At 69.6% G+C, this 41,855-nt stretch carries 37 protein-coding genes and 1 tRNA gene (1 of these 38 cut by a window edge); 27 read left to right on the top strand and 11 right to left on the bottom strand.

Annotated elements, in window-relative coordinates; all coding sequences use genetic code 11:
* Together DFQ14_RS17105 and DFQ14_RS17100 are read left to right on the top strand one after the other, a co-directional pair.
* On the top strand, nucleotides 1-120 hold a 120-nt coding region (locus DFQ14_RS17105), incomplete at its 5' end, for a DUF397 domain-containing protein (RefSeq protein WP_147275574.1).
* 379 nt (nucleotides 121-499) lie between these two features.
* Nucleotides 500-691 carry a DUF397 domain-containing protein gene (locus DFQ14_RS17100; protein WP_114454311.1) on the top strand — a complete coding sequence of 64 codons (192 nt, stop codon included), beginning with the start codon at nucleotides 500-502 and terminating at the stop codon, nucleotides 689-691.
* A 63-nt stretch (nucleotides 692-754) separates the two neighbouring features.
* Here the strand turns inward: DFQ14_RS17100 and murQ are convergent, their stop codons facing one another.
* From murQ to DFQ14_RS17065, 7 genes are all read right to left on the bottom strand, one after another.
* Nucleotides 755-1,666 carry an N-acetylmuramic acid 6-phosphate etherase gene (gene murQ / locus DFQ14_RS17095; protein WP_114454310.1) on the bottom strand — a complete coding sequence of 304 codons (912 nt, stop codon included), beginning with the start codon at nucleotides 1,664-1,666 and terminating at the stop codon, nucleotides 755-757.
* Nucleotides 1,666-2,589 carry a MurR/RpiR family transcriptional regulator gene (locus tag DFQ14_RS17090; protein WP_114454309.1) on the bottom strand — a complete coding sequence of 308 codons (924 nt, stop codon included), beginning with the start codon at nucleotides 2,587-2,589 and terminating at the stop codon, nucleotides 1,666-1,668. Before DFQ14_RS17090 ends, murQ begins: the two co-directional genes overlap by 1 nt.
* Nucleotides 2,590-2,670: 81 nt before the next feature.
* Nucleotides 2,671-3,063 carry a PPOX class F420-dependent oxidoreductase gene (locus DFQ14_RS17085; protein ID WP_114454308.1) on the bottom strand — a complete coding sequence of 131 codons (393 nt, stop codon included), beginning with the start codon at nucleotides 3,061-3,063 and terminating at the stop codon, nucleotides 2,671-2,673.
* 100 nt (nucleotides 3,064-3,163) lie between these two features.
* Entirely contained in the window at nucleotides 3,164-4,474 is a 1,311-nt protein-coding gene (locus DFQ14_RS17080; protein WP_114454307.1) for a serine hydrolase domain-containing protein, read from the bottom strand.
* A gap of 24 nt (nucleotides 4,475-4,498) precedes the next feature.
* A complete protein-coding gene (locus DFQ14_RS17075) occupies nucleotides 4,499-5,776 on the bottom strand; it encodes an exo-beta-N-acetylmuramidase NamZ family protein (protein WP_114454381.1) in 1,278 nt (425 codons plus the stop codon).
* A 5-nt stretch (nucleotides 5,777-5,781) separates the two neighbouring features.
* Nucleotides 5,782-7,479, bottom strand: coding sequence for a glycoside hydrolase family 3 protein (locus DFQ14_RS17070; protein ID WP_338072623.1), 1,698 nt, complete (start codon nucleotides 7,477-7,479; stop codon nucleotides 5,782-5,784).
* Between the two features lie 448 nt (nucleotides 7,480-7,927).
* Nucleotides 7,928-8,776 (bottom strand): HAD family hydrolase, encoded by an 849-nt coding sequence (locus tag DFQ14_RS17065; protein WP_114454306.1) that lies wholly within the window; start codon nucleotides 8,774-8,776, stop codon nucleotides 7,928-7,930.
* Nucleotides 8,777-9,354: 578 nt separating this feature from the next.
* On the opposite strand from DFQ14_RS17065, the gene ssd reads away from it, so the two are divergent.
* The 8 genes from ssd to DFQ14_RS17025 all read left to right on the top strand — a co-directional run bounded on the left by ssd (nucleotide 9,355) and on the right by DFQ14_RS17025 (nucleotide 15,181).
* Nucleotides 9,355-10,485 carry a septum site-determining protein Ssd gene (gene ssd / locus DFQ14_RS17060; protein WP_114454305.1) on the top strand — a complete coding sequence of 377 codons (1,131 nt, stop codon included), beginning with the start codon at nucleotides 9,355-9,357 and terminating at the stop codon, nucleotides 10,483-10,485.
* A complete protein-coding gene (locus DFQ14_RS17055; protein WP_114454304.1) occupies nucleotides 10,482-11,651 on the top strand; it encodes a TadA family conjugal transfer-associated ATPase in 1,170 nt (389 codons plus the stop codon). Before ssd ends, DFQ14_RS17055 begins: the two co-directional genes overlap by 4 nt.
* Nucleotides 11,651-12,478: a type II secretion system F family protein gene (locus DFQ14_RS17050; RefSeq protein WP_246195860.1), complete on the top strand. Its 828-nt coding sequence runs from the start codon at nucleotides 11,651-11,653 to the stop codon at nucleotides 12,476-12,478. Before DFQ14_RS17055 ends, DFQ14_RS17050 begins: the two co-directional genes overlap by 1 nt.
* Nucleotides 12,475-13,203, top strand: a complete 729-nt coding sequence (locus DFQ14_RS17045; RefSeq protein ID WP_114454303.1) for a type II secretion system F family protein — start codon at nucleotides 12,475-12,477, stop codon at nucleotides 13,201-13,203. The genes DFQ14_RS17050 and DFQ14_RS17045 overlap by 4 nt, the downstream gene beginning before the upstream one ends.
* A 65-nt stretch (nucleotides 13,204-13,268) precedes the next feature.
* Entirely contained in the window at nucleotides 13,269-13,499 is a 231-nt protein-coding gene (locus DFQ14_RS17040; protein ID WP_114454302.1) for a DUF4244 domain-containing protein, read from the top strand.
* Nucleotides 13,500-13,555: 56 nt separating this feature from the next.
* Complete coding sequence (locus DFQ14_RS17035; protein ID WP_246195848.1) at nucleotides 13,556-13,936, top strand: TadE family type IV pilus minor pilin; 381 nt, start codon at nucleotides 13,556-13,558, stop codon at nucleotides 13,934-13,936.
* A complete protein-coding gene (locus tag DFQ14_RS17030) occupies nucleotides 13,933-14,316 on the top strand; it encodes an Rv3654c family TadE-like protein (RefSeq protein WP_114454301.1) in 384 nt (127 codons plus the stop codon). The genes DFQ14_RS17035 and DFQ14_RS17030 overlap by 4 nt, the downstream gene beginning before the upstream one ends.
* 250 nt (nucleotides 14,317-14,566) lie before the next feature.
* Nucleotides 14,567-15,181 carry a bifunctional DNA primase/polymerase gene (locus DFQ14_RS17025; protein ID WP_114454300.1) on the top strand — a complete coding sequence of 205 codons (615 nt, stop codon included), beginning with the start codon at nucleotides 14,567-14,569 and terminating at the stop codon, nucleotides 15,179-15,181.
* A gap of 157 nt (nucleotides 15,182-15,338) precedes the next feature.
* On the opposite strand, the gene DFQ14_RS17020 is transcribed toward DFQ14_RS17025, so the two are convergent.
* Entirely contained in the window at nucleotides 15,339-17,696 is a 2,358-nt protein-coding gene (locus DFQ14_RS17020; protein WP_114454378.1) for a DEAD/DEAH box helicase, read from the bottom strand.
* Between the two features lie 383 nt (nucleotides 17,697-18,079).
* On the opposite strand from DFQ14_RS17020, the gene DFQ14_RS17015 reads away from it, so the two are divergent.
* The 5 genes from DFQ14_RS17015 to DFQ14_RS16995 all read left to right on the top strand — a co-directional run bounded on the left by DFQ14_RS17015 (nucleotide 18,080) and on the right by DFQ14_RS16995 (nucleotide 26,520).
* Nucleotides 18,080-20,491, top strand: a complete 2,412-nt coding sequence (locus tag DFQ14_RS17015; RefSeq protein WP_114454299.1) for a sodium-translocating pyrophosphatase — start codon at nucleotides 18,080-18,082, stop codon at nucleotides 20,489-20,491.
* A gap of 290 nt (nucleotides 20,492-20,781) precedes the next feature.
* A complete protein-coding gene (locus tag DFQ14_RS17010; RefSeq protein WP_179951601.1) occupies nucleotides 20,782-21,453 on the top strand; it encodes a hypothetical protein in 672 nt (223 codons plus the stop codon).
* Nucleotides 21,454-21,508: 55 nt separating this feature from the next.
* Nucleotides 21,509-22,096, top strand: a complete 588-nt coding sequence (locus DFQ14_RS17005; protein WP_114454298.1) for a hypothetical protein — start codon at nucleotides 21,509-21,511, stop codon at nucleotides 22,094-22,096.
* 189 nt (nucleotides 22,097-22,285) lie between these two features.
* The gene (gene topA / locus DFQ14_RS17000; RefSeq protein ID WP_420810188.1) at nucleotides 22,286-25,237 is read left to right on the top strand and encodes a type I DNA topoisomerase; all 2,952 of its coding nucleotides are present in this window, start codon (nucleotides 22,286-22,288) and stop codon (nucleotides 25,235-25,237) included.
* Nucleotides 25,238-25,251: 14 nt separating this feature from the next.
* Nucleotides 25,252-26,520, top strand: coding sequence for a DNA polymerase III subunit delta' (locus tag DFQ14_RS16995; protein ID WP_114454296.1), 1,269 nt, complete (start codon nucleotides 25,252-25,254; stop codon nucleotides 26,518-26,520).
* Between the two features lie 123 nt (nucleotides 26,521-26,643).
* Here the strand turns inward: DFQ14_RS16995 and DFQ14_RS16990 are convergent, their stop codons facing one another.
* Nucleotides 26,644-28,230, bottom strand: coding sequence for a hypothetical protein (locus DFQ14_RS16990; RefSeq protein ID WP_114454295.1), 1,587 nt, complete (start codon nucleotides 28,228-28,230; stop codon nucleotides 26,644-26,646).
* Between the two features lie 100 nt (nucleotides 28,231-28,330).
* Here DFQ14_RS16990 and DFQ14_RS16985 point away from each other — a divergent pair.
* The 3 genes from DFQ14_RS16985 to DFQ14_RS16975 all read left to right on the top strand — a co-directional run bounded on the left by DFQ14_RS16985 (nucleotide 28,331) and on the right by DFQ14_RS16975 (nucleotide 30,155).
* Nucleotides 28,331-28,407, top strand: a tRNA-Thr gene (locus DFQ14_RS16985).
* Between the two features lie 342 nt (nucleotides 28,408-28,749).
* Nucleotides 28,750-29,580: a DUF4231 domain-containing protein gene (locus tag DFQ14_RS16980; protein WP_114454294.1), complete on the top strand. Its 831-nt coding sequence runs from the start codon at nucleotides 28,750-28,752 to the stop codon at nucleotides 29,578-29,580.
* A gap of 188 nt (nucleotides 29,581-29,768) precedes the next feature.
* Nucleotides 29,769-30,155, top strand: a complete 387-nt coding sequence (locus DFQ14_RS16975; protein WP_114454293.1) for a hypothetical protein — start codon at nucleotides 29,769-29,771, stop codon at nucleotides 30,153-30,155.
* Between the two features lie 270 nt (nucleotides 30,156-30,425).
* On the opposite strand, the gene DFQ14_RS16970 is transcribed toward DFQ14_RS16975, so the two are convergent.
* On the bottom strand, nucleotides 30,426-30,914 hold the full coding sequence (locus tag DFQ14_RS16970; protein WP_114454292.1) for an inorganic diphosphatase: 489 nt from the start codon (nucleotides 30,912-30,914) through the stop codon (nucleotides 30,426-30,428).
* Between the two features lie 147 nt (nucleotides 30,915-31,061).
* On the opposite strand from DFQ14_RS16970, the gene dacB reads away from it, so the two are divergent.
* From dacB to folK, 9 genes are all read left to right on the top strand, one after another.
* The gene (gene dacB / locus DFQ14_RS16965; protein ID WP_246195849.1) at nucleotides 31,062-33,113 is read left to right on the top strand and encodes a D-alanyl-D-alanine carboxypeptidase/D-alanyl-D-alanine endopeptidase; all 2,052 of its coding nucleotides are present in this window, start codon (nucleotides 31,062-31,064) and stop codon (nucleotides 33,111-33,113) included.
* A 133-nt stretch (nucleotides 33,114-33,246) separates the two neighbouring features.
* Nucleotides 33,247-34,341, top strand: a complete 1,095-nt coding sequence (locus DFQ14_RS16960; protein WP_246195850.1) for a zinc-dependent metalloprotease — start codon at nucleotides 33,247-33,249, stop codon at nucleotides 34,339-34,341.
* A gap of 147 nt (nucleotides 34,342-34,488) precedes the next feature.
* The gene (tilS, locus tag DFQ14_RS16955; RefSeq protein ID WP_257233749.1) at nucleotides 34,489-35,460 is read left to right on the top strand and encodes a tRNA lysidine(34) synthetase TilS; all 972 of its coding nucleotides are present in this window, start codon (nucleotides 34,489-34,491) and stop codon (nucleotides 35,458-35,460) included.
* Nucleotides 35,461-35,505: 45 nt separating this feature from the next.
* Nucleotides 35,506-36,063, top strand: coding sequence for a hypoxanthine phosphoribosyltransferase (hpt, locus tag DFQ14_RS16950; protein WP_114454289.1), 558 nt, complete (start codon nucleotides 35,506-35,508; stop codon nucleotides 36,061-36,063).
* Nucleotides 36,064-36,526: 463 nt separating this feature from the next.
* Nucleotides 36,527-39,058, top strand: coding sequence for an ATP-dependent zinc metalloprotease FtsH (gene ftsH / locus DFQ14_RS16945; protein ID WP_114454288.1), 2,532 nt, complete (start codon nucleotides 36,527-36,529; stop codon nucleotides 39,056-39,058).
* A 69-nt stretch (nucleotides 39,059-39,127) separates the two neighbouring features.
* The gene (gene folE, locus DFQ14_RS16940) at nucleotides 39,128-39,769 is read left to right on the top strand and encodes a GTP cyclohydrolase I FolE (RefSeq protein ID WP_114454287.1); all 642 of its coding nucleotides are present in this window, start codon (nucleotides 39,128-39,130) and stop codon (nucleotides 39,767-39,769) included.
* Between the two features lie 13 nt (nucleotides 39,770-39,782).
* Entirely contained in the window at nucleotides 39,783-40,628 is an 846-nt protein-coding gene (gene folP / locus DFQ14_RS16935; protein ID WP_246195851.1) for a dihydropteroate synthase, read from the top strand.
* Nucleotides 40,621-41,013, top strand: coding sequence for a dihydroneopterin aldolase (gene folB, locus DFQ14_RS16930; RefSeq protein WP_114454376.1), 393 nt, complete (start codon nucleotides 40,621-40,623; stop codon nucleotides 41,011-41,013). The genes folP and folB overlap by 8 nt, the downstream gene beginning before the upstream one ends.
* Nucleotides 41,010-41,504, top strand: a complete 495-nt coding sequence (gene folK / locus DFQ14_RS16925; protein WP_114454285.1) for a 2-amino-4-hydroxy-6-hydroxymethyldihydropteridine diphosphokinase — start codon at nucleotides 41,010-41,012, stop codon at nucleotides 41,502-41,504. The genes folB and folK overlap by 4 nt, the downstream gene beginning before the upstream one ends.
* Nucleotides 41,505-41,555: 51 nt before the next feature.
* On the opposite strand, the gene DFQ14_RS16920 is transcribed toward folK, so the two are convergent.
* Nucleotides 41,556-41,855, bottom strand: partial view of a MerR family transcriptional regulator gene (locus DFQ14_RS16920; RefSeq protein ID WP_114454375.1) — the final stretch only. 660 nt of this gene lie beyond the right edge of the window; 300 of the gene's 960 nt are visible here — the last part of the coding sequence; its start codon lies beyond the right edge, outside the window; it ends in the stop codon at nucleotides 41,556-41,558.

The following is a 41,855-nucleotide window of genomic DNA, read 5'->3' as shown; positions in this document are numbered from 1 at the left end:
ATCGCGGGCGGTGCGGCCGTGCGGGACACCAAGGACCGTGCGGCCGGATACTTCACCACCACCGGCGAGCAGTGGTCGGCGTTCGTGGCCGCGATCAAGGGCGGCACCTTCGACGCCTGACGCACCACCGGCGTAGTGAGTGAACGGAACTTTCGTTACTTCTATGCGAGTGAAAGTTCCGTTCACTCCGTTCGGCCCTGTGGCCGGGCGCGGCAGCGGCAACACGGGCCACGATGCCGCCGTACTAGGCCCACGCATGTTCCTTGTGTGCTCGGATTTCTGAGTCGTCGACGCAGAACGACCGTGCGATTACGGACTGAACCCATGGCATGTGGGAGTTACCGCCCCGAATTCAGCGCCCTCGGCTTGTTTCCGATGAGTCTGCGGCACCGTGTTGTCCGGATCTTCACGGTGAGCACCTTCGATGGTTGTCGAAAAAGAGGACTTCATGAGCATGCTCGGGAGTCATCCCTGTAGGGCCGCGAAAGGAAGTGGACCGATGGCAATAGCAAGTGGATGGCGTAAGTCCAGCTACAGCACGAACACGGACAACTGCGTCGAGGTCGGTCGCGTCGCGGGCGGTGCGGCCGTGCGGGACACCAAGGACCGTGCGGCCGGATACTTCACCACCACCGGCGAGCAGTGGTCGGCGTTCGTGGCCGCGATCAAGGGCGGCACCTTCGACGTCTGACGCACCACCGGCGTAGTGAGTGAACGCCAACTTTCGTTACTTCTATGCGAGTGAAAGTTCCGTTCACTCCAGACTGCGCAGGGCCTCGCGGACGTGGCCGTCGGCGCGGTCCAGCGCGGCGCTCGCCCGCTCGACGTCGGCGCCGGACAGCAGGTGCACGAGAGCGACCTTGAGCTCGCCTCCCGCCTCGGCCAGTGCCCGCTGGCAGTCCCGCTCGGAGGCGCCGGTCGCCTCCTGCAGGATGCTCAGCGTGCGCCCGCGCAGTTTCGCGTTGGTGGCGACCATGCTCACCATCAGGTTCGAATACGTGCGGCCGAGACGGATCATGGTCGCGGTCGACAGGGACGTGAGCACGAGCTTCTGCGCCGTTCCCGCCTTCATCCGGGTGGACCCGGTGACCGGCTCGGGGCCGGTGTCGACGGTGATCACCACGTCGGCGGGAGCCGACGAGGCGACCCCGGGATTGGCCGACACGAGCGCGGTCGCCGCCCCCAGCCGCCGCGCGGCACCGAGAGCACCCAGCACGAACGGCGTGCGGCCGGAAGCCGAGAGCCCGAGCACGAAATCGGAGCCGCCGGCCTGCGCCTCGATGCTCGCGGCACCGGAGGCGGTGTCGTCCTCGGCATCCTCCACGGCGTGCCGGAAAGCCTCGGCACCACCCGCCTGGTGCGCCACGAACCAGTCCGGCGGCACGTTGAACGTGGGCACGAGTTCGGCCGCGTCGAGTACCGCCAACCGGCCGGAGGTGCCCGCACCCACGTAGTGCACGCGCCCGCCCGCGCGCAGCGACGCCACCGCCAGATCGACGGCCCGGGCGAGCTCGGGCAGCGCGTGGCCGACCGCCTCGGGGACCAGCCGGTCCTCGCTGTTGAGCACCCGCAGAATGTCCTGCGTCGAGAGCAGGTCGATATCGGTGGTGCCCGCGTTGATCCGTTCGGTGGGGGATTCGACCCGCACTTCGGGCCGGCGGTTCATCACTCTTCCTCCCGTTGCCTGCGCCGGTCCGGCCTGGATTCCAGCCGGTGGCCCGCGACGGCTTCATGGGTCGCTTCCAGCGCCGCCCTCGCCCGGTCGAGGTGGTACTGCGCGACCCCGACGAACAGGCAGTCGATCACCGTGAGCTGGGCGATGCGGCTGGCCATCGCCCCGGAACGGTAGGTGGTCTCGCGCGCGGCCGTGGTCAGCACGTGATCGGCAGGCTCGGTGATCGGTGAGCGCGGGAAATTGGTGAGCGCGGCCGTGGTGGCCTCGCGCCCGCTCGCCCGACGCAGCGCCTCCACGGTCTCGGCGGTGGCTCCGGTGTGCGAAATGCCGATGGCGACATCGTCGCCGCACAGTACCGCCGCCGAGGTCAGAGCACTGTGCGTGTCGGACCACGCGAAGCATGTCAGGCCGATGCGGTGCAGCTTCTGCTGAAGGTCCAAGGCCACGAAAGCGCTGGCGCCGACCCCGTAGACGTCGATGCGGCGAGCGCCCGCGACGGCGTCGACGAGAGACCGCAGCACGCCGGTGTCGAGCTGCCCCGCGGTCTCCTCGACGGCCCGGGCATCGGCGTAGCCGATCTTGTCGACGATGGTGGCCATGTCGTCCTCGGCGGTGATGTCGCCGCCGAGTTCCCTGTCCCGGTCGGCGGTGCGGGCGGTGTCGGCCGCCAGGGCGATGCGCAGCTCCGGGTAACCGCTCACCCCGACGGCCTTGCAGAACCGGGTGACGGTGGTTTCGCTGGTACCAGCGGCTTCGGCGACGTCGGTGATGCTGCGCCGCGCGATCGAGGCCGGATCGGCCAGCACGATCCCGGCCACTCGCTGCTCCGCACGGGCCAGGCCCGGAAGCAGAGCCCTGATCCGTACCAGAGCGCTCATCCCGGACGGATCGGCGTTGGAGTCGGCAGTGGCCATGGAAGCAAACGTACTCACCCTGCCCGGTGGTCGCGACAGTCGCGCCCGTCGCGGGCGACCGGGCTCACGGCGATGCCACGGTCACATCCGGGTGGTGTGCTCGGGCTGGACGTGGACGATCACGCGGTGGTCTCCCGGCTGGTGATACGGGTACTCGTCGGCGTCCATGTACTTCTTGGCCATCCTGTTGATGAACGCGTTGTCCGGGTCGTCCTCGATCCGCGCGACCCTCCCGCGCACCTCCAGGTACCGGTACGGCTGTTCCGGGTCGTGCACGGACACCGAGATGCGCGGCTCCCGCTGCAGATTGCGGTACTTCTGCCGGGTGGTGGTCTGGCTGAACTTCAGGTGCTCGCCGTCCCAGTCGATCCAGACCGGGTTGGACTGCGGCTCGCCCTGCGGCCCGATCGTGGCCACGTGCCCGAACGAGCGCTTGGTCAGAATGTCCTCCAGCTCCTGCGGGATCACCGACACGGGAACTCCTCTCCGAGAAACGGGCATGCCGCCGACGATCTTATGCTCTTCCTCACACCTCGGCCCGTCGGAATGCTCCCGGCGGGCGAGGCCGGGGAGCTCACTCCGCGGGCCGGTGCGGTGGTTTCGTCTCCAGGGCCTGCGCGACTCCCCGGGCCAGCGCCACCCGCGCGGGGGTGCTCGATCCCCACTCCCGGGAGGGATGCACCCGGTTGCTCAACAGGATCACCACCGACCGCGAGGCCGGGTCGAGCACCATCGACGTCCCCGTATATCCCGTGTGCCCGGCACTGTGCGGACCGCTCAAGCCGGCCATGTACCAGCGCTGGTCGAGCTCGAAGCCCAGACCGTGGGCATGCCCCGGAAATTCGGTGTTGCCGTTGGTCAGCATCGCGGCGACGCTGCTCTCGTCGAGGATGCGCTCGCCCGCGTACACCCCACCGTTGAGGATCGCCTGCCCGAGCACGGCGAGATCCCGCGCCGTGGAGAAGATCCCGGCATGCCCGGCCACGCCGCCGAGCGCCCATGCGTTCTCGTCGTGGACCTCGCCGCGCACCATGCCGCGCGCAGGGTTCTGCTGATACTCGGTGGCGGCGATGCGGTGCGCTTTCGACTCCGCAGGGCGGTATCCGGTGTCGTCCATCCCCAGCGGTTCGGTGATGCGCTCGGCGACCACCTCGTCCAGCCGATCCCCGCTGACGCGCTCGACCAGCTCCCCGAGAACGATCATGTTCGGGTCCGAGTAGAGGTACGTGCTGCCCGGTGGGTTCACCGGCGCCAGCGACATCACGTGCGGGATCCGTTCACCGGGCGGCAACTCCCACAGCCGCACCGCGGCCTGCAGACCGGAGGTGTGGGTGAGCAACTGCCGGACGGTGATCGCCTCCTTGCCGTTCGTGCCGAACTCCGGCAGATACCTCGCCACGGGCGCGTCCAATGCGACGTGGCCGTCCTCGACCTGCTGCAACACGGCGATCGAGGTGAACAGCTTGGTCATCGAGGCGATGTCGAAGATCGTGCCGGTGCGCGCTCTCTCCTGCTTTCCGGCGGGCAGCTCGGTGCCCGTGCCGTCGGCATAGCGCAGCTCGTAACCGGCCGCATCGAAACCGACCACGGCACCCTCGTGGGCGATCAGGCTCACCGCACCCGCGTACATCGGATGCTCGCGGCCGGGTGCTCCTTCCGTCCACGCCCCCAGGCGGTTCATCGCGGTGTCGATCGGTTCCGGATCCAGCCCCACGGTCTCGGGTTCGGCGGTGTGCAGCACCGTCCCGGCCGGAGCGAATTCCGGCCCCGGCCGGTCGGGCTGCCCGTGCCGCTCGCCCCGGGGAAAGGCCGAAGCCCCGCCGACGGTCATCGCCACGACCGCCAGCAACGCTGTGAGCAGCATCGCCCGGTTCGGTCTGCGCATCGCGTCCTCATCGGTTCACGGCGTTCAGCGGTACAGCAGGTACGGCTCGCGCCTGCGGCGGAACTCGGCCTGCTCCTGTTGCCACGCACCGACGATCTCCTCCGTCCCGGCCCCGGCATCGACCATGTGCCGCAGGCGTGCCGAGCCGGAGAGCTCATCGATCCAGTGGTCCGGGCGCCAGCCGAACACCCGCGGATACAACCGGCGCGCGGTCACGAGCATCGCCACGGCGGTGCGGATCGCGTCGAACTCGCTGTCGCTCATGCGGTGCAACCGCACACCTCCGCAGGCAGCACCGGCATGCTTGGAGAAGGTCGGTACGAAGCGGACCTCCCGGAACCGCACTCCCGGCAGACCGGCGGTGTCGAGCTCCTCCGCCCAACGCCAGTCGATACCCGGCGCGCCGATGACCTCGAACGGCCGCGTCGTTCCTCGCCCTTCCGACAGCAGCGTACCTTCGAACAGGCCGGTGCCCGGGTAGACGGCGGCGGTGTCCGGTGTCGGCATGTTCGGGCTCGGCGGCACCCACGGCAAACCCGTGGCTGCGAAGAACTCCCGGCGAGGCCACCCCTGCACCTCGGCGACATCGAGCTGCCGCAGCGACCGTCCAGCCGAGTCGGGCAGGTACTCCCGGTCGAACATCCGCGCCAGTTCACCGGCGGTCATGCCGTGCTGCTGCGCGATCGGCAACATGCCGACACCGGAGGCGAAACGCGGGTCGAGGCGAGGACCCGCCACTGCGCCCCCGATGGGATTCGGGCGATCGAGCACCAGGAACGGCACATCGGCCCGCACCGCCGCCTGCATGGCCGTGTACATCGTCCAGATGTAGGTGTAGAACCGGGCGCCGACGTCGGCGATGTCGAACACCACCTGCTCGACTCCCGCCCGGCGGAACATCCCGGCGAGTGCGCTCGCATCGGCACCGTAGGTGTCGTGGACCGGCAGGCCCGTGCGCGGGTCCGTGTGCTCGCCCTCGGAGCCTCCGGCCTGCGCCGTGCCCCGGAACCCGTGCTCCGGGCCGAAAATCGCGACGAGGTCCACCTCCCCGCCGGCGTGCATGTCGTCGACGATGTGTCGCAGCCCTGCCGGAGGCTGTGACAACACCGCGGTGTGGTTGGCGACCACCCCGACACGCCGCCCGCCGAGCGGGCGCCACCCCTGCCTCGCGAGACGGTCCGCCCCCGTCAGCACCGGCTGCGCGGACGAGGACGGGCGGCCGGACGAGCTCGTCGAGCAACTCGCCACCCCCGGCAGCGCGGCCGAGACCGCCGAGGAGATCAGAAAGGTGCGGCGACTCACCGCGTTCAACGGCACTCCCCGGGCAGCCCGTGGCCGAAGGGGTACCGGTCGGTGCCCGGCCGTTCCGGATCGGCCACGGCGACGGGCAGGCGCCCGGAAGGGGAAACCTCACCGAACAGCACGCGTGCCAGCGACTCCATCGACACCTCCGTGTGCGAACAGGTTGCGATCCAGGTCCGGACCTCCTCGGCGCAGGCCGCATCCCGAGGATGGCGCACGGCCACGGCGACGATCCGGGCGCCGGCGTGCTGCAGAGCACGCGCCAGGTCGCGCTGGGCGGAGCGTTCTTCGGTGTCGGCGGCACCGACCAGGACCACGGTCAACTCGTGCCCGCGGGCAGCCCGCACGGCCTCGTCGACCCGCTGCCGTGCCGGACGCTCTCCGGTGGTCAGCGTGGTCGTGACCGGCCCGCGGGCGTCGATCGCCCTCGCCAGGGCCGCGGTGGCCCGCTCGCCCCGACCGGTGACGAGCACGCTCGCAGCCCCGGGCCGCAACGGCAGCAGACCCGCGTCGTCGCGCAGCACGGTCACCGTCCGATCGGTGATCCGCTGCGCCTGCCGCCCGTGCTCCGGTGCACCGACGCGCTCACCCGCTCCGGTCACGTCGACGAACGGGCTCTCGAGGACACCGCGCCGGGCCTTCACGGTCAGGACGCGCTCGACACTGGCGTCGAGGCGCTCCGCGGTCACCTCCCCGGAACGCACCGCGTCGAGGACTCCGTCCATGGCCACGGGCAGGTTCTGCGGCATGAGCAACTGGTCGGCACCCGCCTGCAGCGCCCGCACCGCGACCTCGGCGGCCGGGTACCGGTCGCGCACGGCACCCATCTGCAGCGAATCGGTGATGACGAGCCCGTCGAAGCCGAGTTCCGCGCGCAGCATCCCGGTCAGAACGGTCGGCGACAGTGTCGCGGGTTCCCCCGAGGAGTCCAGGCGAGGCAGGACGAGGTGCGCGCTCATGATCGCGTCCACGCCCTCGGCGATGGCCGCCCGGAACGGCGGCGCGTCGAGCCGCTCCCACCGGTCGCGGGTGTGCTCGACGACCGGCAACGACGTGTGGCTGTCCGTACCGGTGTCCCCGTGCCCCGGGAAGTGTTTGGCCACGGCCGAGACGGTGCGATCGGCGGACGCGCTCGCCTGATAACCCCGCACCTGCGCCGCGGTCAGCCGCGCGGCCAGCGCCGGATCGGACGAGAACGAGCGAGGGCCGATCACCGGGTTCAGCGGATCGGCGTTGACATCGCCGACGGGCGCGACATTCAGGTTCAGCCCCATGGCCCGCAGTTCCCGGCCGGTGATCGCTGCCGCCGCTGCGGCGTCCTCGACGCTGCGGGAGGCACCCAGCGCCATGTTGCCGGGCAGCCGGGTGGCCGGCCCGCCGATGCGGGTCACCAGCCCTTGTTCCTGGTCGGTGGAGATCAGCAGCGGGATGCCCGCCCCGGAATCCGTGGCGGCTCGCTGCAGGCCGTTGGACAGCCGGGCGATCTGCTCCGGCTCGTCCAGGCTGTCGGTCCAGGACAGGTGGATCAGCCCGCCGAGGTGGTAGTGGGTGACGACCTCGGCGGGGGTGTCCACGCCGAACTCCGCCCGGTTTCTCGGATGCGAGGTCCCGGCGGTGTGCCCGTGGGCGTAGGTGACGAAGAGCTGCCCGACCTTGTCCCGCGTCGACATGCGCGCGAGCACTTCGGCGACCCGAGCGCGCACGGTGCCTTCGGTGCCGGGTGGAGCGGGGGAGCGGTGGGCGGAGCTGCCGGTACGACCTGCCGACCTTCCGGCGGTACCGCATGCCGACGGCGCCCGCCCCACGGAGTGGGCGAGCGCCGCGTGCGGCGCGAGTCGACGGGTTACCAAGCGTGCACCATCGGTCGTAACTTCTGGGCTAGGCGTCCGGCGTCCCGGTACGCAACCCCGGTGGACGACTCTGCCTCCTCGGGCGGCTGCGCGTGGGTGCCCGTCGATCGCGCACGGAGCCCTGTCGGGGAGTACGCTGCTTCTCCTCCGCAACGTCCTTGGCCAACGAGGGGTCCGCACTTCCCTTTGTAGTCCGTGACCGCAGTCACTGCAAGGGGTATGAGCAGGGCATTCTCACAGGTGGTGGGAATGGGCTCCCGAGGATGGCTCCGGGCTCGCCCGCCGACGGATCGCCGCCGTCTCATCGGCGGCGCCGCCAGTGCCGCAGGCCGAACCAGGTCACGCCCGCCGCGGCGACGGCGCCCGCACCGACGGCGGCAGCGGTCACTGCGGTCCCCGACGGCGTGGGGACACAGGCCCGCAGGGATACGGGGTGCTCGAAAGCCAGCGACGGCCAGCCACGCTGCGCGGCCTCCTTGCGCAAGCCGCGGTCGGGATTGACCGCGGTGGGGTGACCCACCGACTCCAGCAGCGGCAGGTCGACCACGGAATCCGAGTAGGCGTGGGACCCGGTGAGGTCATAGCCGTACCGCTCGGCGATGTCCTGTGCCGCCCGGGCTTTGTTCCCGGCCGAGCAGTGGAACTCCACCTCGCCGGTGTAGCGACCGTCGGCGACGGCCATGCGGCTACCGGCCGAGTGCGTGGCACCGAGGATGTCGGCGATCGGACCGACCATCTCCTGTCCGGAGGCGGACAGCACCACCACGTCCTGGCCCTGCTCCTTGTGCTCCTCGACGAGCTGGGTGGCTTCCTTGTACACGAGGGGGTCCACGATGTCGTGCAGCGTCTCCTCGACGATGGCGTTGATCTGCTCGACGTCCCACCCGGTGCACAGGGAGACGATGTGGGCCCGCATGCGGTCCACCTGGTCCTCGTCGGCACCCGCCAGCATGAACAGGAACTGCGCGTAGGCGCTTTTGAGCACGGCCCGACGGTTGATGAGTCCTTCCTGGAAGAACGGTTTGCTGAAGGCGAGCGTGCCCGACTTGGCGATGATCGCCCTGTCCAGGTCGAAGAACGCGGCGGTGCGGGGCCCGGCGGTGGCCGCGTTGTCGGCGGGCTTGGTGGACTCGGTCACGCCGTTCAGCATACGAGTCGAGCTGCCGATGGCGTCGGTGGTGACGGTGACCGATTTCGGTGGCGGCGGATGTGCCGCACTGCTTCCGGTGTCCTCCTTTTCGGAAGGATCCGCTGTTCCGTGGCCGGTGTGCCCGGTCGATCGGGGGCTTTCCCGGAAAGGGTTCGTTCCGCCGACGGAGGGAAGGCGCCCTCCGGACGGAGCGGGATAGGGTGTGGGTGTCCGGCAGTACCGGACGGTTCAGCTCGACCCCCCGGAGCTGAACCCGGCGACCCCCGTCCCTCCCCCCTGACGGGGGTCGCCTTTCGTTGTGACCGGCGTAGTGCGTTTCGCCCGCCTCGCCGGGCCGTGAGTCGGTGCCGAGCGACCCGGTGCGTTTCCGGGAGGACCCGGACAACGGAAACGGGGACGCGGGAGTGGGCAGCGTTGCTGCTGCTCCGGGCGTTTTTCGGTGGTTGTCCACAGGCACGTTCGTTGTCCACAGGACCGTGTTCGGGATATTGGCGCCGGGGTCCGGGTGAACCAGTGTGGATCTCGAGCGGATGCGAGTTCCGCCTGCTGGTGACCACTCGTGGAAACGGACCCAACCCATGTCCCTGCATCTCCTGTTGCTCGTGACCACCGACGACGAGTTGGCGGACGAGGTGTGCCGCCTTGCCGCCGTGGCCGGCTGCGAACTGCGGCGAGTCGGCGATCCGGATGCTGCCGGTGCGGAATGGCGTCGGGCGTCGCTGGTTCTGCTCGACGAGGCCGCGCTGACCGCGTGGAGTGCGACAGGGCGGCCGCGAAGGCCGGGGATCGTGGTCGTCGGCACCAAGCCACCACCCGGTTTCTGGCGCGCTGCCTTCGAGGCGGGAGCCGAGCAGGCGATCGAGCTCCCCGACGACGAGGCCCGGCTGGTCGATCTGCTTGCCGAAGCGCGGGAAACTCCGGCGCCCCGTTCGGGGCGCGTGCTCGCCGTGACCGGCGGCTGCGGTGGAGCGGGGGCCTCCGTGCTCGCCACCGCCACGGCACTGGCCGCCGCACGGCGCGGGGACCGGTGCCTGCTGCTCGACTGCGACCCTCTCGGCGGCGGGCTGGATCTCGCGGTCGGCGCCGAAACCACCGCGGGGCTGCGCTGGCCGGGGTTGACCGTCAGCGGGGGCAGGATCGCGGCGAGTGCCCTGCACGAGGCTCTGCCCGGACGCACGGTCGGCTCGGGTGCGCTGACACTGCTGTCGTGCGATCGCGAGGGCACCGGGACGGGAATGACCCCGCAATCGGTGCGAGCGGTCCTCGACGCGGGCAGGCGAGCCGGGGAAACGGTTGTCTGCGACCTGCCGAGATTCCACGACGAGACCACCGGCGCTGTGTTGCGGCAAGCGGACCTGACCATCGTGGTCATTCCCGCCGAGGTCCGGGCCTGTGCCGCGGCGGCGCGGCTCGTGGCCGGGATCCACGGCTGCGGCGGACCGATCCGCGCGGTCGTGCGGGGACCGGCACCCGGCGGGCTCAGAACCACCGATGTGGAACGTGCGGTGGGGCTCGACGTACTCACCGCGATGCGCCCGCAGGCCGGGTTGCCCGCGGTGATGGACCGCGCCGGACTGGGCTCCGGGCGGGTGGTGGCTCGTGGCCCACTCGCTCGCACGGCGCGCGAGTTGCTGGCTGCGCTGGACGGCGGCGCGGATGCGGACGCGGCGGGGCCGGGGACGGAGACCGCACGGGTGGGGGCGGCATGAGTACGGATCTCGTCGAGCGAGTGCGATCCCGGCTGGTTTCCGGCGGTACGGCGGTGACCCCGGCGGCGGTCGCCACTGCCGTCCGGGAGGAGGCAGGAGGGCTGGTCGGTGACGCCGATGTCCTGACGGCGCTGCGGATGTTGCAGCAGGAGTTTCTCGGAGCCGGTGTCCTCGAGCCCCTGTTGCGCGATCCCGAGGTGACCGACGTTCTGGTGACCGGTCCCGAGTCGGTGTGGGTGGATCACGGTGAAGGGCTGCGGCACACGCAGGTCGCTTTCGCCGACGAGGACGCCGTGCGCAGGCTCGCCCAGCGCCTCGCTCTCGCGGCCGGGCGCCGCCTCGACGACGCGCAGCCGTGGGTCGACGCGTGGTTGCCGCAGATCGGGGACTCCGGTGCGGTCCGGCTGCACGCCGTCCTCTCCCCGGTGGCGGCCGGTGGAACCTGCATCTCGCTGCGGATCCTGCGCCCCGCGGTGCACGATCTGCACGCACTCGAACGGATGGGCACGTTCGACGCGACCGGGGCCGCGGTCCTGCGCTCGGTCGTTCATGCGCGGCTGGCGTTTCTGATCACGGGTGGTACCGGTGCGGGCAAGACCACGCTGCTCAGCGGCATGCTGGGTGAGGTCGCACCCTCCGAACGGCTCGTGTGTGTGGAGGAAGCCGGCGAGCTGCATCCCCGGCATCCGCATGTGGTCAGGCTGGTCACCCGGCCCCCGAACGTCGAAGGTGCCGGGGAGATCCGGGTTCGGGACCTGGTGCGACAGGCCTTGCGGATGCGTCCGGACCGGCTCGTCGTCGGTGAGGTCCGTGGCTCCGAGGTGTGCGAATTGCTGGCCGCTCTCAATACCGGTCACGACGGGGGTGGCGGCACCGTGCACGCGAACTCGCCGTCGGAGGTACCTGCGCGGATGGAAGCGCTCGCCGCCCTCGGTGGACTCGGAAGGGCAGCGCTGCACAGCCAGTTGGCGGCCGCCGTCCACGTGGTGCTGCACGTTCGCCGCAGTACGACACGCGGGCGGCATCTCGCGGGGATCGGCGTTCTGCGGCGGGACGGGGATCGGGTTCGGGTCCTTCCCGCCTGGGACTGCGAGACCGGATGGGGACCGGGCGCCGAGCAGCTCGCCGAACTACTCGGCGACGGAGGAGGTGTCGTGCCGTGCTGATGCCGGAGTCCCCCTTCGCTGTCGTGGCATCGCTGCTGCTGATCGCGGTGGCGCTGCTGTCCTGGCCGAACGTCCGCGCTGCCGCCCGCCTGCCGGGTACCTGCGCCCGGGGAAACGTCCGGCGGCCGCAGTGGGCCCGGATCGTCGGTGTCGGATCCGTCCCGGCCGCGGCTGTGGCCGGTGCCCTGATCGCCGGTGCCGGCGGGCTCTGCGCGGGCACGGCGCTGGCGATGCTCGGGAGGAAGTACTGGCACTCGCGCAACGGTCTCCGTCGCCGCCTGCAGCGCTGCACCGAGCTGGCGGCGGGAATCCGGCTGCTGGTTGCCGAACTGCGGGCGGGCGCGCATCCGGCGGTGGCCGCCGAAGGCGCCGCTGCCGAAGCGGCCCCCGCAGTGGCCGGGATATTCGGTGACATGGCCACAGCCACCCGGCTCGGTGGTGACGTGGCCGGTGCCCTGTCCGGCAGTGGCCGGGTGACGGCGGAACTGCGCGCGCCGATCGGCAGGCTGGCGCGATGCTGGATGCTCGCCGAGCGACACGGTGTCGCACTGGCGGAACTGCTCGATGCGGTCCGGCGGGATCTCGAGCACCGTGCCGCGTTCATGCGGGACGTCGAGGCGAAGATGGCGGGTCCTCGAGCCACGGCGCTGGTGCTGGCGGGATTGCCTGCGCTCGGACTCGCGCTGGGCGAACTGGTCGGAGCGGACCCGATCGCGGTGCTCACCGGCGGACTGGTCGGGCAGGTACTCCTGGTGGCGGGGACAGCGCTGCTGTGCGCGGGCGTGTGGTGGATCGCCCGGCTGACCGAGTCGGTGGTGCGGGCATGACGGCCGCGATCCCGGTACTGCTGCTTGCAGGCGGTTTACTTCTCGTTCCCGCTCCCTCGGCCGTGCCGAGAGTGGCAGCCCTCTCCGGTCACCCGGGCCGGCGCCGCGACCGTCTCCGTGCGCTGCTGTCCCAGCGCACGGGGAAACGGCCACTGGTGCTGTCGCTCGCTGTGGCGGTGTCGGTGGCGGGGCTGCTCGCCGGAATCGTCGGATGGCTCGTGGCAGTGGTGCTCGCCGTGGTCGCCGGAGGGTTGTGCCACCGCCTGCTGCGGCCACGGGAGCACGGCAGCACCGACCCCTTGAACCTGGCATCGGGGTGGGACCTGCTGGCAGCGGCACTCCGGGCGGGCCTGCCCGTTCCCGTCACGGTGCGGACCGTGGCGGCGGAGTTCACCGGCACGGCCGAAGCGGCATTGCTGGAGGTGGCGGATTCACTCGCGCTCGGGGCCGATCCGGTCTCGGCCTGGGAGCGCGCGATGCGGGACCCGGACACGGCCGAGCTCGCCCGGTCGGCTCGGCGGGTGGCGCGCACGGGAAGCGGGCTGGCCGGAGTCGCGGAGGGCATCGCCGCGCAGGCGCGGGAGTCGCTGGCCGAACAGGCGCATGCGCGCGCTCAGCGGGCAACCGTGTGGGTGTCCGCGCCGCTCGGCCTGTGCTTCCTGCCGGCATTCCTGTGTCTCGGGGTGGCTCCCGTGGTGGTGGGAATGCTCGATCGGTTGATGTAGCCGCTGCCGAGACACGACCTCGACAGCGGATTTCCGGTATGGAACCGAAAGAAGGGAAAGCGACCATGGCAGTGCGGACAGGTGTCCCGGAAGTGGCGTTGCGGTTGAGTCCGTCGAGGTGGCGAAGGGTGCGGGAGCTCTTCCGCGGCGATGGCGGGATGAGTACCGCCGAGTACGCCATCGGCACGCTCGCGGCGGCTGCCTTCGCCTCGCTGCTCTACACGGTGCTGACCGGTGATGCGGTGACGCAAGCACTCACCTCGCTGATCCGGCGAGCCCTCGAGGCCGGTGCCTGACGGCCATGCGACCGGCTCACCGGACGCGGGACACAGCTCGGCGGGATGCCGGAGCGGTGACCGTCGAGGCGGCACTGGGAATCTGCTCGATCGTGGCCGTGTTCGCGCTGGCCCTGACGGGCATGAGCATGGTGATCGGGCAGCTGCGGTGCACGGACGCTGCGGTCGAAGCCGCCCGGCTCGTCGCCCGGGGCGAGCGGGACAGGGCCCGGGAGATGGTGCGCCGCATCGCTCCCGGCGGCGCACGGTTGCACGTGACGGTGCGGGGGGACGAGATCACCACCAGAGTCACCGTGCGGCCCGCCGGAGGTCTGCTGCCCGACGGTTGGCTGGCCGGTCGTGCCGTCGCCGTCATGGAACCCGGTCAGGGGCAGCCCGATCAGGCGGTGCCACAGGCACCTCCCGACGATCCCCGGGATCCGGCGGTGCCGCGATGAGCGGGCAACGCACAGGGCGTGGAGGTGTGCACAGCGATCGCGACAGAGGAGCGGCGACCGTCTTCGCCGCGATCGTGTCGATGGGATTGCTGGCGGTGCTCTGGTTCGGTGTCCAACTGGGAGCAGCGGTGATCACGCGGCACCGGGCGGAAGGAGCGGCCGACCTGGCGGCTCTTGCCGCCGCGGCGCACGCGGCGCGGGGTGCCGAACCGGCCTGTGCGAGAGCGCGATGGGTGGTGGAGGAAATGCACGCGGCGACGGTGTCGTGCCGGCTGGACGGGCTCGATGCGCGCGTGCGGGTCCGTCTCGACGTTCCCGGCCTGCTGCCCGGGTTCGGACCGGTCGACGCCCGAGCCCGAGCGGGGCCGGCCCGGCCGTGATCGACGCGAACCACCTCTCGGTGTGTGCGACGGCCTGCAGCGGCGCGGCGAGCGGGGCACGACCGTTCATCACGCCCATACTTCGGTGGTCCTGTTCCTCCGGCGACGCTCATCGCCTCGGAACGACCGGTCGTCTACACGAGGGTGTACTGAATCACTCCCTTGCCGTTTCGTGGGAGACGAGCGCGGCGCAACGGCACCAGAGCGGTGCCGGTGACTCGCGTTCAGCCCGGACAAGGAGGCGAACTTCATGGACTGGTCGGAGAAGGGTTGGCGCAGCGCCTTCCGGATCGAGCTGCGGGCGCAGGCCATCGGTCTCGCGTCCCGGGGCTGGCCGGTGCTGCCCGGAACCTTTCCGGCGAACTCGGGATGGGCCGGCCGCAGTGGTGCCGATGCGGAGGGGCCCTTGCCCGTGCACAGTGACTGGCAACAACGACTCGGCACCAATCCGGACCAGGTCGCTTCGTGGTGGTCGGGCAGGCCGTACAGCCTGCTGGTCGCCACGGGGCAGGTGGTCGGAGCCGTCGAGGTCGACGCGGGTCTCGGTCGCAGTGCGGCAGTGGCGCTGCGCTCGGTGGGAATGCCGGTTCCCATCGTGGCCACCCCGGATGGACGGTGGTACTTCCTGACCCGCGGTGATCAGGAGTTCGACGGTGAACTCGCCGCCCACCCGGGAATCCACCTGCACGGATCGGGCAGTTGGATACCGATGCCTCCGAGCACGTTCCCTCAGGGAGTCGTGCACTGGAGGGTCGCACCGCAGGTGTGCGGCTGGCAGCTTCCCGCTGTCGAACTGGTGCAGGAGGCCCTCTACGCCGGTCTGCACGAACGTCCGGATGTGGCGATCCTCGCCGTAACCGAGTAGGTGACGACTCGTGTTGACCTCGTGTGAGCCGAGTGGATCGGCACCGCGCCCCGGTGTGCCGGGCGGCGACAGGAGAGAATCGCGAACCATCGGTGGCGCGTCAGCGGTGCCTCGGTGCGTGTCGATCCTCCTGCGGTGGCCCGCACAACCCGACCGATCACACGGGTGTCTCGCACCCGGTCAGCACGGCGTCGAGGACAGCCACTGCCCCTGCCTTGTCCAGCGGTTCGTTGCCATTGCCGCACTTCGGCGACTGAACGCAGGACGGGCAGCCTGCCGGGCACTCGCAGGAGGCGATCGCTTCCCGCGTCGCGGCCAGCCATGGGAACAGCGCGGCGAAGCCGCGGTCGGCGAATCCGGCGCCCCCCGGATAACCGTCGTGCACGAACACCGTCGCCTCCCCGGTGTCCTCGTGCACGGCGGTGGAGACACCGCCGATGTCCCATCGGTCACAGGTCGCGAACAGCGGTAGCAGGCCGATCGCCGCGTGCTCGGCGGCATGCAGCGCGCCGGGGATGCGTGCCGGCTCCAGGCCGGCGCACCCCGGCGCGCTGCCACGGAGCAGCTCGTCGCTTGCGGTGTACCAGACCGCACGGGTCACGAGCGTGCGAGCGGGCAGGTCCAGCGGAACCTGATCGAGAATCTCCCCCGAGGGCAGCCGCCGGAGGTAGCCGACGACCTGCGAAGTGACCTCCACGTCGCCCAGGTTGACCGAAACGCCGGCCGCCGTACGGCGGGACTCCCAGGTGTGCAGCACGGCAATGTGGGTCTCGTCGCGAGGTGCGGTCGTCCACTCCGGGTTTCCGGCATGGACCAGCGCAAGGCCGCCGTCGAGGTCCAGTTCGTCCACGACGAAGGACTCGCCCTGGTGCAGGTACACCGCACCGGGGTGCACGGTTCCGGGCGCCGATTCCGGGTCCACGGTGCCCAGCATCCGTCCCGAATCGCCTTCCACCACAGCGACCTGCTCCCCACCCGTGCCGCGCAGCTCCACCGACCGGTGCGGGCGTTGCCGGGAGGTCCAGTACCAACCGTGCGGGCGTGCCCGCAGCACGCCCGCGGCCGTGAGCGCCTCCACCGATTCGCGCGCCGGAGATCCCCCGAAGGAGTCCAGGGATTCCTCGCCGAGCGGGAGTTCCGCAGCCGCACAGGCGAGATGGGGCTCCAGCACGTACGGGTTGGCCGGATCCAGCACCGTGGTCTCCACCGGCTGTTCCAGCACGGCAGCCGGGTGATGCACGAGGTAGGTGTCCAGCGGATCGTCCTGCGCCACGAACACCACCAGTGCTTCCTCGCCGTCGCGCCCGGCCCGGCCCGCTTGTTGCCAGAACGAGGCGAGGGTGCCCGGATAGCCCGCGACCACCACCGTGTCCAGTCCGGCGATGTCCACGCCGAGCTCCAGCGCATTGGTCGCGGCCACCGCGATCAACTCTCCCGACAGCAGACGGCGCTCCAGCTCACGTCGCTCCTCCGGGAGGTAGCCACCACGGTAGGCGGCGACTGTGGCGGGCAGCGCTTCGTCCACCTCGGCCAGCGCACGCCGGGCCGCCAGAGCCGCCGCCTCCACTCCGCGCCGGGAGCGGAGAAACGCCAGCGTGCGAGCGCCGTCGATGACCAGATCGGTCATGATGCGTGCTGTCTCACTGCCTGCCGAGCGGCGTACCGGAGCCCCGTTCTCCCCGTGTGGCCCCTCCTCCAGCAGCGGTGGTTCCCACAGGGCGACCGTTCGCCCACCTCGTGGCGAGCCGTCGTCGGTCACCGCTCGGCAGGGCATGCCGGTGAGGCGCAGGCCCAGCGCTTCGGGGTCCGACACGGTCGCCGAGGCCAGCACGAACACGGGGTCCGCTCCGTAGTGCCGGGCCACCCGGCGCAGCCGGCGCAGCAGCAGTGCCACGTGTGAGCCGAACACGCCGCGGTAGGTGTGGCACTCGTCGACGACGACGTGGTGCAACCGGCGGAAGAAGTGCGCCCACCGGGAGTGCTGGGGCAGGACACCGTGGTGGAGCATGTCCGGGTTCGTGAAGACCCACCGAGCGTGTGCGCGCACCCAATCCCGCTCACCTCTGGGGGTGTCGCCGTCGTAGGCGGCGGCTCGGATGCCGTTCAGGCCGAGGTCGGTGACGGCACGAAGCTGGTCGGCACCCAGCGCTTTGGTGGGGGCGAGGTACAGGGCCGTGGCGCGATCGTCCGCGTGCAGGCGGGAGAGCACGGGCAACTGATAGGCCAGGGACTTGCCCGAGGCGGTGCCGGTGGCGATGACGGTGTTCGTGCCCGACCACACCGCGTCGGCGCCTTCTGCCTGATGGGTCCAGGGACGTTGCGCACCGTGGGCGCGCAGAGCGGCCACCACCTCGTCGGCTGCCCACTCCGGCCATGGTGCGTGGCGTGCCGGCCGGGCGGGAAGGTGCTCGACGTGTCGCAGCGGTGACTCGCCGGCTGGGGTTCCCGCCAGTACGCGATCGAGCAGCTGCCGCCCCCTGTCCTGAACCTGCCGGGTTCGCCCTTGTCGAGTCACCTGTCGAGCCTCGCACAAACCGAGTGCGTCGCCTCTGCCTTCCCCGCCTGCGGACACACACCGGCGGCCTCGATCGAGTGATTTTCGGGCCGGTTTGCCCGATATGTCGGGCGCCTACCTTATATCACCCGTTCGGACCAAATCACGAAGCCTTCGAAAGAGTGATCAACAGGGATCAGTATCGGTACAGTACCGGCAAAACCGCACGTCGATGGGAGTCACAAATCACACCGTGAGGTAAGACACGTGGGGTCTGCATAGACTGCCCAGCCAACGACGTCGCTCCCGGCGGGCAGGCAGAAGCCGCCGGGGCGGGGCCGGTACCGCGCGCCGGAGGCGACGCCTGTCTCCGGCGGAGAACCGAGCACAAATCAGGAGGACGGATGTCCCTGCTCACTGCGGTCCAGTCGCCCTGGGCCCAGGGCACTGCACCACCGAGCTCGTCGAATCGGAGTGACCTCGCCCAGGACCCGGCGACCCACCACGTTCTTGCCCAAAACCCCGCAGCACAGGAACTCCAACTCGGTACCGCGGACTACACCATCCTCGGTGTGGTGCTCGTGGTCGCTCTGGCCGCACTGGCGTTCGGCTACATGCTCATCAAGGAGGTATTGGCCGCGGGGCAGGGCTCCAGCCGGATGCAGGAGATCGCCAAGGCCGTTCAGGAAGGTGCCTCGGCCTACCTCAATCGGCAGTTCAGGACCCTGGCCGTCTTCGCCGTCATCGTGTTCCTGCTGCTGTTCGTGCTGCCCGCCGAAACCATCGGCCAGCAGATCGGCAGGTCGATCTTCTTCCTGTTCGGTGCGGCGTTCTCGGCCGTGATCGGCTATCTCGGTATGTGGTTGTCCACGCGCGCGAACCTGCGGGTGGCCGCCGCGGCCAACGACCCCGCCGGCGGGCGTGAGAAGGCGATGCGCGTGGCATTCCGCACCGGCGGTGTGGTCGGGATGAGCACCATCGGACTCGGGTTGCTCGGTGCGACGCTGGTGGTGCTCGTCTATGCGGGCCATGCACCGCGCGTTCTCGAGGGATTCGGTTTCGGAGCGGCCCTGCTGGCGATGTTCATGCGTGTCGGCGGCGGCATCTTCACCAAGGCCGCCGACGTCGGCGCCGATCTGGTCGGCAAGGTCGAGCAGAACATCCCCGAGGACGACCCGCGCAACGCCGCGACCATCGCCGACAACGTCGGCGACAACGTCGGCGACTGCGCCGGGATGGCTGCCGACCTCTTCGAGTCCTACGCGGTCACCCTGGTCGCCGCGCTGATCCTCGGTACGGCGGCATTCGGTCAGCAGGGACTCCTGTTTCCGCTGATCGTGCCCGCCATCGGCGTGATCACGGCCGTGCTCGGTGTCTACATCACCAGGGCCAGGTCCGGGGAAAGCGCGCTGACCGCGATCAATCGCTCGTTCTACATCTCGGCCGGAATCTCCGGAGTGCTGTGCGCGGTCGCCGCCGTGGCCTACCTGCCGGGCTCGTTTGCCCAGCTCGACGGTGTCTCCGAGAACGTCCGGTCGCAGGCGGGAAGTCCCGCGCTGATCGCGCTGGTGTCGGTGGTGATCGGCATCCTGCTGGCGGTGGTCATTCTCAAACTCACCGGGTACTTCACCGCCACGGAGAACCGCCCGGTGCGTGACGTGGGCAAATCCTCGGCGACGGGGCCTGCCACGGTTATCCTGACCGGTCTGTCCGTCGGTTTCGAATCCGCCGTCTACACCGCGCTGGTGATCAGTGCGGCCGTCTTCGGTGCCTTCCTGCTGTCCGGCTCGCTGGCGGTGGCCCTGTTCGCGGTGGCTCTGGCAGGCACGGGCCTGCTGACCACGGTCGGTGTGATCGTGGCGATGGACACCTTCGGTCCCGTCGCCGACAACGCACAGGGCATCGCCGAGATGTCCGGGGAGTTCGAGGGTGAGGGAGCGCAGGTGCTCACCGAACTCGACGCGGTCGGCAACACCACGAAGGCGATCACCAAGGGCATTGCCATCGCGACGGCCGTGCTGGCCGCGACGGCCCTGTTCGGGTCCTACCAGGATGCGATCACCACCGCACTGGCCGACGTCGGCGGTGCGCTCGCCGCCCGGGAGTTCCTCGTCTTCGCACCGAACGTGCTGGTCGGCGTGGCCATCGGCGCGGCGGTGGTGTTCCTGTTCACGGGTCTGGCGATCAACGCGGTCTCCCGTGCCGCGGGGGCGGTCGTCTACGAGGTGCGCCGCCAGTTCTCCGCCAAGCCGGGGATCATGGACGGTTCCGAGCGGCCGGAGTACGGCCGGGTGGTCGACATCTGTACGCGGGACTCGTTGCGCGAGCTCGCGACCCCGGGGCTGCTCGCGGTGCTGGCACCCGTCGCCGTCGGCTTCGGCCTGGGCGTCGGGCCGCTGGCGGGTTATCTCGCGGGGGCGATCGCCACGGGCACGCTGATGGCGATCTTCCTGGCCAACTCCGGTGGTGCCTGGGACAACTCGAAGAAGCTCGTCGAGGACGGCTACCACGGCGGCAAGGGCTCCGAGGCGCACGCGGCGACGGTCATCGGCGACACCGTCGGCGATCCGTTCAAGGACACCGCCGGCCCGGCGATCAACCCGCTGCTGAAGGTGATGAACCTGGTATCGGTGCTCATCGCTCCGGCCGTGGTGTTCTTCGCGGTGGGCGACAACGCTTCGCCGGTGATACGGACCACGATCGCCGTGGTCGCCACGGCCGTCATCGTCGTCGCGGTGGTGGCCTCGAAGCGGCGCAGCACCGCCATCGCCGACGCCCCGTCCGACCAGGACAAGCTGGTCAACGGCGCCACCTGACCCGGGTTGCGGGGGCGTTCGGAGGTGACGACCGCCCGAGCGCCCCCGCTCACGTCCGTCACCATCACATCCCCGTGTGCGCACACTGCCGCCACGGGCAGATCCGGCCACCCCGCCCCGGTGGTCGCACGGCGAGACGGTCACGCCGGGGCACCTGTGCGGACCGGTCAATGGCATGGTGGGTTTCAGTGAGGTCGGCAGTACCGGTTCGTCCGGCGACGACGAGCCCGGCCGGGCAGCATCCGGACACGGACCTCCTGTGCTCGCCGACCAACCGCATTGGAGTGTGCATGGCATTCCGTTCCACGTCCGCCGCGGTGCTGGCCGCTGTCCCGCTCGCGCTTGCGGGCTGTTCCCAGGGTGCTCCCGCGCCGTCATCGGCTCCGCCGCCGAGTGCTCCGCCCACGGCCACCTCGGCACCGGCGCCGGACGGTCCCAAACCCGAAAGTGTGGCCTGGACGAATCGATTGTGCGAACTCGTCGGGGGCTTCGCGGCATCACAGCGGAGCAGCCCTCCGGCCGACAAGAGCAGCCGGGAGGCCTTCAAGACCTCCGCGGTCTCCCAGCTCGACTCGGCGATACGGAAGGCCGACGACACACTCCACGGGATCCGGACCATGCGGCCTTCACCGATCCCTGGAGCCGAGAGCGTCACGAACGAGTTCGAGAAGGGCTTCGTCCGGGTGCGTGATGTTCTCACCACGGCCAGGAACAAGGCCGAGGACGTCGACACCGGCAACGAGCGTGCCTTCACCGCGGGGATGCGGGAGGTGCGCAAGGAGCTCGAGAAGGGCAAGTCGATCAACTTCGGCGCCGGATTCTCCCAGTTCAACAACAACCGGGCGTTGCTCGCGGCCGCTGCGCAGGCTCCTTCCTGTCAATCACTGATCAACCCGCCGTCCGGAGCGCCGCAGCAACCTCCGGCGTCGTCGCAGGCCCCGTCTCCGCAGCCGTCGCGCTGACAGCCGTCCCGTGAGCACTGGCCAAGATCGAACGAGCGTTCTACGATGCCCGCTCGTGGGCCAGCTGTCCTTCTTCTCGGCCGAGGCGCGGTTGCCGCGGATCGCCGATCTCGCCGGGATACTGTGCGGGCCGGGCCAGGCGGTCGGGTTCGGCCGCGGTACGGCAGCGCGGCTCTCGGTCGTGGTCGCCGACACGTGGCGGGCGGATTCGCTGGTCGCAGCGTGTGCGGAACGGGGTGTGGAGGCCGAGCTCGGTCGTTCCGACGAGGGATACCCGTTGCTGCGCACGGCCTTTCGTGCGGATCTGACCGAACTCGCCGGGCGATGGTTGCGCGGGGCGGTCAAATCGGTGCCGAGCGAGTTCGTTCCCGATGGTCCGGTGCTGCGGCTGTGGGTCCTGACCGCAGGGCACCCGGATGCGGGGGGTGGTTACTCTCTCGGTCTGGACCCGCATGCACCGGACACGCACGCGCCGCTGGCTTCGGCCCTCGACAGGGCCGGGCTCCCCGCGAAGCTGGTCGGCCCGCGCGGTGGCGGCCCCGTGTTACGAGTGTCGGGCCGGCGCCGGGTCGAGCGGCTCGCCGAGCTGGTGGGGCCTGTGCCCGCGGGCGCGGTCGGACGTTGCTGGCCACCGGCTCCCTGAGGCGTTCGACACAGCTCCTGTCTTCTCCGGCGGCGGAACACGCCGGGAGTGAGGTGCGTTCGCACTGGTGAAATGCGCATGGCCGGGCGTTGTGTGCAACGCTGTGCGTCCCCCGGCACGGCATGGTGAGCTGTACACGGTGCACACTGGCCAATCGGACATCTTTGTGAGAGACGAGAGCAGGTAGGCGTGGTTGGCTCGACACGAACGAGGAAGAACGGCGACAACAGCCGGGATTCCCGGACATCCGACGGAGCGGGGTCCGGCGGCCGGCGATTGGTGATCGTCGAGTCGCCGGCGAAGGCGCGCAAGATCGCTTCCTTCCTCGGTTCCGAATTCGTGGTCGAATCCTCCCGTGGCCACATCCGCGACCTGCCGCGGGGTGCTGCCGACGTGCCCGCCAAGTACAAGGGGCAGTCCTGGGCGCGGCTGGGGGTGGACGTCGAGAACGATTTCCAGCCGCTGTACCTGGTGACCTCGGACAAGAAGTCCACGGTCGCCGAGCTCGAGGAAGCATTGGCCGATGCCGATGAGCTCTACCTCGCCACGGACGGCGACCGGGAGGGCGAGGCCATCGCCTGGCACCTGATGGAGACGCTCCAGCCGAACGTGCCGGTACGGCGCATGGTGTTCCACGAGATCACCGAGTCCGCCATCCGGTCCGCCGCCGCGAACCCGCGAGAGCTCGACCACGCTCTGGTCGACGCGCAGGAGACCCGCCGTATCCTCGACCGTCTGTACGGCTACGAGGTCAGCCCGGTGCTGTGGAAGAAGGTCATGCCGAAGCTCTCGGCCGGGCGTGTGCAGTCCGTGGCGACTCGGATCGTCGTCGAGCGCGAGCGCGAGCGGATCCGGTTCGTTCCCGCTTCCTACTGGGACCTCTCGGCGACGATGGACGCATCGTCCGGGGCCGCCGACGACGCCACCGGCTCCGGTACCTTCGCCGCTCGCCTGGTGTCCGTGGACGGCGCCAAACTGGCTTCCGGCCGTGACTTCGGCCCGGACGGCCGGTTGAAGAACGACGATGTCCGGTTGCTCGACGAGGCGGCGGCACGGCAACTGGTCGAGGGACTGTCCGGCGCCGAACTGGCCGTGTCCAGTGTCGAGGAGAAGCCGTACACGCGGAAGCCGTACGCGCCGTTCATGACGTCCACGCTGCAGCAGGAAGCCGGCCGCAAGCTGCGCTTCTCGGCCGACCGCACGATGCGCACCGCGCAGCGGCTCTACGAGAACGGCTACATCACCTACATGCGCACCGATTCCACGACGCTGTCGGAGACGGCGATCGCGGCGGCGCGCGACCAGGCACGGCAGCTGTACGGGGAGGATCATCTCTCGCCGCAGCCGCGGCAGTACAACCGCAAGGTCAAGAACGCGCAGGAGGCGCACGAGGCGATCCGTCCTGCGGGGGAGAACTTCCGGACTCCCGGTGAGCTCGCCCGGGAGCTCGATGGTGACGGGTTCAAGCTCTACGAACTGATCTGGCAACGCACCATTGCCTCGCAGATGGCCGATGCCAAGGGCACCACACTGTCGGTACGCATCACCGGCACCGCCGCAGGCGGTGAGGAGTGCACCTTCGCCGCCTCGGGCCGGACCATCACCTTCGCCGGATTCCTCAAGGCCTACGTCGAGTCGGTGGACTCGGAGGCAGGGGGCGTCGCCGACGACGCCGAATCCCGCCTCCCGCGGCTCGTGCAGGACCAGGCGGTCGCCGCGACCGAACTGTCCCCGGACGGCCACACGACGAATCCGCCTGCCCGCTACACGGAGGCGAGCCTGGTCAAGGCTCTCGAGGAGTTGGGGATCGGACGCCCGTCGACCTACGCCTCGATCATCAGCACCGTGCAGGAGCGCGGCTATGTGTGGCGCAAGGGTTCGGCGCTGGTGCCGTCCTGGGTCGCATTCGCCGTCGTCGGGCTGATGGAGAAGCACTTCGGGCGGCTGGTGGACTACGACTTCACCGCCGCGCTGGAGGACGAACTCGACCGCATTGCCGAGGGCGCGCAGCAGCGCACCAAGTGGTTGTCGGGTTTCTACTTCGGGGGCGATGTCGGCCCGAACGACTCGATCGGCCGCGCCGGGGGATTGAAGCGACTCGTCGGTTCCGGTGTCGAGGACATCGACGCGCGCGAGGTGAACTCGATTCCGATGTTCACCGACGACCAGGGGCGCACGGTGTACGTCCGCGTCGGGCGGTACGGCCCGTATCTGGAGCGTCCCCTGCATGCCGGCGAGGACGGCGGCGAGTCGCAGCGCGCGAACCTGCCCGATGCACTGCCGCCGGACGAGTTGACCGCCGAGGTCGCCGAGAAGCTGTTCGCCACTCCGATGGAGGGCCGCAGTCTCGGCACCGACCCGGAATCGGGGAACGAGGTCGTGGCCAAGGACGGCCGCTTCGGCCCGTACGTCACCGAGCTCCTGCCCGAGGGTTCCAAGTCGAAGCCTCGTACGGGCAGCCTGTTCAAGTCGATGTCGCTGGACACGGTGACTCTCGACGATGCGCTCCGGTTGCTGTCCCTGCCCCGGGTCGTCGGTACCGACCCGGAGTCCGGTGAGGAGATCACAGCCCAGAACGGCCGTTACGGCCCCTACCTGAAGAGGGGTACGGACTCGCGGTCGCTGGAGACCGAGGAACAGATCTTCACGGTGACTCTCGACGAGGCCCTGAAGCTCTACGCTCAGCCCAAGCAGCGGGGGCGCCGTGCGGCAGCGGCGCCGTTGCGCGAGCTCGGCGAGGAGCCGGACACCGGCAAACCGCTGGTCGTCAAGGACGGCCGGTTCGGCCCTTATGTCACCGATGGTGAGACGAACGCCTCGCTGCGCAAGGGGGACACGGTCGAGGAGCTGACCATGGAGCGGGCCGCGGAGCTGATCGCCGAGCGGCGTGCCAAGGCGCCGCCGAAGAAGAAGAGCTCGAAGAGCAACGGCTCCTCCGGCAACGGGTCGAAGGGATCCGGCGCGAAGAGCTCGACGTCGACCGCTAACGGGACGAAGAGTTCGGGCACGAAGAGCTCGAACACGAAGAGTTCGGGGACGAAGAGTTCGGGCACGAAGAACTCGAACACGAAGAGTTCGGGGACGAAGAGTTCGGGCACGAAAAGCTCCGGCGCGAAGAGCTCGGCTTCGAAGGCTCGCTGACGGAGTAGGTCACGATGGAGCGCAGCGAAACGGGACATGCGCCCGACCCGCTCGGGGACGTCCCCTCCGGCGGACCGGAACCTGCCACCGGCGTGTGGTCCGAGATCGTGGGGCAGCCCGACGCGGTGCACGCGCTCGTCGCGGCGGCACGAGCCGCCGCCCTCCGGGTACGGGGCGAATCCGGCGATACCGGGGCGATGACCCATGCGTGGCTGTTCACGGGTCCCCCCGGGTCGGGGCGTTCGGTGGCCGCGCGTGCCTTCGCAGCAGCTCTCGAGTGCACCGCCGTGTCCGGGGATACACCCGGTTGCGGGCAGTGCTCGGCGTGCCGCACGGTGCTGAGCGGAACCCACGCCGACGTGCAGGTGGTCGTGCCGGAAGGGCTTTCCATCTCGGTTTCCGAGATGCGCTCGCTGGTTCAGGCTGCCGCGCGCAGACCCTCGACGGGCCACTGGCGGGTGGTGCTGATCGAGGATGCCGACCGGCTGACCGAGGGCGCGGGCAATGCGTTGCTCAAGGCCGTCGAAGAACCTCCCGACCGTACGGTGTTCCTGTTGTGCGCACCGTCGGACCATCCGGCCGACATCCCGGTCACGATCCGCTCGCGCTGTCGCCCGATCCGGTTGCGCACTCCGCTCGCCGGGCCGATCGCCGAGGTCCTGCAGGAGCGGGACGGAGTGCCCGCCGAGTCGGCTCGGTGGGCGGCTTCGGTCTGCGGCGGGCACATCGGGCGTGCCCGGCGGCTTGCGACCGATCCGCAGGCGCGCGAGCGGCGCGAGGCGGTGTTGCGCATCCCGCTGGGACTGCAGCGCTTCTCGGACGTGTACTCCGCGGCGGGAGAACTCGTGCGCCTCGCCGAGGCGGAGGCCACCGCTGCCAACGAGGCCCGCGATGAGGCGGAGAAGGAAGAACTCCGTACTGCGATGGGCGGCGGTGGCACGGGGAAGGGAACGGCGGCGGCCACGCGCGGTGCGAACGCGGCATTGCGGGAGCTGGAGAAGAAGCAGAAGTCCCGTGCGACGCGCTCGCAGCGGGACGCGCTGGATCTCGCGCTGATGGACCTGGCCGGTTTCTACCGGGACGTGCTGGCGACGCGATTCGGTTCCACGGCGCCGTTGAACCACCCGGACTGCGCCCGTGACGTGTCGAAGGCGGCCACGGAATGGACGTCGGAGACGGCGCTGCGCCGGTTGGAGGCCGTGCTGGAGTGCCGTACCGCGTTGGCGCGCAATGTCAAACCGCTCTTCGCCGTCGAGGCGTTGGTCGCCACCCTGCATCAGTAGACCCTGCATCAGGAGACGGTGTTCCTGCTCGAGGCGAGCCGAGGTTTCGCTTCGCGATCGTGGTTGCCGGTATGCGTGGTGCCGGGAACCGTCCGCTCCGAGCATCACGCGTACCGCACCCGCTCAGTTGCGTCTGGGCGTGGCGGCGACGAGGACGGCCCCGGCGAGCAGCAGTGCCGTGCCGGTCCAGAACAGCGGCACGGTGTGATACGCGCCGCTGGTGACGGCCAGCCGGGGAACCTGCGAGGATCGGCTGTCGACGGCCGCCGGTGCAGCCGATGTGGCCGGGGCGGCCGGTGGGGCCGCGGATGCGGGGACATCACAGTGGACACCCCCCGCGGGAGCGTCGGCACGGACGGCCTGCTCGCCGAACGAGATCTTGGCCAGCGAGGTGTCCAGACCCAGCGGTTCGCCGGGCAGCAGCGTCACGTCGAGCATCCGTGCGAGTGCGCGGACCTCGTCTCCGTTGGCGGACTTCTGCACGTCGCCGATGCTCAACCGCAGTACGCCGATGTCGACGACGTCGGGCATCTCGGGATGGCCCACCAACGGCAGATCGGAGTCGACGCCCGATCCCGGCATCGGAACACCGATGGGCACGTCGAGTTTCGGGTCCGTCGCACTGAGCGTGCCGAGCGTTTCGCCGCCTTGGGAGACGCGCAGCACCGGTGCCTGGTATTCCACAGTGGAGGTCTTCGGGTCTCCGGTGGAGGTGGCCGTCAGTGTCGGCTCGCTGACGACGTCGACCCGGAGTTGCTGCTTCGTCCCCGCGAACAGGCGGAGGCTGCCGATCCGGAACCGCGAGACGGCTCGGACTGCTTTGCCGTCCTGGCTCGGCACATCGACGAGCCGAGTGGTGGAGTGCGCCCGGATCGCCCCGGGCACGCTCAGCAACGATCCCGCCTCGCCTTTCGCTTCGGTACGTCCTTCGAGGAGACCGCCGAGCCGGGACAGTGGTCCGGCCATGTCGCCGAGCCGCTCGGCGAGCGCGCCGACGGCCGCAGTGTCCTCTTCGGAGGACGCGCCGGATCCGGACAGCAGGGAAGCCGACTCGCCCGGCCCGGACGGCAGTGCTGGCAGGGCGTTGACGGCGGAGACGCCGGCCAGCGACGTCTCCGCGTCCGCGATGGGCTGGGCACACGGCCCGAGCCGTTTGTCCCAGCGCGCGTGCACGCTTCCTTCGACGAGTCCCGCGTCGAACAGTTTGCTCGCGGGAGAGGAAGGTGGGCGCAGTCCGCTCGTGGTGGGCTGCGCGTGGTCCGGCAGGGCCGTCTGGGTCAGCGATCCGGGCAGCTGCGGCATGTTGCCGCCCACCGCGAAGCCGAACGGAGCCGATTCGGCGATGGCGCGTTCCTGTGCGAGGTAGGCCTCGGAGTTCGCCTGCGCCACGGCGATCCCCATCCCGGCCTCGAGCAGCGATTGCTTCGGCAGCTTGTCGTCGAACTCGGGGTCGTCGATGATCGAGTCGCCCGGTACCGCGTCGGGCAACACCCGCAGCATCCCGATTCCGGTGCCCGCCTCGGCCACCACCGGGCCGGGCTGGGCAACCGGGGGCGGTTGTGAGGCCGGTGGCTGCCCGGGGTCCTGCGGCTCGGGGACAGGCGTGGTCGGCGGTGCGCTCTGTGCGGTTGCCGCAGGCAGCGTCAGGCACACCGCTGCCAGCGACGCGGCCGAGCAGGCAGCGACGCGGCGGAACGAGCGAAGTCGCATCCATGATCCTTCGGTCCGTGGCGGATACCCCTGCCACGCTCAACGAGCAGGGGGTGTGGCGGTGACGTTTCGCCGGGCCGCTACACTGGTTCCCGGCTACGCCGCCTTAGCTCAGTCGGACAGAGCGACGCACTCGTAATGCGTAGGTCGGGGGTTCGATTCCCCCAGGCGGCTCCACTCACGACCGGCCACCTTCCGCATCCCGGAGGGTGGCCGGTTTGTCGATCGGGCGGCCGACGCGTACCGGGCCCGGTGACGGCTTGTGCGGTGAGCGCGCATTGCCGGGCTTTTCTCGATCCCCCTGCGAGGGCACCGTGCGGCGCACTCCGGGATGGCCTCGCTGTGATCCGGGGCACGAATCGGTTGTTCGGTCGGTTCGGCTGCCGGCTTCGAAAGAGGCGGGGAACCTGTGAGTGTGACCGGAAATTTATCAATTCGGCCTTCCGTCACCCCGTCAGCCGATTGCTGTCTTGCCGCGGAGCTACTTCGATCACACTGACGTTTGAAGGGATCGATGTGATGGGCAGTGCAGAGGCGAGCACGGGAATCATCGGGGGAGGGGTGATTTCCGGGGAATCGCATCCGGACGACATTCAGTTGCGGCTCGGGGAACGGACCGAGCAGTTGCACCGCGCGAAGCTGCTGCAGCGATTTCTGCTGATGTGGGCATTTCCGGGGAATGTCGTGCTGTTCGCGGCGTCGCTGGGCTGCTTCACCGTGCTCCCCGAGCCGCCGTTCTGGTTGCTGGTGTCGGCTGTCGTCGTGCCGATCGGCTCGGTCGTCGTATCCGCGCGGATGCTCTACCGCAGGCACTTCACGATCCGTGCGCTGGAGACGCAACTACGGGAACTCCATCGTGCACACCGCGAGCAACTCCTCGAAGACCTCGGAGCGGGCGATCTGCTCGCCGCGCAGAAGCGGTACCGGCTTTTCCTGCCGGAAACCGTGGAGCAGTACCGCATCGAGGCGCGCAGGCATCGCAGGGCGTACAACGCGCTGCAGGCGGTGATCATCGGCGGATCGATCATCGCCTCCGTGATCGTGGCCGCCTCGGTGTCCTTCCCGAATGCGCGCTGGCCCGCGGTCGGGATGAGCCTGCTGGTCGCCGTCACGGCCGCCTTCGCGGGGTATTCGCGGTACCGGGAGCGCGGTATCAACCTGCAGCAGACCGCCGACGCCCTGGAGCGCGAATACCACTCGGTGGAGCTTCGTGTCGGCAAGTACCGCCGGTTCGAGGACGAGCGTGCCGCGTACACCGAATTCGCGCACGAGGTCGAGGCACTGCGGGAGGAGCACGCCAAGCGCCAGCAGCAGGTTGGTCAGGCCGGCGTACCGGATGTGGTGATGTAGTCACGTGGTCCCCCGTGTCGGAGGGGAAGTGACACGACGGAGGGGCGGATTCGGTGAGTTTTGCTCACGTTCGGTTGCTCTCCACGGCCATGGTGATCGCTGAACCGTGGCCGGTGATCGTTCCGTACTCTCAGCGCGGCGCGCAGGGAAAGGCCCCCGAAAGCACCTGCGCAGAGAGGAGCAAGGCGATGAAACGCACCTTGACCGCAGCGGCCACCGTGCTGGCAAGCGGTGCGGGAGCGGTCGGCTTCGCCGGTACCGCCGCCGCAGCCGAGTCCCCGGAGCTGCCCACTCAACTGCCCGTGGACAACGGTGTTGCTCAGACCGCGTACCACGCCGCGGGCGCTGTGCACTCGGTGACCACGACGGTCGGTGAGGTGGTGCCGATGCAGGAGCAGGCGACCGTGCGATCCGCCGAGGAGAGCAGGAGTCCGCTCGGCGGCGAGGGCAACCCGGTGCAGGGTCTGCTCGGCGGTGGCAGCAACCCGGTGCAGGGATTGGTCGGCGGCGAGGGCAACCCGGTGCAGGGTCTGCTCGGCGGTGGCAGCAACCCGGTGCAAGGTCTGCTCGGTTGACCATGCTTCACGACGAAGGCCCTCGCCCGCTTCCGGTTCGGGCGAGGGCCTTCGTCATTGAAGCGTGCTTTCAGAGGCTGTCTTGCAGCTTGATTGGGTGGTTGCTGAACCGCCGTCTCAGCTGGCGCCTTGCTGCGTTGCAGGCCACATCAGGTAGCCACCTACATCACGTGGCCTACTGCCTTGCAATGCATCCAGCTGAAACGCCGGAGGTGGTCACCCTGCTCAGGCTGATCCCTCAAGCGAAAAAGCCAATTCGAAGATAGGCACTCAGTGGCCGTGCTGCTTGGCTCGCTCGAAGGAGCGCTTGATCTCCGTCTCGGCCTCGTCACGGCCGACCCAGGTGGCGCCCTCCACGCTCTTGGCAGGCTCCAGGTCCTTGTAGACCTCGAAGAAGTGCTGGATCTCCAGCTTGTGGAACTCGGCGACATGATGAATATCACGCAGGTGTTCCTGACGCGGGTCGTCGGAAGGCACGCAGATGACCTTGTCATCCCCGCCCTTCTCGTCCCGCATCCGGAACATGCCGATCGCGCGGGCGGTGATCAGGCAGCCCGGAAACGTCGGCTCCTGCACGAGTACCAGAGCATCCAGCGGATCGCCGTCCTCACCGAGGGTGTCCTCGATAAAGCCGTAGTCTGCCGGGTACTGGGTGGCGGTGAACAGCGTCCGGTCGAGACGAATCCGCCCCGTTTTGTGGTCCACCTCGTACTTGTTCCGGTTCCCCTTGGGGATCTCGATCGTGACGTCGAACTCCACGCGGTTCCTCACTCGTCTTGCGTCGGGTGCGGCCATGACGCTCGCACGTACGGCCACACCTAGTGTGGACCACGACAGTTCGCCGAGCCGCACCGCAGTGTGTGAGCTCGCATCCGCACCGCCGGGCGTCTCGCCGAGGAGGAGCACGTGTCCGAGCCTCACAACCCATCGGGTGAGGTACCCGACAGCGGGGCCGACGATGCATCCCCCGATTCCGGGGACGCTTCTCGACCGTCGGCGCGGCCTGCCGGCGAGACCGAGCAGGAGTCGGAACCCGCCTGGCCGGTGGAGGATCCGGAAGAACCGGCGGGAGTTGGTGAGCAGGGCGGGACTCGGCCGGAGCAGGAACCGGAACGCTCGGACGGGTTCGCGCATCTCGAGGAGCTCGAGCAGGACACCGATCGGATCGGCTGGAAGCGCGGGTACGGCACCGAGGCGGCGGCACCGGAGCCGGGGCGGTCGAGTGGCGAACCGGGTGCCGGAACATCGACGGTGCGGGTCTCGCCCGTGCCGCCGCCCGGCCCGTCCGAGGAGCCGACCCGGCAATTCCCCCGCCCGGACTTCAGCGGCCCGCCACCGGAGTGGCAGCGGCCCGTTCACCCGGTGGGTTTCGCCGCGCATCCCGATTCCCGGCAAGGTTCGCGGCAGGATCCCGTGCCCCCACCTGCGCCCCGGCCCGACGAAGCCGTGCCCGGAGCCGCTTCCGGGTGGGCGGAACCACACGGTGCACAGGGAACTTCCGCTCCGGAGACGCCGGAGTGGAACGCGCCTCCGGATCCGGAAACGGCCGGGACTTCCCCGGCCGTGCCGCTGTACCGCAGACGCGGGGTCCTGGCAGCCGTGTCCCTGGCAGCCGTCGTCGTGCTGGCTGCCGGCCTCGTGGTCGGCGGTTCGGTGCTGTTCGGCGACGGACCCGACCGGCGGGCCGAGCCACCGCCACCCGTGCAGCTGCGCCCCGCGATCAAACCGCTCCGTGGCTCCGGCGCCGAGCTCGGCAGGCAGCAGCTCTCCGCGGTCCTGGAACAGGCCGTGTCGAACCCCGCGCTGGGCACGTTCGGCGGGGTCGTGGTCGATCCGGCGAGTGGCAGAACACTGTGGCAGCACAGCGCACAGCAGGCGCTCATCCCGGCCTCGACCGCCAAGCTGTTCACCGCGAGTGCCGCCCTGCTCGCCCTCGATCACCGGCACCGGTTCAGTACGAAGGTGGTACGGGGAACCGAGCCCGGCAGCGTGGTCCTCGTCGGTGGAGGCGATCCGACCCTGTCGTCCCTGCCGGAAGACGCCGAGTCCGTCTATCCCGGCGCCGCCCACCTCGACACGCTCGTCGCCGAGGTGAGGAAGGCCACCGGCGGGGAGGTGACTTCGATCACCGTCGACACGAGCCGCTACACGGGCCCGGAGCTGGCCCCGGGGTGGCTTCCGGAGGACGTTCGCAACGGCTATGTCGCCCCCGTCGAGCCGGTGATGCTCGACGGCGGACGTGCCGATCCGGGAAGCGCCGTCAGCCGCCGCAGCGAGCAGCCTGCGCTCGATGCGGGGCGCGAACTCGCCCGCAGGCTCGGCGTGCCCACCTCCGAGGTCGCTCTCGGCGAGGCACCGCCGGACGCGCCGGTGTTGGGCGAAGTCGAGTCGGCGACCGTCCAGCGGATGGTGCGCACCGCGTTGCAGCGCTCGGACAACGTGCTCGCCGAAGCACTGGCCAGGGAAGTGGCGATCTCCACCGGCTTCGACGCCTCGTTCGCGGGGGCGACCGCCGCCATTCGCACGGTGCTGACCAACAGCGGGATCGACCTCGCCGGTACGCACCTGGCCGACGGGAGTGGTCTTTCCCTGCAGGACAGGGTCACTCCCACCGCGCTCGGATCGCTGCTGGCATCGGCGAGCGCTCCCGTCGGTTCCGAGAGTGCGTTGCCTGCGAGCGCGACGAAGAAGTTGCGTGCCCTGCTGCCCGCGCTTCCCGTCGCGGGCAGCAGTGGCAGCCTGGAGAGTCGCTACCAGGAGGAAGCATCGAACGCCCGGGGTTGGGTCCGCGCCAAGACCGGCACGCTGAGCGACGTCAACAGCCTTGCGGGCACGGTCGTCACCCGCGGCGGACACCTGCTCGTATTCGCGATGATCTCCAACGGCACACCCGCCGACGTTGCTCGACCGGCGCTGGATGCGGTGGCGGCTGCCCTGCGCACCTGCGGTTGCCGGTGAAGGATGATCGAAGTCCGCTCGGGTGCTCGCGGCCTCGCCCGGCTGCCCGAGCGGGGGTACGGTCGAGTATGTGAATCCCCGGTCGTCCGCTCTTTCCCCGCCCGCCCGGAATCGCGATGGCGGTTCCGGGACCGTGGGCAGCCGGACCGTGGACTGGAATGTCGCGGTCTCCACCGCCACCCGGCTGATCAAGGCAGGGCCGAGCGTTCCGCGAGCGGAGGCCGACCGTGCCGTGCGAGCCCTGCGTGAGTTCAGCGTGCGCGCGGAAACCCACGTGCGGGAGACGACCGGACTCGGGCAGGATCTGCCCGTTGTCGAAGGTGACGTCGTCGACCGGCCCGGCTGGCTGCACGGTGCGGCACGCGGGCTCGCCGAACTCACCGATGCCGCGCTGGACACGGCCGACATCGACCTCGAGCGCGGCAATGGCGAGCTGCTGGGTGGACTCGGTAGCCGCAGTGCGGGTGTGCAGGCGGGCGCCGTACTGGCCTACCTGGGCACCAAGGTGCTCGGGCAGTACGATCCCTTCGCGCCGGTGCCCGGCGAGGACCGCTCCGGCAGGCTCCTGCTGGTCGCCCCGAACATCGTGGCGGCCCAGCAAGCTCTGGAGGTCCCGGACGAGGATTTCCAGATGTGGGTGTGCCTGCACGAATCGACACATCGCCTGCAGTTCAACGCCGTACCGTGGCTGCGGGAGCACTTCGCCGCCGGCCTCGGAGACCTGCTCACCGAGATGGAGGGATCGGTGGGCGAAGTGCTGAGCCGAGTGCCCGCGGCGGTTCGCGAGATGCGACCGGGCCGGGACGGAAACGAGCGGCACGGGGCCGGCGAGCCCAGCCCCGGCATGCTCGGTGTGATCGAGCTGCTGCAAAGCCCCCGGCAGCGAGCCGCGATGGATCGGATCATCGCGATCTCCACACTGCTGGAGGGGCACGCCGACCACGTTATGGACGCCGTCGGGCCGCAGGTGGTGCCCACCGTGCACACCATCCGCAAGCGGTTCACCGAGCGGCGGGCGGGCGGCGGTCTGCTCGACCGGTTGCTGCGCAGCCTGCTCGGCGTCGACGCGAAGATCAAGCAGTACGCGCAGGGCGCTGCCTTCACCAGGCACGTTGTGGACACCGTCGGGATGGAGGGCTTCAACGCCGTGTGGAGCGGCCCGGAGTACCTCCCGTCCCGCGCGGAGATCACCGACCCGGCCACCTGGATCCACCGCGTCCACGGATAGGAGAGTCTGCGGATCGTGGCTACTCGATGTGCCGACTCCCGGCGTCGAGGCGACGTCCGAGGTTCCGCCACCGCACCACTGCGCAAGCCGACCGCATACTCTCCACTCCCTCCGGGAGAGAATGGGGCTGTGCCACCAGCTCCCGCCGTGAGCGCCGTGCGCGCCGCTGTCCGCCGTCTCCTCGACTCCGCCGAGGCAGCTCCCCACCTCGAAGCGCCCGTGGTGGTCGCCTGCTCCGGGGGAGCGGATTCACTGGCGCTCTCCGCCGCAGCCACGCACGTGGCGCACCGGCGCGGCATCGCGGTGCACGGAGTGATCGTCGACCACGATCTGCAGTCCGGTTCCGCCGAGGTGGCAGCCCGTGCCGCCGAACAGCTCGACGAACTCGGGTGCGACGAGGTCCGCACGATCCGGGTCGAGGTCGAGGGTGCCGGAGGGGTCGAGGCGGCGGCGCGCCGAGCGCGCTATGCGGCTCTGCGCGAGGCACGTCCGCACGGTGCGCTCGTGCTGTTGGGGCACACTCTCGACGACCAGGCCGAGACGGTGCTGCTCGGGCTCGGTCGCGGTTCGGGACCGAGGTCGGTCGGGGGGATGCGGCCGCTGGACGGGCCGTGGGCCCGCCCGTTCCTGGAGGTGCCGCGCCGTACGACCCTGCAGGCTTGCCGGGAACTCGGCCTGCGGCCGTGGCAGGATCCCCACAACGAGGATTCCCGGTTCACGCGGGTGCGCCTGCGCACCGAAGCCCTTCCGCTGCTCGAAGAGGTGCTGCAGGGTGGGGTCGCGGCTGCGCTGGCCCGAACCGCCGAGCAGTTGCGTGACGACACCGACGCCCTGGACGCTTTTGCCGACAACGCTCGCAGGCGCGTCGAGTCGGACGGGGTGCTCGATGCCGCTTCCCTGGCCTCCGAGCCCGCTGCGGTGCGGCGACGGGTTTTGCGCGCATGGTTGCTGGATCGGGGTGTTCCCGAACTCAGTGATGCCCACCTGCGCCAGTCGGACGCGCTCGTCGGGGACTGGCGTGGTCAGGGCGGTCACGCTCTGCCGGGCAACTTCGTGCTGCGACGTGCTCGTGGGACGCTTCTGGTGGAATGGGGTGAACGCGTACCGCCGACAGGGTGAGTGACGGGTGAACGCGCACCAGGTATCGAGAGGGGAAGCAGGGCCGTGTACGACGGCGACATTGCCTCCGTGCTCATCTCCGAGCAGCAGATCAATGACAAGATCACCGAACTGGCCAAGCAGATCGATGAGGATTATCAGCACCTCCGGGGAGGTGACTTGGTGCTGGTGGGAGTGCTCAAAGGGGCCGTGATGGTGATGACCGATCTCGCCCGAGCGCTTCCCCAACCTGCCCAGTTGGAGTTCATGGCGGTCAGTTCCTACGGCTCGTCGACCTCCTCGTCCGGGGTGGTGCGCATCCTCAAGGATCTGGACCGCGATATCGCGGGCAAGCACGTGCTGATCGTCGAGGACATCATCGATTCCGGCCTGACGTTGTCGTGGCTGCTGAAGAACCTGGCCTCGCGCGACCCGGCCTCCCTGGAGGTCTGCACGCTGCTGCGCAAACCCGATGCCGTGCAGGTCGAGGTGCCGCTGCGGTATGTCGGCTTCGACATTCCCAACGAGTTCGTCGTCGGTTACGGTCTCGACTTCGCCGAGCGCTATCGTGACCTGCCCTATATCGGCAGTCTCGATCCGAAGGTCTACACCTCCGGGGCGTAGGAATGTGTCCTGCCGCTGGACTGTTGAGGTATAAAGGTGACGGATCGGACAGCCGATCAAGGCACCCCGCCGGGATCGGTTCCTGCGAAAGCTGGGGCCCTCCTGCGGGGGATGCATCGGTTCGTGTGCCGCTGGGTAGTGAATCATCGTGAGTACGGATGGTTGTCGACGGCGGTGGCGAGCGGTGCCGCACGGACACGGCTTGTCGGTCACGCTCCGGCCGATTCGGTCACCCGGTGCTTCGAAACACAACTGCTGCTCACTGCGGGAACTGTTGAGGTTTCCCGACCGTTGACGTCGGTGGGTGGGTAGTCTGGAATGCCTGCGGAACGACTCGTGCAGCTTCGCTGCTGCGGCGAGCGGTACGCTGGTCTGAACCGGGGGTGGACGTCGACATGGACGCCTACCGCCGCCCGACGTGAAAGTCAGGGAGGGTCGAGGCCGCCCCGCCGGCCGCAAGTGAATGGACCGAAAGCGCCTGCTCCGCAACCCGCTGCTGTGGCTCCTGGCGGTGTTGCTGCTGTTCTACGGCTTCAACGTGCTCTTCGACGACACGCGGGGCTATACCGACGTGTCCACGTCGAAGGCCCTGCAACAGATCTCGCAGGGCAACGTGGCCGAGGCCACCATCGAGGACAAGGAACAGCGGCTCAAGCTCACCCTGAACCAGGGAGTCCAGGTCCAGGGCAGCAACCGCATCATCGCGCAGTTCCCCGCCGGCGCCACCGACGAGATCGTCGGTGAGATCCGCCAGGCCAACATGGGCAACTGGAACACCGAGGTGTCCCAGAGTTCGTTCTGGAGCCAGTTGCTCATCTACATGATCCCGCTGGGACTGCTCGTCCTGCTGCTCATGTGGATGATGAACAACGCCCAGGGCGGTGGAAACCGGGTCCTCAACTTCGGCAAGTCCAAGGCCAAGCAGTTCACCAAGGACATGCCGAAGACGCTGTTCGGCGATGTCGCGGGCGCGGACGAGGCCGTCGAGGAACTGCACGAGATCAAGGACTTCCTGCAGCATCCGACCCGATACCAGGCGTTGGGTGCGAAAATTCCCAAGGGCGTACTGCTGTACGGGCCCCCGGGGACCGGTAAGACGCTGCTCGCTCGCGCCGTCGCGGGCGAGGCCGGAGTGCCGTTCTACTCGATCTCCGGTTCGGACTTCGTGGAGATGTTCGTCGGTGTGGGTGCCTCGCGGGTGCGTGACCTGTTCGAGCAGGCCAAGCAGAACGCGCCGTGCATCGTGTTCGTCGACGAGATCGATGCCGTCGGGCGCCAGCGCGGTGCGGGCCTGGGCGGTGGCCACGACGAGCGCGAGCAGACGTTGAACCAGCTGCTGGTCGAGATGGACGGGTTCGACTCGCGGGGCGGCATCATTCTGATCGCCGCGACCAACCGGTCGGACACGCTGGACCCGGCGCTGCTGCGCCCCGGTCGTTTCGACCGCCAGATCCCGGTTTCCGCGCCCGATCTGCGCGGTCGCAAGGCCATCCTCGGGGTGCACTCCAAGGGCAAGCCGCTGGCGCCGGATGCGGACATGGAGGGTCTGGCCAAGCGCACCGTCGGCTTCTCCGGTGCCGATCTGGAGAACGTCGTCAACGAGGCGGCGCTGCTCACCGCACGGGAGAACGGTCAGCTCATCACGGCGGCGGCTCTGGAGGAGTCGGTCGATCGGGTCATCGGTGGCCCACGCCGCAAGAACAAGATCATCTCGGATCGTGACAAGAAGATCACCGCCTACCACGAGGGCGGTCACGCACTGGCCGCCTGGGCGATGCCGGACCTGGAGCCGGTCTACAAGCTCACGATCCTGCCCCGTGGCCGCACGGGCGGGCACGCGCTGGTCGTCCCCGAGGACGACAAGGACATGATGACCCGGTCGGAGATGATCGCCCGGCTGGTGTTCGCGCTGGGTGGCCGCTCGGCCGAGGAGCTGGTCTTCCACGAGCCCACCACGGGTGCCTCCAGCGACATCGACCAGGCCACCAAGATCGCCCGTGCGATGGTGACCGAGTACGGCATGACGGCGCGGCTCGGCGCGGTGAAGTACGGCAAGGAGGAAGGTGACCCCTTCCTGGGTCGTTCGGCGGGACAGCAGCCGAACTACTCGTTCGAGGTCGCCCATGAGATCGACGAGGAGGTGCGCAAGCTCATCGAGGCCGCGCACACCGAGGCGTGGGAGATCCTCAACACCTATCGTGATGTGCTCGACAACCTGGTGTTGGAGGTCATCGAGCAGGAGACGCTGAACCGCCAGGAACTGGAGCGCATCTTCGCCAGGGTGGAGAAGCGTCCCCGGATCACCGCGTTCAACGACTTCGGTGGACGTACGCCCTCGGACAAGCCGCCGGTGAAGACGCCCGGGGAAGAAGCCAGGGAGCGTGGCGAGCCGTGGCCGCCGCCCACCGAGGAGCCGACTCCGGCCCCGGTCGGTGCCGCACCGAGCCCGAACGGTTCGGGGGCACCGCAGTACGGCTGGTCCCAGTACGACCAGGCGCAGTATGACCAGGCGCAGTACGGTGACCAGCAGCAGTACGGGCAGCCGCAGCAGGGTCCCGATGGCGCGCAGCATCCCGAGGCGCACGGGCAGCAGGGCCCTGGCCCTCATCAGCCGGGCGGTGACCGGCCGGCTGCGGGGCAGTCCTCGGGAACCCTGCAGTTCCCGCAGAACAACCGGGGCGACCAGCCCCCGCAGGGCGTGCCTCCGAACTACGGTGCTCCTCCCGGCTGGACTCCGGCGACCTCACCCGCGGGCCGTCCGGAACAGCAGGCGGCCGGTCAGCAGCCGTACAACTGGGTGCCCTCCTGGGAGCGGGGCCAGCAGGGTCAGGCACAGCCGAACCACTTCGGCGCCGAGTCCAACGGTCGGCCGGGACCGAATGCGGAGGGAGCTCCTTCGCAGGGTGAGCAGCACGGCGAGCAGTCCCGCGGCGGTCCGTCCGACTCGAGGTCGGACTCCGACGACGAGAACGGGAACGGCACCGCAAGCCGGTAGCCGTCGACTCCGGAGGATACGGGCGCCCGGTTTCGTGACCGGGCGTCGCCACCGGTGGAGGAACGATCAGTGACCAGCACGACCGGTTCGGCCGGGCCGGGTGATGAGACCGCGCCCGGAGACGATGCCGTCGCCAAGCCCCGGTTCGACCACGCTCGGGCCGAGGCCGCGATCCGTGAGCTTCTGTGCGCGGCGGGGGAGGACCCTGACCGGGAAGGTCTGCAGGAGACCCCGGCTCGTGTCGCCCGCGCGTATCAGGAGTTGTTCGCAGGCCTGTACACCGACCCGGACGAGGTGCTCAACCGCACCTTCGGCGAATCCCACGAGGAACTCGTCCTGGTCCGGGACATTCCGGTGTACTCCCAGTGCGAGCATCACCTGCTGCCGTTTCACGGCATGGCACACGTCGGCTACATCCCGAACGAGCACGGGCGCGTGACCGGGCTCTCCAAGATCGCCCGTCTGGTGGACCTCTACGCCAAACGCCCGCAGGTGCAGGAGCGGCTCACCTCGCAGATTGCCGATGCACTGGCGCGTAAGCTCGATCCGCGGGGTGTCATCGTGGTGGTCGATGCCGAGCACCTGTGCATGGGGATGCGCGGAGTGCGCAAGGCGGGTTCGACGACCACGACCTCGGCGGTGCGGGGGATCTTCAGGTCGTCGTCGTCCTCGAGGTCCGAGGCCCTGTCGCTGATCCGAGACGGTCGTTGATTCGGGAAGAGCAATGAAGGATTTGCCACAGCCGGACCGCTGCGCGGTCATGGGTGTGCTGAACGTGACGCACAACTCCTTTTCCGACGGCGGTCGGTACCTGGATCGTCGGGCGGCTGTCGCGCACGGGATCGAGCTGCACGCGCAGGGTGCGGACATCGTGGACGTGGGGGGCGAATCCACCCGCCCCGGCTCGGATCGGGTGGATGCCGCTACGGAGACCGAGCGGGTCCTGCCGGTGGTCACCGAGCTGGTCGCGGCCGGCGTTCCGGTGAGCGTGGACACCACCAGGGCCGAGGTCGCGGAAGCGACGGCCGGAGCAGGAGCGAGCGCGATCAACGACGTCTCCGGCGGGCTCGCCGACCCCGACATGGCCCGGGTCGCCGCCGAGACGGGCTTGCCGTGGGTGCTGATGCACTGGCGGGGTCACAGCCGCGACATGAACTCGCTCGCCACCTACGGCGACGTGGTCGGCGATGTTCGCGACGAGTTGCTGCGGCAGGTGGATGCGGCGCTGGCGGCGGGGGTGTCCGAATCGGCGATCGTGCTGGATCCCGGTCTGGGCTTCGCGAAGACCGCCGAGCACGACTGGGCGTTGCTGCACCGGCTGGACCTGTTCGTCGGCCTGGGTTTTCCGGTGCTGGTGGGGGCGTCCCGAAAGCGCTTCCTCGGCCGTGTCCTCGCCGATGCGCAAGGGGAACCACGCCCGGCATCCGAGAGGGACACGGCCACGGCGATCGTGTCGGCGCTGGCCGCGGACCGCGGCGCGTGGGGTGTCCGGGTCCACGACATCGTGGGTTCGCTGGACGCGGCGAAGGTCACGGCGGCATGGCACAGTGGTGGGGACTCCGTTGGCTGACCGGATCACCGTGACCGGCCTGCGGGTGCGCGGCAATCACGGTGTTTACGACGAGGAAAAGCGCGATGGCCAGGAGTTCCTGGTGGACATCACGGTGTGGGCCGATCTCGGCGGGGCCGCCGCCGACGACGATGTCGGCCGGACACTGCACTACGGTGTGCTCGCCGAGCGAGCGGCGGACATTGTCGCGGGACCGTCCCGGGACCTGATCGAAACGGTAGCCGCAGAGATCGCCGACGACATCATGACCGATCATCGCCCGCACGCCGCCGAGGTCACCATCCACAAGCCGTCGGCTCCGATCCCGCTGACCTTCGACGACGTCGCTGTGACCATCCGCCGTTCCCGGCGGGGAGACCGTGGCGGGGAAACCGAGTCCGCATGAGCAGGGCGGTGCTGTCGTTGGGGTCGAACCTCGGTGATCGGTTGGCGTATCTGCGACTGGCGGTGGACGGGCTGGCCGAGATGCTCCTCGCGGCTTCGCCGGTCTACGAGACGGCGGCGTGGGGCGTGACCGACCAGCCGGACTTTCTCAACGCGGTGATCATCGTCGAGTCCGGCTCGGTCGACGAGTGGGGATGGCTGCGCCGGGCGCAGGAGCTGGAGCGCGAGGCGGAGCGCCGCCGAGAGCAGCGGTGGGGCCCGCGCACGCTCGATGTCGACGTGGTCACCGTGGACGACGTCCGCAGTGACCACCCCGACCTGCTGCTGCCGCATCCGGGCACTCCGAGCAGGGCCACGGTGCTGATCCCGTGGCTGGCCGTCGACCCGACGGCCGAGCTCCCCGGGCACGGCGCCGTCGCGGGCATCGTGGAGACGCTGCCCGCCGAGGACCTCGCCGGGGTGCACCGGCGCGACGACCTCACCCTGCGGTAGGGCTCACCCGGGCGGCCGCACATGTCGCGGGAATGCGACCGAGATGTCGTACTACTTCGCCGAGGTACGAAGCGCCGCGACGAGCCACGTCGTGTCCTCGGCCGAGAGCATTCCCCGCTTCGGCCAGCCGTTGATCGTGGCCAGCAGTTCCCAGTAACGGATCTGGCGCAGGTCGTGCTGTTCGAACTCGTCGGCGAGCGTGCTCCGGAACCGGGCGTCGTCGTCAGTGGCCCGGTCGTGGGCGACCATGCTCGCGAACCGGCCGACCAGCGCGCGGGCCTGTTGCGAGTCCGGTGCCGTCCCGGCCTGCCGCATCTCGGTGATCTCGTCCATGACGTCCCACGACTCCTC

It is taken from the genome of Halopolyspora algeriensis, from assembly GCF_003337235.1.
GTDB classification, from domain to species: domain Bacteria; phylum Actinomycetota; class Actinomycetes; order Mycobacteriales; family Pseudonocardiaceae; genus Haloactinomyces; species Haloactinomyces algeriensis.
The sequence above is the reverse complement of the archived record's forward strand: the minus strand, read 5'-3'. Positions and strand labels throughout refer to the sequence as shown.

Coding starts and splice junctions, on each gene's coding strand:
- DFQ14_RS17100 (WP_114454311.1), top strand. CDS start 500: ATGGCAATAGCAAGTGGATGGCGTAAGTCCAGCTACAGCACGAACACG.
- murQ (WP_114454310.1), bottom strand. CDS start 1,666: ATGAACCGCCGGCCCGAAGTGCGGGTCGAATCCCCCACCGAACGGATC.
- DFQ14_RS17090 (WP_114454309.1), bottom strand. CDS start 2,589: ATGGCCACTGCCGACTCCAACGCCGATCCGTCCGGGATGAGCGCTCTG.
- DFQ14_RS17080 (WP_114454307.1), bottom strand. CDS start 4,474: ATGCGCAGACCGAACCGGGCGATGCTGCTCACAGCGTTGCTGGCGGTC.
- DFQ14_RS17065 (WP_114454306.1), bottom strand. CDS start 8,776: ATGCTGAACGGCGTGACCGAGTCCACCAAGCCCGCCGACAACGCGGCC.
- ssd (WP_114454305.1), top strand. CDS start 9,355: ATGTCCCTGCATCTCCTGTTGCTCGTGACCACCGACGACGAGTTGGCG.
- DFQ14_RS17055 (WP_114454304.1), top strand. CDS start 10,482: ATGAGTACGGATCTCGTCGAGCGAGTGCGATCCCGGCTGGTTTCCGGC.
- DFQ14_RS17050 (WP_246195860.1), top strand. CDS start 11,651: ATGCCGGAGTCCCCCTTCGCTGTCGTGGCATCGCTGCTGCTGATCGCG.
- DFQ14_RS17045 (WP_114454303.1), top strand. CDS start 12,475: ATGACGGCCGCGATCCCGGTACTGCTGCTTGCAGGCGGTTTACTTCTC.
- DFQ14_RS17040 (WP_114454302.1), top strand. CDS start 13,269: ATGGCAGTGCGGACAGGTGTCCCGGAAGTGGCGTTGCGGTTGAGTCCG.
- DFQ14_RS17030 (WP_114454301.1), top strand. CDS start 13,933: ATGAGCGGGCAACGCACAGGGCGTGGAGGTGTGCACAGCGATCGCGAC.
- DFQ14_RS17025 (WP_114454300.1), top strand. CDS start 14,567: ATGGACTGGTCGGAGAAGGGTTGGCGCAGCGCCTTCCGGATCGAGCTG.
- DFQ14_RS17015 (WP_114454299.1), top strand. CDS start 18,080: ATGTCCCTGCTCACTGCGGTCCAGTCGCCCTGGGCCCAGGGCACTGCA.
- DFQ14_RS17010 (WP_179951601.1), top strand. CDS start 20,782: ATGGCATTCCGTTCCACGTCCGCCGCGGTGCTGGCCGCTGTCCCGCTC.
- DFQ14_RS16995 (WP_114454296.1), top strand. CDS start 25,252: ATGGAGCGCAGCGAAACGGGACATGCGCCCGACCCGCTCGGGGACGTC.
- DFQ14_RS16990 (WP_114454295.1), bottom strand. CDS start 28,230: ATGCGACTTCGCTCGTTCCGCCGCGTCGCTGCCTGCTCGGCCGCGTCG.
- DFQ14_RS16980 (WP_114454294.1), top strand. CDS start 28,750: ATGGGCAGTGCAGAGGCGAGCACGGGAATCATCGGGGGAGGGGTGATT.
- DFQ14_RS16975 (WP_114454293.1), top strand. CDS start 29,769: ATGAAACGCACCTTGACCGCAGCGGCCACCGTGCTGGCAAGCGGTGCG.
- ftsH (WP_114454288.1), top strand. CDS start 36,527: ATGGACCGAAAGCGCCTGCTCCGCAACCCGCTGCTGTGGCTCCTGGCG.
- folP (WP_246195851.1), top strand. CDS start 39,783: ATGAAGGATTTGCCACAGCCGGACCGCTGCGCGGTCATGGGTGTGCTG.
- folK (WP_114454285.1), top strand. CDS start 41,010: ATGAGCAGGGCGGTGCTGTCGTTGGGGTCGAACCTCGGTGATCGGTTG.